Source organism: Bacteroides sp. AF20-13LB, assembly GCF_003603065.1.
Classification (GTDB): Bacteria; Bacteroidota; Bacteroidia; order Bacteroidales; family Bacteroidaceae; genus Bacteroides; species Bacteroides uniformis.
On sequence record NZ_QTMH01000005.1, the window covers coordinates 115,344 to 171,337 of the forward strand.

The following is a 55,994-nucleotide window of genomic DNA, read 5'->3' on the forward strand; positions in this document are numbered from 1 at the left end:
AGAAGACAATACATAAAAAGGAGTAACAAATGAAAACAAGGACTTTTCAGGAAATATATGATTTCTGCCGTACGGACGATACCTACCGGAGCTATTTCGAGGCATCGGACGAGTCCCGCATTACCGGAGCAAGGGCAAGAAAGTACTATTACGGCGACATCCGCCGAGGCCAGTGCCGCGTGGGGACATTCATCTACTGCCAGTCGATGCGGCAGCTTGAAAGGTTCCTCGAGGGCGCAAGGCAGGACCACTACATCCATGTTGACCCGCCGGCCTGCCGGGAAGTGAGCCTCAAGGACGATATGTTCCCCGGCCAGACCGCCTATATCGTGGTACATGTCAGGAGGCAGGGTGTGCAGATTGAAATCGAACACCCGTTGCATGGTGGATGGGTGCATTTCACGGCACGCTCCCACCGTCCCTTCACCAGGGAGGGAATCATAGCCGAGGCGAAGTCCTACATTGACAGCCACATCCTGCTGGCACCGGGAAGATACCGGGACTTGCAGCTGGAACATATGGTTTCCAAGGAACAGTTCCCCGCATGGTACAGGCAGTATAAAATGAGGCTGCACGACCGGGCGGAAGCCGAACATCGGGATATGGTGGACAGATACAGGCACAGGAACGACCTTACCTACGGAGAAGCCCGTGACATGCTCGCGGCTTCGGGTATATTCTTCGACCTGAACTGCGACGAGTTCGAGCGGGACGAGATTACGGAACAATTTGTAAGACTTTGTAACAAAACATAATACCCAGGCAAATGAATCTATATAATCAAATCAAATATAACGGGTATCGCATCAACATCTATTATGATGATGACGCCCGAAGCCCGCGTGAAGCGTATGACAATCTCGGTACGCTTTATACGGCACATCGTCGCTACCGCCCGGAGAAGGAGTTTGATGACCACTTCGATATCGACAAGGTTTTTGAAGGGCATATCGGAAATTTCCGGGAATCGTTCCTGAAGGAATATATCGCCCTGCCGGTCTACCTCTACGACCATGGCGGCATTACAATATCCACCTCGCCGTTCAGCTGCCCGTGGGATTCCGGATTTTTCGGAATCATCGCGGTACCGTTGGACAAGGTGCGCCGGGAATACGGGTGGAAGAACATCACCGCGAAACGCAGGAAGCGGATCGAGGGATACCTGCAAGACGAAATCAGTACCCTTGACAACTACTATACCGGGGAAGTTTTCGGGTATCGCATCATGCCGGAAAGTGACGATGACAATGAACTGGACAGTTGTTGGGGATTCTATGGTACGGAATGTATGAAAGAACTGGAAGCCGAATGCAGGCATATTATCGACGGGCAGAACAAAGCGGCAGCATAAAATAGAAAAATACGCATAATAACTGGAAATACAATGAAGACATCATACGGACTTGAATTTGACACGGTAACAGAAATCAATCCTGAATGGAGCGACTATGACAAGACGATAGCAGGATGTCACCTGGCCAATGCCAGGGTGGTCATCGTGGATACGGAATACGGGCAACCGATAGACAATGAGCATGACCTTGAAGAAATCTACCGGATTCTCGAAAAGAAAAAGACAGGCCATACTAAAAATGAACGACATGGAAGAAAAACGAGATAACAAGGAAATCAGGGTACGCCTGCACCATATCGACCGTGGAAACTGCACGGAAGTATGGGAGGTGCAGACAGAGAAGGGGAAGCCCAGACGCTATCTGGGACGTGACGACGGTTATGGACCGAAGGAGTGGTACACGCTCTGCGATGCTCCCTACGGCTATTGCGAACGCGACTGCCATGTGAGGGAGGACCTCACCCTCATTGTCTGCGACAAAGATTGGAACGAGGTGTTGCGAGACGGAACGGACAGGGAACGCTTTCCTGAAAGTTTCCCTTCACTGGATGAAGCCTGCAACGAGGCATGGAGCAAGGTCGTGAAAGTGCTTCCGCATGTCACGCACAAAGGTTTCGGGCAGTGGATCACCAAACAGTCATTCCTCCCGCTCAGCCAGACCGAAGAATTGAATTGGCGGGATAGCTACTATGAGGAAGAAGCGAGTGAGATACTCTCACGTTTTACATGGATCGGTGAAGAGTATGCCATATTCAAGGTTACCCAGAGGCACACCAAGTGCGACGCCCAATGGTACGAGTATTACGCGGGGAAGACAAACCGGCAGGAACACGAGTGGTATACCCGTTTCTTCGGTTACGAGTACCATGACCGGCATATCAGCGACGTACTCCGGACACTCGGAAGGCGGTGCGACGACATCATCCGTACTGCGGTGGAAACCCGCACGGACCACTATTACGGGCGTACGGTTTCCTGTTTCATGGACGAGTTCATCGGTTACGACCTGTCCCATGAACAGGTCCGTGACGCCAAGGAATGCAGATTGCGCAAGGCACGGGAAGACTACGACGAAGCGAACGCCTACTATTACAAACTGAAAGAGAATGAGGAAAGCATCCGTGGTATCGAATTGATGCTGCACTGCATAAGACAACAAATCCGAAAAATGAAAAGATAATGGCCAGAAAACTACATGTAGCCAGAGTTTGGCAAATCGAATACAAATATCCGGGTATGTATGGCGGGGACGGTCAGGATATCTTTTATGATATCCTGACAATGTTCGAAGTTGATAACTCCGCAGAAGACGCCTATACCGATGACTTCGAAATAGCCCGTTCGGGTCTGCAGCAGCTAAGAAAACATATCTCAGAACAGGATGAAACCTTCCGGCAGAATGCCGAAGAATTTTATTCCTGCCTGGCAAAGGTCGGGATGGACCGGGAAAAGTTTATCGAAGTACTCGATTGTCTAATCAACGGCAGTGACCAAAGCGATGCCTATGTGCATGTCTCATGGTTTTAATGATATGCCATGAAGGCGTTTCGAGCAAACCTGCCGTAACATCAAACCTGTATGAAACCTAAAGATAACGGGCTGGCCAACCTTCATGACCGGAAACGTGAGGAACGCGGTTTCTGCTGCATGCAACTGATCATATTCCTTACAGACAATGGAGTGAAGAGCTGGGATGAATGGCACCGGGCGCATACCGACGCGGCCCGGGGCGAATGCAGATACCGCAAGCGGTGCCCGGTTTATGGACGTAGCAAACATTTAATGAACAATAAATAATATGGTACTTAATATTGTAAAAAACGACCTGCCTGCCTCATGCATTGCAGAATATGTAAGATGCGTATTTGACAATGCCAAAGTAAACATCAAAGATGAAAATGCAGTATCCGTCGACATCGAAGTGACCGGAAAGAACGAGCTGCACTCTTTGGAAGGATTAAAAGAGTTGGAATACTATTTTAAAGATTATGACATAAGAATATGGTGACCGCCATGCAACGGGCGGCAAACCGGAAATTGTTCAACTACAGATAAAAAACAAGCAACATGGAACAGGAAAAACCTACAAAGCCGGAAACAGACAGAACCTTTCCGGAAGACGATGACACACTTTACCGTGAAATGACAGTGCACATGCCCCGCTGCTATTTTCCGACTTCGCTAGGCGAGAACAGTATCCTCAAATTTGCCGGAGAGGAATTCCGCCGCGTCAAGAATATTGTCTGCCGGCGCTACAACTTTAACGAGGACAAATATATCCGGGAGAACGCCGGCGTATCCCCTTTCGACTCTGTTCGAGGCAACTTCGAGCAGGAAGTGTACAGACGTCTCCGTAAGGATTATGCGCACCTCAGTATCATCTCCATCAGAAGATCACTTATGGAGAAAATCCGCGACGCCGTGAAGAAGGAGAACAACATCATCGGCACGTTCTACCGCAACTGCGGCGTACATTACCGGGAGGCGGAATCAGCGGAGTATGAAACCTCCCCGATAGTGGTGGTCCACAATTCCGCTTTTTACGGATACGGCGGTTATGAAAGTGCGACCGTTTATGAACTTTTCATCGACGGGAACGGCAAACTGCTCTGCACGCTCAACGGCGAAGCCGGCGAGGATTTCGATGAGCCCATCGGACAGGTACAGACCGAGGGATTGCTTGAGATTGCCCACTGGCTGGAAGAACACGGGTTCATCTCCGCTGATGTCAATGACGACGAGATTGTCGTATGCGAGGGGTGCGGTTCAGACAATATACAGACCCAGGCATGGGTGGATCCGAATGCCCGTACATTCATCGGTACCACGGGTATAGACCGCTATGATAACTGGTGCGACGAATGCGAGGACCATCAGCCATTCTGTACTTTAAAAGAGTTCAAAGAACGCATGGAGGAATGGTGGAACTCGTTGGACGCAAATCAAATGGAACAGATCACGGGTTGCCGTCAGGACAAGTGTCCGGCCGGAGACAACCATCAGGGGTTTGCCGAAACCTGCAATGAATGGTGGGAAAACAAGGGCTATGACGAGAAACGTAAAATCTGGAAAGAACATAATGACTGCTGATTATGATTTACAATCTTCTTAAACGCATACAGAACCTGTTGGCTTCCAAGCCGTCCGGGACAAAGGAGGAACAGGAAATCCTGAGTCTGGTCAGCCAGGCGCTTCCTGCAATGCTCAATGGGCATGATACGGAAACACTTGCCGCCAATGAGCTGCTGGTACGGATATGCCCCGACACCAAACGGCCGGTCCTCGTATGCCATAACGGCAACGGGCAGTGCCTGTGCCTGCACAATGGGACGACGGAAGAGGATGCCGTCGACGTGGACTTATGGCTGCGTTCCAACGGTAGAGAGTGTAACGGCTACAACAAGTTGCAGGAGGCTGTCGTGGACCTTGCCTACAATGCCGGGGCGGACAACCTGTGGGAGGACAGGGACTCCCGTGCCGTCAATGCCGAGATCGTCCAGTGGGCGGAAGAATTCGAGACTGAGCATGCGGGCACTGATTGGGATGCGGAGGACTACTTCCTTGCCATCGACAGGTTTTACAAGGAAAAGACAAAACAAATGAATCCGGTTACAATACCGGCGAACTGAAAAAATGGCAACCGAATGGACAAGGAAATTGCAGAAGAAATCATCCGGGAAAACCGTTATCCGTCCGGATATGACATACAAGACTATCTGTTTGACAATGAGGATACTGTGCTTTCTCTGGAGGACGGAACGGAGCTGCTTGATGACTTCGACCTCTGGAAAGAACGTTCCGACCTCGAACTTGAAAAAATCATGGACCGGAACTACTGGTCCTCGACTGGTGGATATTAGATTAAAAACAGGAATATAATTATGGTAAGAGAACTTTATCAACGGCTCAGGGAATATTTCAACAACTTACCCGAACCGACAGAAGAGGAAAGACAATTTATCCGGGAGCTGAACGCCGGGTATTTCCCTATCACGTCCGTCCACCGCGATGACCTGGAAGGACAAGGTTTCGATGTGGAAAAGATCAGCGATGACGACATGCAGAATCTGGCGGAAAAGATGGCCGACGATTACTGCGAACAGTTGTTCTGGCCCAGCATGGAAATCATTGCCGGAGAAATCCTGAGTTTCCCGAAAGTAAAAACAAAAGACATTATCTGTCCGAAATGCAATTCGGAAAATATCCGTTATGATATTCACGAAAGTCGGTTCCACTGCGGCGAGTGTTCCCTGGCATGGGATGACAAGTTATATGCACTCGTGGAATTTCCCGAGGAAAGTGCTCCTTTCGAGGAAGAAGGAACCGGTTATCCGGCATGGGGAAGCGGGGAGAACGGGGCGCTTTACGTGCCCGAGGAAGACTATATACGCCATACCGGCAAATCTCCCGAACGGGACAAGTGTTACCGTGCCGTGTGTTGGCCGGACTCCCAGAAATACATGGGAACGAAAGGTTGTGAACCCATACAGGATGAAAACGGGATACGGGATTTCGGCACATCGGCATACTGGGTGCCGCTGCTTCTGACGGAAGAAGCGGCAGAGCGACGAATGGACAAGAAAAAGGTACCGGTATGCCCCGAATGTGGGGGCACAGATATTGACATTCTGAGTGACGAGGGCGTGGCCGTATGCAATGACTGCTGCCTTGAATGGCCTTACGCGGAGGATTGAGAATGGAAACGGTAGATGTTTATACGGAACGAGGCGACCTGGTCACCTGTTCCGATTGCGGCAAGGTGATGCTCCTGCCGTATGGAGCGGATAAATGTCCCGCCTGCAAGAAAGAAGGTTGCCTGGTATGGACGGACGAAAGCTTGCGGGAAGCCGACATCGACTCCCTGCTCGAGAGGCACTGTAACCTGCACCAGAAGAGCGAACTGCAACCGGAGGAGTATCTTTCACTTTCCATACTGGTGACCGAGTATATTCCATATCTGGCCGATAAACCGCAGACAGCGCGTGAAACCCTGTTCCTACTCCTTGAAACCGGCTCTCTTTTCGAGAAATACTGGCGGGATACAAGATGCTTCCAATCCGAAAATATCTACACGCCCGCCATCAAGACACTGCTTGACAAACTGGACGTGAAACTGCGAGAGGGCGACACGATTCCGGTAGAATACCAGGATTGCCGCTCCCTGGAGGACTTCTTCAGGGTCGTTGCCGGCGAGCGTCCGGCAAAGGAAGAGGTATCGTTTTCTTCAGATAAGGAGGGAAACTATTATTTCAACGGACGCAAGGTCAAGGTGGAAAATTCTGACGAGTACGCCTACCGCCTGCTGAAAACCAAAATACAGACGAGCTACCGGCGTCCGGTAGATTTTTACTTCCGCTTCCTTGCCCGTTTCGGACCATACGGAACTTATGGCAACGTGTATTACCCGAGTATCACGGACCTGATATGCAGGCGTTACCTGCCTGAAACCGCAAAATGAATTCCGGAAAGGCGATGGACAACGGTTCACCGCCTTTCTTATTGTATAACTTTTTTAATATCAATCATTATGGCAACAGCATTAGCAACAACGGCCGCCCCCGTGCAGTTCGATTTCCAGAACAACAACGTCGAGGTGATGACGCTCGACACGCTCCGGCGCACACACAAGGAAAATGACATCTATGGCAACCCGCTCAAGGGAATCTACCATTACGAGGTGATAGAGCGCATGGCGGACATCTGCCAGAAACACAACCTGAATTACGAGGTGGAGGAAATCTTCGCCGCCCAGAACAAGAACAAGGCACAGCCCGGCGTGGTCGTCCTGCCCCAGGTGGAACAAAAGTACGGGGCGATGGCCGTCGAGGCGCATATCCTGCGCCGCGTTTATACGACCATCCGCATTAAGGAATGGGAAACGGACGAGCTGACCACGACGCTTGTCATCGCCTTCCATCAGGACGGCATCCAGGCGGCCATCGGCCCGTGCGTCAGGGTGTGCCACAACCAGTGCATCCTCTCCCCCGAACGCAGTGTGTCGAACTACGGGAAAGACAAAGTCACCACCGAAGAGCTTTTCGGTCGTGTAGACGAGTGGCTCTCGAACTTCGAGGTACAGATGAACGAGGACAGGGAACGCATCCGCCGCCTGAAAGCGAAAGTAATTACCCCGGTGGAGATGTACGCCTACATCGGATTGCTGACAGCATTGCGCGTATCGCATGACAGTTCCGACAAGCGTCTTTCGTCCAAGGTGGAGACCTATCCCCTGAACCAGTCCCAGATTTCCATCTTCACCGAGGACCTGCTCAAACTCACCGAAGAGAAGAAGACGCTCACGGCGTGGGATATCTATAACGTGGCAACCGAAATCTACAAGCCCGGACGTACGGACATTCCGGCCATGATTCCCCAGAACGGGGCGCTGGCCGAGCTGATGCTCTCGGAAGGGTTGCCGGAATCTTAAAAGGCTGCCACGTGACAAGAATCAAGGGACAACTGACGACAGCCGACTACCTGCCCATAGCGGAATATAACAGGCTGGTCCGCGGGCTTGAGAAGGACGGCGAGTACCTGTGGGAGACCTACTGCTGGCTGTCGTTCTGCACGGCATGCAGGGCCTCCGACGTGAGGACCCTGCGCTGGAAAGACATCTTAGGAAAAAGCACCATGACCCGCATCGAGCAGAAAACAAAGAAAAACCGCCTGATCAAGTTCAACAGGGACGTGCAGGAGAAGAACCGTTTCCTGTACGAGATGCTCGGACAACCCGCCCCCGAACAGTACATCTTTCTCAGCCCGCGTACCGGGAAACCTTACTCGCTGGAATACATCAACAGGCTGCTCAAGGTATTCAAGGTAAGGTACAGGCTGCCGATCAGGGCATTCTCCACACATACCTTCCGCAAGACTTTCGGGCGCTATGTCTACGAGCTGATGGGACGCTCGGCCGAGGGCCTGATCCTGCTCAACCAGATATTCCGCCATTCCAACCTGGAAACCACCCGGCGCTACATCGGGCTGGCGCAGGAGGACATCGACAAAGTGTTCGATTCCATACGTCTATGAGAATATTTTCAACGATGCCCGGAACCCGAGCGGGAGGTTCCGGGCTATGCTTTATATAACATATCAAAATCAGAACTGTAAATGGACACACCGATATATATCGACACATACTTCCGCGTCGAGTCCGGCTATGACGGCGGTCGCATGCCGGAAGAGAAAGCCGGACGCTTCTTCGACGAGGTAAAGCGCCTTTTCACGGAAACAGGGTTCAGCATCAAGGAAAACAAATACAAAGACGGTTGTCCCGAGGTGTATCTCGGAAAGACATGCCTGTACTGTCATCCCCAATCGTTATCGGGCCCTGTTCTTAAAGAGCACATGGAGCTTATCGAGAAGATTCTGGCACAAGGAACGACCTTCCGGTACCTACGTACTGACACTTACGGCGAGATTCTCGACCTGACGGAGGAGGAAGAACTCGCGTATTACCACAAGACTCATGACATGACTATCGGGGGTGTCTTTCTCGACGCCTTCCGCACCAAGCGCCGGAACCTGTACAAGAGCCGGGAGCAGGTGCTGGAAATACTCGTCGAAAAGCTGCGTGTCAAGACACTCCGTGGGAAGTCCGTTTATTCGAACACCTCCCCGGCATACCGTTATATCAGGGAAATGTACGGGAAAATGGTGTCTGAAGGACGGCTCGTCGAGGGATGCAAGCAAACCGCTTCCGGGAAACTGCCGCTCTGCCGCACGGCAACCGGCAGGGAACTGAAAATGAAAAGACGGGAAGACGACAGGACGGAATGACACGCGGTTCCGTACCGGACATGGCCGGATACCAGTCCGAAGACTTCTGTAAATCATAATTTTCAAGCCGGACTGTCAATCGAAAGAAGGACGACCCGGCTATACTTCAACAACAAGAGATAGCACTATTATGAGCATACAAATCGGAAAACTGTTGCCGGACGGCAGTGTCCGGCACATCAAGGCGCTCCATGAGACGCTTTCAAAAGACCTTGTGAGGAAACTCCGGGTGTTCTATCCCAATGACAGACGGGTAGATGCCCTGCTGTCGCTGGGCGACATACAAAAACTGGGACCGTCACCCTATGGAAAATGGACAGGAACCGGCGATACCGTCCACTGTTTTTCAAAGATCCGTGACGGACGGGAAACACCGCGGCAATCCGCATCACGCATCGCGGACAACGCAGACATTTTCGGCCGCATGGAGGACACGTGCCTCCTGTTCGATAACGGCAGATGGCATGTCATGGACAAGGGAGAATACTGTGAACAGCCGCTCTTCGTCGAAGATACGCCCTCCCATGACAGCATGAAACCGATCACGGTATATGTGAACAACCATGTCCGACTCGAAAAGATAAATACACCGCAGCACTGGCAGGGACTTGAGGAACTCGCCGAACGGGAATCCAGGATACTCTATGTCTACCGGGGGTGCCGCCTTGTGAGAATCGTCCGTTCGTCCAACCTTAAAAAGAAACTGTATGCGGCACAATAACATCGTATCGGCCATAGAATGGCTGCCGGAACACCTGTTCACGGAAGAGATCGTGGAAGCAGCCGTCGAAAGCAAGGAAATAGAGGTGCTGAGCCATATTCCGGGACGTTTCCTCACACCCGGACGTATAGAACGAATCATCGCGGGCAGCACGGAGAGCTGGCACAGCTTCGAGCTGCGCAATATTCCGGAGGCGTACCGTTCGGGAGCAGTCTGTGACTACGCCATGCGCAAAAAACCGAAGAATATCACGGCCGTTCCCGAAGCAATGGTTACCCGAGAAATGGCAGAAGCGGTCATCCGAAACGGACGCGGGGATTTCGACATTCTCGCCTTCATACCTGAACGCCTTTGGGATGCGCAACTGGCATACCTGGCCTTGCGCAGCTATATTTACGACCCGTATTACACGGACAGCAGGACAGACGCCGTCATGAAAACGGGGCTTATCCTCGGATATGTCCCCGTTGAGGTAAAGACTCAAGAGTTCTATTACGGGATGCTCGACGGGATGAAAATATTGAGCACGGTTACCGATGCCGTCGTGCCGTCCCGTTTCAAGACTGCGGCATACTACCGCAAGATGGCGGAACATGACCTCTCGCTTGTTCCCGCCCGGTTCTATTCCTATGAGATTCTCCATGCGGCTGTCTGTTCGACCGAAGGAAAAAACTTCATCACAGACCCCCAGTTTTTCAAGCCGTTGTCGGTATATCTGGACGACATGCTGGCGGACCGGCTGATGGAGAAACACCCTTACATGTTCGGGGAGTTGCCGAAGCGGTTCAAGACACCGGAAAGACTGGTCATTGCCATCGATAACAGCAAACGGGAGACGAACTGCTATATCGACGAGGAAACTGAACAATCCCTGCTCTCGGTGGAAGTGTGCAAGGCATTCATCCGAAGAAACGGCAACTGTCCCGAATTTCCTGAAAATGTATGGACGCGGGAATTTGTCGACTACTGCATGGAGCACGGGACGAGTTTCCGCTGGTTCCGCCAGATGCCCAAAAAGTTCCAGAGCTCCGCGAACACGCAGGCGGCGTATGATTACGGTCATTACCATATCTGTGACTTTGCCAAACGGTTCATCACTCCGCAAATGGCGAAGGAGTGCTACCAGGAGCGCAGTTATGCACATGCCATCCCCGGACATTTCCTCACGGAGTTCTGCCGACAGACCGGACTGCCCGAGAAGTTCTACGGCGGGGAAACCACGATGCTGTCGCTGAAAAACAGCCGTGACGACTATACTTACTGCAAAGTCGGCAATACCTGTCTGGCCTTTTACCTGAAAGAACAATACGAGCCGTCCTCGGCACATCTGATGATGACGCGGTCGGATTCAAAATACTGCACGCCGGAGAAGGTGTTCGACGTGCCTGTCGGAACCTTCCACCGCACGTGGCTGGAAAAGATCGTGGCGGAAAACGACCCCCGCTTTGTCAAACCCCGTGTGGACAAAGCGTTGAAAGCCGTACAGGCGGTCTGCTATTACGGTGTCGAGAAGTTGAAGGACCTGAACCGTACGGAAATCTTCCGCAACACCTTCATGGGTGAGACCATCGGTTACTGCGCCCGCCGCAGGGACCTGACCTACCACAGCGACAACTGCGGGACCCTTATCGAGGGCTTGAAGTTCAAGATCCGGGGAATGGCTGTCCCCGTAACCTTGGCGGAAGACATGACTCCTTATACGGCCGACATGCTGCACCGGAAGTTCGGCTTCTGCTATATCGGAATGACGGCATTCGCCACGGACTACGGCCTGGACATGGAGAAGGCATACACCTTTGCACAGATGCGCCAGATCGTAAGGGAGAAAGGGCACAAGCCGTCATTGAGAAACTACAAACGTGAACTGAAACAAATAAACATCATACAATGAAAAAATACCGGATAGCTATCGAAGAGACGCTCCGTAAGGTCGTGGAGATCGAGGCAGAAACGCCCGGTCTGGCCGTCTGCAGGGCGGAAGACGAATACAATGAAGAGAAACACGTGCTGTCAGCCGACAATTTCGCAGGAGCTGACATCGCGCTCTCGACTGATGACAGCACGGTCATGGAGACTCTGGAAGACGTGGATTTCATCGGATACGTGCAACGCCGTTTCGAGGAATGCCGGGAGTCCATATCCGTCGAAGACAAAGTCCGGCTGGCATTCGGAAGTTTCGACAACGCCCTGTATGAGTTCGGCGAATACCGTAAGGAGGCGGCCCGGAACCGCCCGCAGGTCTACCTGCTGTACCGGAGCGATGCCTGGCACAACCGTTCTTCCATGGAGCTCATAGCCCCGTTCTCCTCCCTCGAAAACATGATGGAGTACCTGCGGCGTAAGAAGAAGGAATTCCGCCTGACGGAAAGTGATCTGGAAGAGTTCAAGAACAACCGGCAGACGAAGGGGCGCGACGAAAACTACCTGTACGAGTCGGATTATTTGGATGTGCTGCCGGAACAGGAACCCGAACTGCCGCCGAAAGATGACGCTTTCTATGACAAGGTTTTCACCTGCGGGCAATCCGAGCTGTCACGCAGGGAGTTGGAATCTCTGCCGGAGCCGTTCGATACCTACCATGTTACGGACGAAGAAATGGAACAGATTGTGTACGAAACGGAAATGGAGACACGGGACCGGCTGCGGCTCGGTAAAAGAAAGCCCATAGATTTTGACAATGACCGCCATAGTGAAATCTGGTGGGAAGAAATGGAAAAAGCAGTGGTAAGGCACGGCGTACCGTACTACGAGGCCGAATAACGAAAATAGAACCTGTTCATCACATGCCATAATGATGACGGGCCGTCGCGGCTACGGCTGCGGCGGTCTTTTTTTTCAAAACGAGGTGAGTATTCCACCCCTTATACAAAACGATTACCTACTCTTAAAAAAACGGATTTATGAAACAGACAAGACAGGATTTCTTCACGGCGAACGGGGAAGGAATCAAAATCATGACATTTACGGAGTTCGCCCGGCATATCCTGCGTATGGAATGCGGGGAAAGTCTGGAACTGTATGCCGTTGTGAACCGGCAGACACGGGAATGCTCCCGGCCGCTCTCTGTCAGAAAGGAACAATGGAACGGTACGCCCTTTTACCTGCTCGGCGGGCACGGGCAGGAAGTCCGTACCATCAATTTTGCGGGTCGTCCGAAAGAGGAGTTTGAAACGACCTGCCATGATGTCTTGGACAGCTACGATGCCGTGGAAAGTATCGGGGCGGTCGTGTCAAGACTGCGTGAATTATCTCCTGAAGAACTGCATAAGCGGATTGCGGAAGAGATGAAGACCGGCTGTAAATACCTGTTGGTCTACCGCAGCGAGGAGGAGATGACGGCCGCACTCGACGGCAAGATATACGCCATCAGCGATACGGACGGCAAATTCCTTTGCGACCTGTATCAGCCGGATTATCTCCATCTGGAAAACGGGGGCGATATTGTGGACACCGCATCCATTCCGGACATGCATTTCCATTCCGATTGGGCAATCGCCAACCCCACGGTACGCGACAAGGTGCTCTCCTCCCGGATGGTGATTATATATACCCACGAAACGGTAACGCTATGATAGAGATTGGCAACAGGATAGAAACGCCGGAAGGTGTGTTCTATGAACTGGAATACGGAGGGGAAGGAAACATCTACAAGAACGAGGATGCCTTTCTCAACCGCCCCGATGAAGTGTGCTATGTACCTGAATACGCGGCAGAAGACCGTGAGGACTGGCGTGTGTCGGAGAGCAGTGACGGCTGTTTCACGCATAACTCACTGCTCGCCCTGTGCAAGGGTAATGAAGAGGTGTGCCAGGATCTGTTTTACAGCCTTGAATGGACGTACCCGACCACCTTGCTGGAAGAATGGGACTCGAACGGCTATTTCGATGAGATCGAGGGCTGGTATGACAGTAACGATTAAATGGAACGGCATATCATGGACAGGAAATACAAAATCACATACTCGGGAAAAATCACGGGCAAGACCCCGAACTACATATTGAGCCTGCGGGCGCATCTGAAAGGCATCTTCCCTGAAATGGAACGGTATGGTAAGGAAGAATTCGACCACGTGCTTCATTGCATCAGCTCGTTCATTGATGATTTTACCTTCAAGGTACGCAATTCCCGATACCGGGGAGACATCCTGAAAAGGACTATCAGTAACGACTGCCTGAAAGTGTTCAACCTGGGTGACGAGAAAGTGATACTGACCGTCTCCTTCACCCCGCTGGAAACATGAAACCAACAATATGACAGATATGGATAAAATACAGAAAGACAATGCGGAGCCGGGCAAAGCCCCGGACAAAATGAGCGCCGACAAGCTGCATCTGTTCGCCACCCAGTACGCCTTTATCGACGGACGGCTGCACGAGGCCGAGCAAGCCATGCTGAAATTCATGCTGGAGTTCCTGGCACAATATGGCCGCGTATCACTCGGCCTTACAGAAGAGGAGGAACTCGATGACAACAACTTCCCCGTCACGACAACCTTGTACGGGAAGCACGACACGCCCCGTATCAAGCTTACCGATGTCTACCTGACGGATGACGGGGAATATCTCCTTGCTGACGGAATAGATGCGGAGACCGGGGAAAAACGGGACGGATTCTATATCTACAGCGAACAATACGCCGATATCTTCCAGTTCGTCGGCCACGCTTCGGAGATGAACTGACGAATGAGGAACAACCATAAAACGAAATATCAATGGACTGTATCAAAGATTTACAAGACGCCATCCGCAACATTCTCGTGAACAACGGCCTTACGGAACTCTGTCTGGGAGAGCCTGACGAACTGGACGATCCCACCTATATCATCTGGTATGACAGGCACTGTGAGCCTCACGAAGACCCGGTATTGAAGGTTTACCTTGAAAATGAGGGCATTGCCGTTGAGGTCGAAGCCCGCAGTTTCGGGAACACGATAACCGTCTACGATTATGACATAGACCGTATTGAATGGTGGAAAGGCATTCATGCCAATATTCTGGAAGTGCTGGAGCGTGACGGCAAGCGCCGGTGTCCGGCCTGTGGCAGGACGGTCAAGGGGAAGCAGCGGTATTGCGGTGCCGGATGCCGTGATTTCATGACTCCCGGACCGACAGTGGAGCAGGTCGCGGAAAAAGCCAACCGGAATATCCGCAAACTGGCAAGCCTTGCCGCCGGAAAAGACAAGGCGTACCGGAAGCGGCTGATAGAGAAATATACCGTCGGTCCGTCATAAGCCGGCTTTGTTACACTAAAAAATGTATGATATTATGGCAACAAGAACCATTTACCTGACCGTACGGCTCGATATCGACAACCCGAAGGCTGATGAAATAACGGACGAAGAGGTTGACGAAATTATCAGCGAAGTGGACTATGAATTCAAAAATTACGGGGACTATGAAATCGACACGGAAATCTGCGGGAAAAATGACGAAGGTGGTCTTTAGACGCTATCCCGACGGACAGGTCATCGCCCTGTTCCCGGACATACCGTGGAGCGGACGGCGGGGTGAAATAACCTCCTACATGCATGTCGGCCAGCATGGCGCAGCCGACTATGCGGGCGTGATCGCCATGACACGGCCAGCCCATGAAAAGGAGTACCGCAACCCGCTTTCCGAACTGAGAGCCATCGGTTACGATGACCTACACATCATGCGGCGTGCAAGACCGAAATTCATAAACAGCTAAAAACAAATCTTATGTCTCATAAACCGAATGCCGTTCCTGTCTTGCAGGAGGGAACGGTCTATACAATTATACTTGACAACGGACGAAAGGTCCACGACGTAATCTATCATGCCTGTGTCGCCTCCGGCAAGTCGTATTTCGCCAAAGGCGATAAGACCTATCCCGCCGAAAAGGTGCGGAACCATTCAATCACCGGACATGCCGCATCGGACGGCTCTAGAAGGAACGGCACACCCAATCCCGACCGCTTCGCCATCACGGATGAAGTGTGCGAGGTCGTTGATGTAGTTACCACGCCGGAAACCAATCCGGAAATGTTCCGGTGTCGTGTCAAATGCCTGATGTATTCAGGCCTGTCACAAGCCGAGGCTGAGAAAGTCATCGCTTCAACGCCACTAAAGCTGGAACTCTTCTACGACGTAGGCCGTGGCAGTTTCGCTATTGACGCCGAGGCAGTTGGCAACACACCGCTGTATAATCCTTACACGGGAAAGGAAATCCCGGATGAAACCTAAGCCGAACTACATCGAATATGAGAGAACTATATATCAAGAATCTCTGCATCGAGATTACCCGACGTTGCAACATGCGCTGTACCCATTGCATGCGGGGAGATGCCGAATCCGTGGATATCCCTTTGAAACATATAAGCAACCTGCTGCGGCATGTCAGGCATATTCACCATTTCAACATCACGGGCGGCGAGCCGTCGCTTAACGTCCGGGCCATCCGCCATATCCTCGAACGGGTACGCGCCTACGGTATTACTGTCAATGACTTTTATATCGTAACCAACGGCTCTGCCACATCCCGTTCGGAGGAATTCATAGAAGCCTGCGCCGCACTGTACGAGTACCAGGAGGAAAAGGAACAGGACTCCGGCCACATGCTCGAAATGAGCGACGACCGCTTCCATGATCCGGCAGAGCATGCCGCCACGCTCGCGGCACTTTCCCCGTATCCCTTTTTCGGAGTCCGGGGACAGGCCGAGCGTATCTTCCTTTTCCGGGAAGGCCGCAGCACGGAGGGGTTTCCGAACCCTGTTCATGGGATTTATCTTACGGAGGAGAACTACGTTTACGGCGACCTCTGTCTCAATGCTGAAGGCATGGTTCTCTCCAACGGGGACCTGAGTTATGCCCGCCAACGGGAACATGCCCTGTGTCCCTGCGGGAAACTGATGCAATATCTCCGGATGACCTTGAAAAAGCGTCAAAAAGAAAGATTGTACGAATAAATACACAAATCAAAAAACTTATGTCAATCGTATGCAGTATCTGCGGCGGCACTGGAGTGAAATGTACCGCCGTCATCGACCCGAACACCAGACAGTTCCTCGAATTTACCCGCAACGCCTTGTCGGACGGCCGGTGCAGCCAGTGCGGCAACGTTGCCCTGACCGACCCTGACGAAGTAAAAGCCGGGCTGGACAAGCTTTGGACGGAATATACGGCGCGGCATCGTGCCGCCCCCAACTACACCTGCTGCGACATTGTCCGGCATGGTGATTACGACGGGTGTGAAAAGGCGTATATCCGCATCGGAGGCCCGTCAGACGTGGTCGAGAAGTATCCGGTCGTGGCCGTGTGCCGCGACCTCGAAGAGCTCAAATCACTTGCGCTCCCTGACCCGACGCGAGAATTTACCCTCATGGGAATTCAAGGGTTCGAGTTCCACGACGTGTTGGAAAACAAGACCTACGAGATCGGGGTGGACGACCTGAAAATTCCCGTCACGACGAAAGAGGTGCTGGACTTTTACCCGGCGGAACATCGGCTGAAAGAAACGGACATCGAACAATATGCCGCGGCTTACACGGCCCGTATCAAGGCGTACAGGGAGTATACCCGTCAGCTCGACGCCACACTCGTGCGGCGGCTTCTCGACAAAGAGCGGCTGATGAAAGTCGGCGAGAGCGACGGTTTCCGCTTGAAACTCCATTTCGACTGGTTTGTCATTTTAAAGCGGGAGAACGAAAGGATGTACGCGCCTTTCAAATACGCTGTAAATGCTTATTGTCTGGATAATATCCAAACTTTCGACCGTCGTTATGTCACGCTCGAAGATGCCTTGCTCCACTGCCTGAACGGTTTCAACGAGAACGCGAACATTCCTAACCGTTACAAGTCCATCGGGCATTACCTGTCGGGGAAATCCTGACGACGGGCAGTGTATCGACGGGTTACCGGAGGCCACGGGTGCTTTCCCCTTGACCGGAATACCGTCGGAACAAGTAACAATGTAACCAAAGAATAAAAAATATGATGAATGATTATAAAATCAAGAACATTCTCGAATCCCTGAAAGAGGAGGTCGAGAACGGGAAGGTATCCCTGCGGGAAGCTGCTGTCGAACTTCATAAAGCCGGCTGGACGAATTTCATCGACATCGACGCCACGAGGAACCTACTGAAGACCCGGAATGTAACGGGGAACGGAAATGTCCCGGGAGTTTCCGACATGATGGGAAAATACCGCGAGATGAAAGCGGCGCACCCGGATGCCCTGTACATTTTCCGAAACGGGGAATCTTGTGAATTGTATGAGGATGATGCCATCGCCGCTTCCGGCATTTTGGGCATTGCCACCGCCGAACGCGTCGACGGGCAAGGGAAAGGCGTCAAGGAACTGCGGTTTTCTTTTCGTGACCTGGACGTGTATCTCCCCAAACTGATACGCGCCGGAAACCGGGTGGCTGTCTGCGAACCGAATCAAACCGGTTCGGGCAAACGAGTTTGATAACCATTAAATAACAAATATTCAAAACCCAAAGACACATGATAAAGATAACAACGATTTTCGGCGAGGACGCCGTACGGGAATATGAAGAGAACAATGAACTGCCTTCTGAAGAATGGCTGGCGGATAACGGGGGCGTCGTGGACGAGAAAGAGTTCGAGACTGAGGCGGAGTACAATGCCTACATCGCCGGGGTAAACGATGCCGACGGATGGAGTGATTATCATATCATACGCCACCGGTCGGAAGAGGCGGACACCTCGAGAGAGGAAAATCTCTGGCTACGTCTCGGAATTAGCGTCCGGGGCAGCCGGGAGGACATCGAAAGGATTCTAAACGGGGACACCGAAACCCTTCGGAAACTGCTCGATGCCGGACGTTATGGGATTGGCGGAGAGACCTATGTCCCTGGTTCGACCGTCGAGGGGTACAACGAGGACCACGACACGGAGTTCGAGGAGGAAGACGTGGAGTTCCATTTATAATAAAACCACACCATCTGCAATAATGATAACAGTAAAAGTTCTACTCGGTAAGGATACTGTAAGCATATACAGGAAAACCGGGGATATCTCGTCGGTGGAGAGCACGGCCGAATCCGGGGGATATGTGATAACCAGACATTTCGAGACCGAAGCTGAATACAAAGCCTACGCAATGGCTGTGGAAGACCTGGACGGACATGAAGACTGGCAGATGCTGGCTCCTGCCGTTACGCCGGAAGCTCCGTTCCGCAAAGGGGAATTTGTCCGGCTGACAGACGATGCAATTAAGCGGATACGTGAAAGTTTCGGGGACGGACCGGCTGACTACAGAAAGGAAATGATTTTGGAGGTGATTGCCTGGTGCCGCTATGAAGGCACATGGATCATTGAAGTCCGAGATATCCGTGAAGACGATACTCAGGAGTTCGATGCCGTTTTTCTGCGCCCCTTGACGGCACGGGATCTCGTGGCTATTTCCGCACCCCGACACCCGCTATCCACTGCGATATATCCTATTCACATCCGATAACTTAAATGATGCATGATGGAAAATATATTCATACTGCCCGGAAACGAACAGGAACTGTTTAACCGGTATTTAGATAACAACGAATACGGCCCTCTGAAAGAACGGCTGGAACTGGTCAGGAAAGCCTTGAGCAACAAGCTTTCCCCGGATGAACGCAATAAGCACGGGCTGAACGTGGGTGTGCATGAACTGTCCATGGAACGTAAGGAACTGGAAAGAAAGATATTCCAAATGGCACTCAAATCCTTTGCAGAACGGGTTTGTGACGAGCAACGCGCTCTTTGCGAACAGGGGTTCTGGCAGGCACCGTGCGGCAAAGAGGCGGAATATATCTCCTCCGCTCCGGTTCCGGACCTTGTAACGGACGTGAAGCAGTACAAGACCATTTGCCGCTGGTGGGAGAAGCTGTCCGATACCAGGAGGCTGAAGGTAGCGGCGATGTTTGCAAACGAACTGGGACCGATATACGGGCACGACACCGAAACGCTGGAACGGATTTATAGCCGCTGGTTTCTACTCTCCTTAGATGGCAAACAACGCATCTACCATTCATGGACCACAAACGAAAAACAGACTTCACTATGCCATACAAAAGCTCGGGAATAATCATCAGCGGGACACAATATGACCGCAGGCAGAAGCTCACTCCTTTTCAGAAGGCTGAAATTTTCCACCGTTACATGACAGAAGCTGTCAGCCAGCGCCAGCTTGCCCGGGAATACGGTGTCAGCCGCAGGCTGATAACCTTCATTGTGAACCCAGAAAGCGAAGAGCGGAACAAGGAACTGCTGAGAGAGAACAAGGCAAAAGGCTTGTATAAATATGACCGGAAGAAACATACCGAAAATATACGCAACCACCGTCGTTACAAACAGAGATTATTTCAAGAAGGTAAAATCATACTAAAAGATGGATAGACAATGAGAATACAGGAGAAACAAAAAGCGTTGGAACAGGAAGTTATAGCCAACCTGTGTGCGATACCGAAAATGCCGGAAAATATGTTGCCCCATACGGTATATGTCGAGGAGGAAGGGGAAGACGGGTATGGGCACGGGATACCGGTATACACCATGTACCGGTTGGAGGAGATACGCACGGACGGAAGCTGCACGCTTTACAACGCGGAAAGCCGGGAGCGTTTCACCTGCCGCCACCTGCATGAGATTAACATGGACTGGCTGGTGACAGTCTGGGAACGTTATCTGGAACTCTGTGTCGAGCAGGATATCTGGAAAGGGAATGCCGTTGCATTCCTGAAAGACCGTACCGGCAAACCGGAAGAGGAAATCATTTCATTCGTGGAAACCTCGTGGGACAAATGCCAGGCTTATACAGACAACCTCAAGGCGTTTCTTGGGGAAGATAAAGACCGGGAAATATGGATATTCTCTTTCCCGCTGGACGAATTTGAACGTGACGTTCCGGCCGGGAAAATCATCGTTGATTACGAAAATAACCCCGCAACGCGGGTTGAGAAGATGATACCGCTGGAATTTACGGCCAACATCAATGATGAATGTTTTGATGACCGGAACAATTGGGTAAGAGCCATTGAACTTCCCAAGCAGGAATAATAAACTATTTGAATCAATAAATATGATTACAAAAGAAAACATTGGCAACGAGACCTTTGAGTCTATGACCATCAATGACACGCCTGCATTGTTTACGGATATGCGGATTGACCGGAATGCCGTTCCGGAGGGACTGTACGCATACGATATCCGGGAGTCGGATGACGGGGACCGTCTGGCGACCATCGAACCGACGGTGATGGTAAATCATGGCGGAACCATCCTGACCAGGAAAGAGTTTATCACGGAAAAGGACGGCTATGTACAGATTGACGAATACGGTTTCGAGGACTCCATGACACTGGAAGAGTGGCTTGAGGAAAACAATTAAATGTATAAAGGATATGGATATTAAGGAACTGACAGAAAGGTATCGGGATCGTTTCGATGCCCATTACCTGCAAGACGATAACGGAACCGGCAGAAAAGGTCGGAAACGGAAAAAGGAAGTTGAGACCCCGAATTTTCTCAAGGATGTCATCCGGCCGATCCTGGACACTTTGCCGGACTTGTTGCCGGAGTACGGGTTCACCAAAACTACGGATGATTACGCCATGTACGGCGAGTATTACCGTATCAAGGCGGGTATCGTCCTCGTGGGAGGTTTTTCCATCGATGAGGATTTTAACCTGTACTTCACGCCATTGTTCCATGGCAAAGCCTGCGGTAAGAGTCAAAAAATCGACAGCATCGGACAACTCGTTGAAATCATCCGCGAACAATTTGAAAGAAGGGAGGTGAAGATGAAAGGATAGTTTCATGCAATAGACATGGGTCGTTCCGTAATTTATTGTATATTTGTCAGATGAAGAAAGTCTGTATATGTATTTCGGACGAAAGCCCGGCAGTTGAACGGATTACAGGCACTTTCATGTTTGGCTGACATCAAACCTAATATATCTATTTGATATGAAAAAGGAAGAGATTATTCGCCGCTGTTACGGCGGCATGAAGGAAAGGCATGGCGTGGAAACCATCATCCTTTTCCATGTCGGAGATTCATTCGAGGCGTATTTTGATGATGCCGAAACGATTACCCGGATCACGGAAGTGCCCCGGTTCAAGATGACGGCGGCGGGTATACCTGCCATCAGGATTTCCGACGCCGCCTTGGAAGAATGTAGAAACCGGTTGCTGGATGCAGGATGCAAGGTATGCGTGTCCGAGGTCCGGGGGGTATCCGGCCGCCACATTCTCAAAATCAATGAAACAAATACGGAAACGGGCCGATGAATTGGTATTGATAGCGGCAGCAATAGGTCCTTGGACACTGTTGGTGGTAGCGGTATTAATCATCGGAACGCTGAAATGCTGTCTGACCACGGACTCGGACAGCATTGACGAAAGTATCAACAAATCACCGGGGATAGTCGCGCATGTCATGGTACTGGACAGTACGGATAATGGTTTTCGGGTGGTTTATGCGACGGCTGAGCCGGTAACGGATGAAAGGTTTGCCGAGATATGCGACAGGCCGGGTATTCTGGAGGGGTTCGAGAACCTGAAACGGAAAGCTCCCGAACACTTTGGCGGCAACCTGCTGGAAACCGACATCTGTGACTTCGCGTTGTACGCCTACCGGTTTCCTATCGATAAGGACGTACGGATACACAATATCTTTGTCGCCGGTAAAGAGAAAATGGACTTCTATGTCCGGAACAACCCGGACCTGCCCGGGTGCGCTACATGGATGCACCACGGTACGGAACAAGGGAACCAATATCTGAATGCTGACGATATAAATCACTGTATACCCAACGGAAGGCGGATTTACCGTTATTGGAAATGCCGTTATCTACTGCAAACTTCTGATACTGACGAGCGTTTCAGTCATTTTACAGAGGAGGAAAGGCTGTACTGAATGCAGCCTTTTCTCTATATATATTACACATAACCATCTGAAAATTAATAACTAAAACGTTTTGTTGGCGTGAAAAATTGGCATATATTTGTATGGAAAAGTGACCCATTGAAAACAGATTGTCAATTGAAAGCAATAGATTGAATATGAAAGAACAGTAATATGACATCGGAAAAATCGCAACTGAAGTTTGCGAGATCGGAAGAGACGGGCGAACTGATAGGGTTCGTTTCGCGCCATTCCAAGACACGTAAATTGATGGGAGTCCGTGAAGACTCAAGATTCGGCAAGCAGATTTGTGTCCTTTCGGAAGACCTGAAAGGAACTCTCGAGCCAAACATACTATACTCGGTAGAGTTGAAACCCATGCACAAAGCCAACGGGTATGTAGTCGTTGCCGCTACCCCCGTGTTATTTCAGGCGCATGTGGAAACAGTGATCGTCCCGAAGACATTGTATCAAGTAACTGTGACGTTCGGCAACAAAAAGATTTTCTTCGACCCGAAAGACGGCAAGAGCGTAATGAGCCGCACAATAGACGGTGTGCTGGAAATCCTCAAGGGACGCAAGGATATCAAGTACAAGGAAGGTGTCATCACCGACTATCTGAATCAGGCGCGTGCTCTGGTACGACGTATGGAATCCGACGGGTTCATCTATACGGGAGACAGACATCAGGGAGGAATTCAATGAAAGAAAAACCGGTCGTGGGTATTGCGACCGACGGTGCCCATTCTGCAAAAGAGAGGTTGACACGCTTCCGGGCTGTCGACCTCTCTTCAGGAAAAGAACTCTTTTCCAAAGCTATCGGTAACTGGACGAACAATATCGGGGAGTTTCTCGGCATTGTCGAGGCGGTCAGATATGTCATGGAACATCCGGAAAGTCCGCGAACAATCTACTCGGACAGCATTACAGCCATCACGTGGTATTGTAACAAACAGACAGCCTCTTCACGCAGATGCCCGGCATTGCAGAAAGCGGAGATATTCCTCAAAGTGATGGAGGCAAGAATCAAGGACATCGAAGTGCTGCACTGGGACAACCGCCTGTGGGGTGAGATTCCTGCCGACTTCGGAAACAAATAACAACATCAATATGGCAAAATTAAAATCACAGTCACAGAAATATGTTGAGCTGAAGGAGGAAGACTACCTGCTGCTCATCGAGAATACCATCAAGATGGAAGCCCTGAAGATTGCCGGTATCGAAAAGATGCCCATATACAAGGCTATGGAACATATCCTTGAACACGAGCACATCGACCTGCTCGTCAAACCCGTTTCAAGGAGATATTCTTGATTTTTTTAGGTGGACAATAATACACCCCACAAGCAAAATCAATGCTTATCAGTACCAAATGATAGTATATAATAACAATTAATGTAAATCAATGCAAATCAGATGATTAAGAAAGTGGCGCATGTACGGAATTATCTATACCATACATGCGCCACTTTGCTCTATACACTTTTTGATTTCCTTGATTGATAAAAGAAGGTTCTTTTCCAGTGTTTTACAATCCGACTTTTTTATATACTTTTGTCTTCAGTATCAGTTGGTTATTGAAACCCTCTATGTATGCTTATAAGTAGAGATTAGCTTTTTTAAGCGAAACTAACTACTGGTTATCAATCAATTATCAAACAAAAAAAGTTTGCCAAACTGGCGGGAGGTTTCTATCCTGCCAAATTCGATGCTGCCAGATGGGTGTCAGCCATTAAGGCGTCCGGGGCAAAGTATATCTGCTTTACATCCCGGCATCACGATGGCTTTTCTATGTTCCACACACGCTTTTCCGATTACAATATTGTGGATGCTACCCCTTTTAAGCGGGATATTCTGAAAGAATTGGCGGACGAGTGCCACAAGCAAGGTATTCGTCTGCATCTCTACTATTCGCACATCGACTGGTATCGCGAAGATGCTCCGTGGGGACGCACCGGACGTGGAACGGGACGACCGAATCCGAAGGGCGACTGGAACAGCTACTATAAATTCATGAACAACCAGCTGACCGAGCTGCTCACCAATTATGGAAAAATAGGTGCCATTTGGTTTGATGGCTGGTGGGACCAGGACCAGAATCCGGATTTTGACTGGCAACTGCCCGGGCAATATGCCATGATACACCGCCTGCAACCGGCTTGCTTGGTTGGGAACAACCATCATCAAGCACCGTTTGCCGGCGAGGACATCCAGATATTCGAGCGCGACCTGCCGGGAGAGAACCGTGCCGGTCTTTCCGGGCAGGATATCAGCGCCTTGCCCCTTGAAACCTGCGAGACGATGAATGGAATGTGGGGATATAAGATTACGGACCAGGATTATAAATCCACCAAAACGCTGATACATTACCTGGTGAAGGCTGCGGGTAAAGATGCCAATCTGCTGATGAATATCGGTCCTCAGCCGGACGGTGAGCTGCCTGCTGTTGCATTGGAGCGTCTGGCAGAAGTAGGGGAATGGATGAAGGTATACGGTGAAACCATCTACGGAACCCGTGGCGGCTGCATTGCTCCGCATCCTTGGGGAGTCACTACACAAAGAGAAAATAAATTATACGTGCATATTCTCGAATTGCAGGATAAGGCTCTCTTCCTGCCGTTGGAAGGCAAGAAAGTGAGGAAGGCAGTGGGGTATGCCGACCGTCTTCCAGTGAAGTTCCGTAAGTGTGAAGGAGGGATGATGCTCTACTTGCCGGAGGTTCCGACGGATATTGATAAAGTGATAGAGGTGGATATTGAAAAATAAATTATAAATCAGAAATCTTTAATTCTTCCTAAAAGATAAAGGAAACGCTGGCATTGCTCACCGTTTCCTTTTATTTTTGGCAGACTATTTGTTATACAATAAGAAACGACTGATTTATTCACAATTTAAAGAAAGAAAATTATGGGAACAGGAATGATATGGATTATTTTTATCGGTATTGCCGCCGTTAGCTGGCTGGTACAGATGAATCTTCAGAACAAGTTCAAGAAGTACTCTAAAATCCCTACCGGCAACGGAATGACGGGAGCGGACGTTGCTTTGAAGATGCTGCACGACAATGGCATCTACGATGTGACCGTGACGCATACTCCCGGACATCTGACCGACCATTATAATCCTGCCAATAAGACAGTAAACCTGAGTGAGGGCGTTTATAGCAGCAACAGCATCATGGCTGCTGCCGTTGCAGCCCACGAATGTGGCCACGCCGTGCAGCATGCACGCGCATACGCTCCGTTGACAATGCGCAGCAAACTGGTGCCGGTAGTCTCTTTTGCCTCACAGTGGATGACGTGGCTGCTGCTGGCAGGTATCCTGCTGCTGAACTCCTTCCCGCAACTGTTGCTGGCGGGCATCATACTGTTTGCATTGACAACTTTGTTCAGCTTCATCACCTTGCCGGTGGAAATCAATGCAAGCAAGCGTGCGCTGGTATGGCTTAGCAACTCCGGCATTACGAATTCATATAATCATGCGCAAGCAGAAGATGCACTCCGCTCGGCTGCCTATACGTATGTAGTGGCTGCTCTCGGTTCGCTTGCTACGCTGATTTATTATATCATGATATTCCTGGGACGCAGAGATTAAACGCATGATGCAGACATAAAAAACAGACCATCTGTTTCGGGTGAACAGATGGTCTGTTTGCTTTAAACAGATGATGTGTTTCTGCCGGATACATCATCTGTTTTTTTTATTCCTGATAGGGCGACTGCCAGAACCAGGCATCGTCATTGACCACGTACTTGGCTTGGAAGAAGTTTTCCGCATTAGGGTCTGAGGGGCAAAGCAGTACATCGTCTGCTTTTATGCTATAGAGATTCTTGGCCATATAGCTGTCTAAATAATATTCTTTGGTAATCTTCTGTTGGTTGTTCCAGTTGGCTTCTTCATTTAGGGTCACCGGACGACCGTCTCGCAGGCGTTCGCGCACTTCTTGTACGCTTAGCATGATGCCGTTTTCATCCATCACCCAGGCATTGTTGGTGGGGTCTACCCATATCCATTTATCCAAGGTATTGGAATAAACTACGTTAATGGAATGGCATTCGCCGATGTATTTTTGGGGTAATCCGCTGATGTGGCGTGCCTTAAATCCCATGGACAGATAACAATCCTTCAGTACATGGGCAAGACCTCCGCAATGCAGACCTCGCGCACCGCCTTTGCAAGCTTCTGCCCATTTGATGATGTTGCTGCCTGCCGGACTTTCATGGTTTCCGTCATGTTTTATGGTATTGTGTATATAAGTCAGTATGTTCTTTATTTTTGATAATTCGTCGCTTGCGCCTGCCACACTGTCCAACTTGAAGTATTGGCGTACCTCTACTAAATACTTGTTGTTGGGATTGATGTATTCGAAGCGGGGGAGTGTATCAGGGCGCTCATTGTGGGTGTATCCCGGTGCTTTTTGAAGTATGTCGAGGTAGTCACCCACTTTCTTCACTTTGGCAAGCACTGCCTTGAAGCGTTTATCGCTGCGCAGGTTGTCTAAGTCGGTATCATTCATCATGTGGTTGTAATCTTGAAATCCATTGTCGTAGGCCAGTTCTAAATTTTTGATGGCTTCACCTTTTTTCTTTAACAAGGATTGGAAGCAGGCTAAATTGTAGTAATAGGACTGTATAATCCAGCTATACTTTTTCTGAGTGTTCTCGTCTTGTTCTTTGAACAGAGTTATCAAAGCCTTACCGTTCTTTTCGGCTTCTTTATAGTTTTTCTCGTTAACGGCTTGTTGCAGCTTTTGTGCGATGGCTTCTTCTTTTTGCTCGAAGTCTTTGGCGTTGTCGGATTGTGCCCGGCTAACACCGATGCCACATAGCAACAACATGCAGAATAAAATCAGTCTCTCTTTCATAAATGTGTAAGTTTAAAGTTTGTTTTGGTCGTTTTTATGCGACGGTAATGATACAAAGGTAAACATTCTCTTTTCTTAATCAATAAAATACTGTAACTTTGTCGCCCGATTTTTAAAGTAATTGAACTGATTATGGCAGCAAAACCCAGTATTCCGAAAGGAACCCGTGACTTCTCGCCCGTAGAAATGGCGAAGCGTAACTATATATTCAATACGATTCGTGAGGTGTATCATCTCTATGGTTTTCAGCAGATAGAAACGCCCTCGATGGAAATGCTTTCTACCTTGATGGGGAAGTATGGTGAGGAAGGCGACAAGCTTTTGTTCAAGATACAGAACTCCGGTGATTACTTTTCCGGACTGACAGATGAAGAACTGTTGAGCCGTAATGCTCCGAGACTTGCCTGCAAGTTTTGCGAGAAAGGTTTGCGCTATGACCTTACAGTACCTTTTGCCCGCTACGTGGTGATGCACCGCGATGAAATAACTTTTCCTTTCAAACGTTATCAGATACAGCCCGTGTGGCGCGCCGACCGTCCGCAAAAAGGACGCTATCGTGAGTTCTATCAGTGCGATGCCGATGTGGTAGGCAGTGATTCCTTGCTGAATGAGGTGGAGCTGATGCAGATTGTCGATACGGTATTTACCCGCTTCGGCATCCGTGTTTGTATCAAGATTAACAACCGTAAGATATTGAGTGGCATTGCCGAAATCATCGGTGAGTCTGACAAGATTGTTGATATTACTGTGGCCATTGATAAGTTGGATAAGATAGGTCTGGACAATGTCAATGCCGAGTTGAAAGAGAAAGGCATCAGTGACGAGGCTATCGCCAAACTGCAACCTATCATTTTGTTGAGCGGAAGTAATGAAGAGAAACTTGCAACTCTGAAGGAAGTTCTTGCTGTCAGCGAGACCGGACTGAAGGGCGTGGAGGAAAGTGAATTTATCCTTTCCACCTTAAAGAACCTTGGCTTGAAGAACGAAATCGAGCTGGATTTGACATTGGCCCGTGGCTTGAATTACTATACCGGTGCCATCTTCGAAGTAAAGGCGCTGGATGTGCAAATCGGCAGTATTACTGGTGGAGGACGCTATGACAACTTGACGGGTGTATTCGGTATGTCCGGTGTCAGTGGTGTCGGTATCTCGTTCGGTGCAGACCGTATCTTTGATGTGCTGAACCAGCTTGACCTTTATCCGAAAGAAGCGGTGAACGGTACTCAGTTACTGTTTATCAACTTTGGTGAGAAAGAGGCCGCATTCTCAATGAATGTATTGACTGAAGTGCGTGCGGCAGGCATCCGTGCCGAGATTTTCCCCGATGCAAGCAAGATGAAGAAACAGATGGGGTATGCGAACTCCAAAGCCATCCCGTTTGTGGCCCTGGTGGGTGAGAATGAAATGAATGAAGGTAAGGTGACATTGAAAAACATGGAGACCGGAGAGCAGAAAATGGTCACTCCCCAAGAGCTGGTTAGCGAACTGAAATAATAAAAACTGAAATACATTTAAAAAGGAGCACAAAATTGCTCCTTTTTTTGTATATTTATGGCACAAATATAGGTATTTGTAATAGTGGCGTAGGAAAAATGAAACATCCTGCATTTATCTTTGTACTGACAAAAAAGGAGGTTCTTATGGTTTCTGTTGAGCTTAAGCAAGAAAAACACAATGCCCTCGTCAGTTTCCTGATGATTGTCATAGCGGCATTGTTCCTGCTCTATATGGGCAGTTCATTGGTACATTCTACAAAAGCGTTCTGGGAAAATTATTCCATAGAAGAGCTGCTGGAATAGAAGGAATTCAAGTCAAATCACTACCTTTGTCGGCAAAACATATTGCCGATGATACTTTATTTTACCGCAACCGGAAACTCACGCTGGATTGCAGAATTGCTTGCAGAGGCTATGCATGATACTGCCGTCAGCATTGTTGATTGCCTTAAGCAAGGCTCGATACCCGCAGGGCTGTCGATAGCTGACAGACTAGGTATTGTTTTTCCGGTACACTCATGGTATGCACCTCGTGTCTTGATTGATTTTTTGTCGCAGCTCCGGTTGCCGGACTGCTGTTACCGTTATGCCGTGTGTACATGCGGGGACGATATGGGAAAGGGAATGAACCGCCTGGCGGAACATTTTCCGTTGGATGCAGCCTGGTCTGTTGCAATGCCCAATACCTATGTACCGATGTTCAATTTGGACGATGGGGCGCTTTGCCTCAAGAAGATAGAGAACGCACGGCATGCTGTCGCTTCGATTGCCGAAGATGTCATTGCACGGAAGAGGGTCTGGAATGTGCATGAGGGCAGTGCTGCCTGGCTGAAAACGTATGTTGTGAATCCTTTGTTTGTCCGTTTTGTCATTGGTACAAGGAGTTTCCATGTAGATGAAGGCTGTATCTCTTGCGGAATATGCGGCAAATCTTGTCCGGTAGGTAATATCCGGTTGGTGGATGGGCATCCGGTGTGGGGAAAGCAGTGCATTCATTGTATGGCTTGTTTGCATTTTTGCCCCCGGAAAGTGATACAGTATGGAAAAGCGACACAGAAGAAGGGGAGATACCGGTTGGAAGATTATCTTTGCCGCTTCACCACTCCCACATAAATCAGCAGAATAACATTCATTACCAGTGCGTAGATAATGGCAGGTATTGCAATAATGTCATTGTTGAATACAAACGGACTACTGGCAACAGCAATTGCTTGTGCGGCATTCTGCATACCGATTTCTATAATGAGTGTACGTTGTTCTTTCCGGTTGAGGCGCATGGACTTCGATAGCACTACGCCGCCTCCCATAGCCAGCAGGATAAGAATGGAGATGCAGAGGCCCAGTTTGCCGAATTGGCCGGTGATGGTAGCATGGTGCTGTATGAAGAAGATGGTTGCCAGCAGGATAAGTGCGGGAAAGGCTGTCTTGGACAATATCTTATGAATCCTTTCTGCCATTTGCGGACGGTAGCGCTTCGTGAATATGCCGGCTACAATGGGAAGAAGCATCAGAACCAGGTTCTGCATGATAAGGCTGCCTACGGGGAGATGGATATCTATGTCCAGATTGCTGTCTACAAAGTGTGTGGCGAATTCCATAATCACGGGGATAGTGAACAGCGTAATAATGCTGCTACATGCCGTCAGTGACACGGACAATGCTACGTCTCCTTTGGCTATCATGGAGAAGATGTTGGATGAGCTGCCGCCTGGCGAGCAGGCTATGAGTATGATGCCGATAAAGAACAGAGGTTCGAGCTGGAAGACATGTCCTAAAGCAAATGCCAGCATCGGCAGTAGGATGATTTGGCCTGCCAGCCCGGCAATAATGGGGCGGGGGCGTTTGCGGAACAGTTTAAAGTCTTCGGTTTGTAATGTCAGTCCCAGTTCAAACATCAATAAGGTAAGAATGGGGAGGACTATCCATATTGCGTTCATAAGTCAAATCATTTTTGAGGCTGCAAAGATAGCAAATATTGTTGTATACTTTGCCATTTTGTCAGCCTTTGTCTGCCAAACAATCAGCTTGTTCGTTTGGCACGGTTTTCGTAAGTTGTTTATCGCTTGTTTAAAGCAAAATTACCATTATAACAAATGTATAACATATAAAACAAAAAGATTATGAACATTAAACCATTAGCAGACAGAGTGCTGATACTCCCTGCACCTGCAGAAGAAAAGACAATTGGCGGTATCATTATTCCTGATACAGCGAAAGAGAAACCTTTGAAAGGTGAAGTTATTGCAGTAGGCAACGGAACAAAAGACGAAGAAATGGTGTTGAAGGTTGGTGACACAGTGCTGTATGGCAAGTATGCCGGTACTGAACTGGAAGTTGAAGGAACCAAGTACCTCATCATGCGTCAAAGCGATGTGCTCGCTGTTTTAGGTTAATTTGTAAATTGTAAATCGTTAAAATGTAAATATAGTTATGGCAAAAGAAATATTATTCAATATCGATGCCCGCGACCAATTGAAGAAAGGTATCGACACACTGGCAAATGCAGTAAAAGTAACCCTCGGCCCTAAAGGTCGTAACGTTATCATCGAAAAGAAATTCGGTGCTCCCCACATCACGAAAGATGGTGTAACGGTAGCTAAAGAAGTAGAGTTGGCAGACGCATATCAGAATACTGGCGCACAGCTGGTAAAGGAAGTTGCTTCCAAGACCGGCGACGATGCAGGTGACGGTACTACAACTGCTACTGTTTTGGCTCAGGCTATCGTAGCCGAAGGTCTGAAGAACGTGACTGCCGGTGCTAGCCCGATGGATATCAAACGCGGTATCGACAAGGCTGTTGCCAAAGTGGTTGATTCTATCAAAGGCCAGGCGGAAACAGTGGGTGACAATTATGACAAGATTGAGCAAGTTGCTTCCGTTTCTGCCAATAACGACCCCGTTATCGGCAAGCTGATTGCAGACGCTATGCGCAAAGTTTCCAAAGACGGTGTTATCACTATCGAAGAGGCAAAGGGTACTGATACTACTATCGGTGTGGTTGAAGGTATGCAGTTCGACCGTGGTTACCTCTCTGCTTACTTCGTTACCAATACGGAGAAGATGGAGTGCGAAATGGAAAAACCGTACATCCTGATTTATGATAAGAAGATTTCCAACCTGAAAGATTTCCTGCCTATCCTCGAACCGGCAGTACAGACCGGTCGTCCTTTGCTGGTTATTGCAGAAGATGTGGATAGCGAAGCGCTGACAACTTTGGTTGTAAACCGTCTGCGTTCTCAGTTGAAGATTTGTGCAGTGAAGGCTCCGGGCTTCGGTGACCGTCGCAAGGAAATGTTGGAAGATATTGCAGTGCTGACCGGTGGTGTTGTCATCAGCGAGGAAAAAGGTCTGAAGCTGGAACAAGCTACTATCGAAATGTTGGGTACTGCCGACAAGGTAACTGTTTCCAAGGATAATACAACTATTGTAAACGGTGCCGGTGATAAAGAAAACATCAAGGAACGTTGCGAGCAAATCAAGGCTCAGATTGTATCTACGAAATCTGATTATGACAAGGAAAAACTGCAGGAACGTTTGGCCAAGTTGTCTGGCGGTGTAGCTGTTCTTTATGTAGGTGCTGCTTCTGAGGTTGAAATGAAGGAAAAGAAAGACCGTGTAGACGATGCGCTTCGTGCTACCCGTGCCGCTATCGAAGAAGGTATTGTTCCAGGTGGTGGTGTAGCCTATATCCGTGCATTGGATGCTCTGGAAGGCTTTAAGGGTGACAATGTAGATGAAACAACCGGTATTGACATCATCAAACGTGCTATTGAAGAACCGTTGCGCCAGATTGTTGCCAACGCTGGTAAAGAAGGTGCTGTTGTTGTACAGAAAGTACGCGAAGGCAAGGCAGACTTCGGTTACAATGCCCGTACCGATGTTTATGAGAACCTGCATGCAGCCGGTGTGGTAGATCCTGCCAAGGTTACTCGTGTGGCTCTTGAAAATGCCGCTTCTATTGCCGGTATGTTCCTGACTACAGAATGTGTAATCGTAGAGAAGAAAGAAGATAAGCCTGAGATGCCGATGGGTGCTCCCGGAATGGGAGGCATGGGCGGAATGATGTAAGATCGTTTTCCCTGATTGCTTAATCAAATAGGAGAACCGCAGTGTCTTTTTGATAGATACTGCGGTTTTTTTGTTCTATTTACCTTCTTGATTATTAATAAAAAGCGTGTAATATTACAAAAGTGTTACAAAAATGATTAGTTTTCATATCTTTTGTTCGTTTTTGTTGTTAGCAAAATAAAAAATCATATCTTTACCCTTCGTAAAGATAACCTAATCAACAAGAACTATTAACCTTTTTAATTGAAGAGAAAATGAACAAAAGCGAAATTGGACTAAATGCTGGGAAAGTTTGGCAGTTGCTTAGCGATTATACCAGATGGAGCTACGGTTCTTTAAAGAGGAAGTCCGGACTGAAGGACAAGGAGTTGGGAGCCGCATTGGGGTGGCTTGCCCGTGAGGACAAGATTGAAATTCATCAGGAAGAAGATGAACTTTATGTTTCACTAGGGGTAAATGTTTATATCGGATAAAGGAAACCGATTGAATGGATTGATTGAGGAGCACAGATTTCTCAGTGCGGAAGCATTTTCCACCGGGGGATGAAATCTGTGCTCCTTGGTTTCTTCATGTTGCAGAATATTCTTTTCTTTGTACATTCTTTTCAATGAACAAAAACAGAAAGACTATGAGAAGTTTTGCTTCAGACAATAATTCAGGCGTACATCCGTTGGTAATGGAGGCGCTGAACCGGGCCAACCGTGACCATGCTATTGGTTATGGGGATGATCCTTGGACAGAGGAGGCTGTCCGTAAAATAAGGGAAGCGTTTACGCCGGATTGCGAACCGTTGTTCGTATTCAACGGTACGGGCAGTAATGCGGTGGTTTTGCAGCTGTGTACCCGCCCTTATAATTCCATTATTTGTGCAGAGACTGCACATATCTATGTCGATGAGTGCGGTGCGCCTGCCCGTATGACAGGTTGTCAGATTCGTCCTATAGCTACCCCTGACGGCAAGCTGACGCCCGATTTAGTCCGTCCTTATTTGTGCCATTTCGGCGAACAGCATCATTCGCAGCCCGGAGCCATCTATATTTCGCAATGTTCGGAGCTGGGCACTGTCTATAAGCCGGACGAGTTGCGGGCTTTGACGGATTTGGCCCATCGGCATGGCATGTATGTCCATATGGACGGAGCCCGTCTGGCAAATGCTTGTGCAGCCTTGAATCTTGGCTTTAGGGAACTGACAGTGGATTGCGGGATAGATATCCTCAGCTTCGGTGGTACGAAAAATGGACTGATGTTGGGAGAAAGCGTGGTTGTCTTTAACCCAGCTTTGAAGAAGGAAGCTTATTTTGTGCGCAAGCAGTCGGCACAGCTCGCATCCAAGCTCCGCTATCTGTCCTGCCAGTTCACTGCCTACCTGACGGACAGCCTTTGGTTGAAAAATGCCGCGCATGCCAATCGTATGGCAAAGATTCTTTACGACGGATTGAAGGAATTGCCAGGTGCGCATTTTACGCAGAAGGTGGAAAGTAACCAGCTTTTCCTTACGATGCCCCGTCCGGTGATTGACGAGCTGTTGAAGGACTATTTCTTCTACTTCTGGGATGAGGCCATCCACGAAATCCGTTTTGTAACCTCTTTTGATACTACGGAAGAAGATATCGAGCAATTGCTGCAATCGGTAAAAAGGCTTCTCTGAAATATATAAAAGCTCCTAACCTTCACAGGCTGGGAGCTTACTTCGAAACTTTCCCCTCTTGGGGGTAGGGGAAGGTTTACTGAAAACAAACCGATTGAATATTTACCTTAAATACCTTTGCACGATAACCTTTTTAACTAACCTTTTCAATAAATCCTTGTTAGAGTATGCTTATATACCGACAGCCTCGCGGACCGGTACAAAAGTGTAGCCTTTTCGTTTCAGCGTCTTAATCATCTTGTCCAGATAGCCATTATAGAACTTGTCTGTGCGGCGGTCGTCCGTTCCGAAGTGTATCAGCATTAGGTGTCCGTTCAGACCTTCTTTCTTTTCCACCTCCATAATCTTGTCGTAGATGAGTTTGCTACTCCGGTACTTCTGTCCCATGTCCGGAGTGGTGTAGTCGGCATTGCTCATGGTACCAGGGGTATAGTTGATAACTTGAATACCCATATTCTTTGCCCAGGCAGATATTTTCTTGTTATAGTATTCGTAAGGAGGAATATAGACGGGAGCGTCCTTGTATTCGATACCTGCCTTGCGGAGGGTCTCGTAGCTTTTCATCATATCGTTCTCAAACTCTTCGCGGGTGACCAGCAGAGAATCACGGTCTTCCCAAGGCATGTACAACAGATGTCCGTAACTGTGGCTGCCTACAAAATGCCCTTCGTCGAGCAGGCGTTTCACTACATCGGGATAGAGTTCATAGAACTCTCCGGTAAAGAAGAAGCCACCTTTGATGCCATGCTTCTTCAAGGTGCTGATGATGGCATCGGCACCGTCTGCTTTGTCGGCGGCAGTGAATACGAGGGTGATTTGCTTTTTTGAGGGATCGGTGCGGATAATGCCTCCGTCCACATATACATTCTTGTCATTTGGGATACCGGCTTGCTTCATTCCATCCTTCTGCATGGCAGAGAGGTAGTACGTGAGGCAGGCGGTTCCGTCCATGGTAGGCTCATTGGTGGAATAGTCGTGGATGGCGTCGTGATATACCATCAGGTCTGGCTGGAAGCGTTCGTAGTCTTGTCCGGGAGTTCCGGGAATTCCCGTCATATTGACACCGCGCAGGCTTTCGAAGATGGTACGATAGACAGGACCGTCCACCAGTCCGCCGGTAGTATTGCCCACGCCTGCATTCAGCAGTGAGGAGTGGGGTTGCGAGGGATAGTCTCCGTAAAGGGGAAGTTCCACAATCATGCTGGTTCCCCAAGGGTTACAGCCGAACAGCCAGTCGCGCAGGGAGGCTTCCATTTCGGCGTATGTGTCATCGCCGGTGGTTTCACGGTACAGCCGGCATTGGGTTAGCATGGCGGTAGTCAGATTGTTGGAACACCAGATGTAGGGTATACCGTGCAGAAAGGGGCTTTCTACCGCTTTCTCGTACGTGCGTTCAATGCCCGTACGCATGTTGCGGATGAATTCCTTGCTGATGCGGCTGTTGTCCACTTTGGCAAGATGGTAGTGCCCCATGTTCATGAACGGATACCATTGGTAGTGGCGTGCACTGTCGGCGCCCATCCAAGGAGTCACCGGTTCGCGACGTCCGTATTCAAGGGCTTGGGCCAGGTATTTGTTGTCGCCGGTGGCTTTGTACAGTTCCATGGCTCCCAGTTCCATATCGTCCACCCAGTTGTCCTCTTCGTAAATGTAGGGAGACAAGACAGAGGCAGTCTGGCATGCTCCCGGTTTCTTTACGCCTTCCTGATAGGCGGCATCGGCCTTGGCTTCGATTTCTGCTGCAAATTCAGGATAGTAGTCTTTCAGTATCTTGGCGCCTAAAGCGAAGCAGGAGGCAAACTTGCCGGCAGTGCTTGCCACTCCGGTCGTTGCATTCTTGAACTCTCCACGTACTTGCGGTTCGCCACTGCAAAAGTAAACGGGGCGTCCTTTACCCGGTCCGTAGCCGTAATCCACCAGGTCTTTGTTAGGTAGGCGCATTCCGGCATGGTCACGGTCGTCGGCTATCTGGTTGTACAGCTCGCCCGGAGCAGGATTCATCCGGTTCATCCAGTCCAGTCCCCACTTGATTTCGTCCACGATGTCGGGAATGCCGTTGGCTCCCGGATGTCCGGCTGCATCATAGGCGTCACCGAATGATTCCGGATTTTCCTGATAGGCAAACATCATCTGGTAGATGGCATTGGCGGAGGTGGTGGTGTATTGCAGATAGTCCGTAGCATCGTGCCAGCCTCCGCGGACGTCTATATGTTGTCCGGTTTTGGTGGGATGATAGACGATGTAGCCGTCGTGCACGTGGCAGCTGTCTTTCAGGAACGGATTATAGCCGCAGCGTTGCTGCCGCATGTAGTGCAGCAGGTAGTCTGCGGTACCGTTGTAGACTTGTGCATTGATGGGGAAACGGGGGGAGACCGCTTTGCCTGCTTTCAGATAATACGTGCCCGGTTCTGTGAAATCACTGAAGTTCAACCGGTAGGTACTCTTCATGCCTCCCATCTTGCCGGTGGCCTTGGTTGTGTTGAAGGTACGCACCACCTTTCCGGTGAAAGCGTCAATCAATGAATAATTTTCTACGTTTGTTCCTTCCTCGCTCATGAATACAGCGACTTTGACGGATTGCGGCAAATAGCCGAGTTGGTTGATTCTGATCCATTCGCCTGCTTTGCCCGGCAGGGCTACGAGAGCGAATATTACCGTTAGGAGCCAATAATTACTTTTCATAATGGGGGTTTTTAATCTAAGGTTGGGGATTATATATAAAACAAATTTTCCTTATTACAAATAAAGCATTTTCTGTCAATTTTAGGAAGATTTAGGATGAATAATTAGACGATATTAGGTGTCGTTTACACTATTTTGGTATTTTATAGACGTGAAATAAGTGTTTGGTTGAAACTAAATGTTTGTTTATCACGTAATTATTATGCTTGATGATGCTTTTTAATTTTCGTTTACCTATTTTAATAATGCGTAAAACAAATTGGCGTGTTATTTGTTTTATGGTATTTAGACAATAAAACTAATAGACTATGGCTTATATTGATTACTATCAGGTCCTTGGAGTGGACAAAAAGGCATCTCAGGATGACATCAAGAGAGCGTTCCGCAAGCTGGCGCGCAAGTACCATCCTGACTTGAATCCGAACGATGCTACGGCCAAGGATAAGTTTCAGGCTATCAACGAGGCGAATGAGGTGCTGAGTGATCCTGAAAAAAGAAAGAAATATGATGAATATGGTGAACACTGGAAACATGCCGACGAGTTTGAAGCGCAGAAGCGGGCACAGCAGCAAGCCGGGGGCTTCGGAGGATTTGGCGGTGCCGGTTTTGGAGGTTCCGGTGCGGGATTTGGTACGGACGGAGGCGGTACGTATTGGTATTCTTCCGACGGCCAGGAATTTTCGGGCAGTAATGCCGGTGGTTTCTCAGACTTCTTCGAACAGATGTTCGGTCATCGTACGCGCGGAGGAGGCGGTGCCAATGCCGGTTTCCGCGGGCAGGATTATCATGCGGATTTGAACCTCTCGCTTCGTGAGGCTGCGAAGACCCATAAACAGATATTGACGGTGAATGGCAAGCAAGTGCGTATTACCATTCCGGCCGGTGTGGCCAACGGACAGGTCATCAAACTGAAAGGCTATGGTGGCGAGGGCATCAACGGAGGTCCTGCAGGTGACTTATACATCACGTTTGTGATTCCGGACGACTCGGTATTCAAGCGTTTGGGAGATGATTTGTATGTGGATGTGACCGTCGACCTTTATACAGCCCTGCTGGGTGGCGACCAGTTGGTGGATACTTTGGATGGTCAGGTGAAGCTGAAGGTGAAACCCGAAACTCAGAACGGGACTAAGGTACGTCTGAAGGGTAAGGGCTTCCCCGTATATAAGAAGGAGGGACAGTTTGGCGATCTCATCGTGACTTATTCCGTGAAGTTGCCGACAAACCTGACGGAACAGCAGAAAGAGATGTTCCGTAAAATTCAGAGTATGAACTAATGAAAGGAGAACGGATTATGCAGAACGAATGGATTGTCATCAGCGAATATTGTGACAAGTGTCATATAGAGCCCACTTTTATTGATATGCTGTGCGAAAGTGGACTGATAGATGTGGAGCAGGAAGGTGGAGAGCGTTATCTGCCTTTCTCCGAGTTGCCGGATGTGGAACGGTACAGCCGTATGTACTACGACCTTTCCATCAATATGGAAGGGATTGATGCCATCCACCATCTGCTGGCAAGGATGGAAGAGATGCAGCGGGAGATACACTCGCTGCGCGGCAGGCTGAGGCTGCACGGAGAGTATTAATTTTCCTTTCGTCTCTTTGAGAACTTTTGTCCTTTTAAGAAGGGGCAAGCAGGAGGAAGTATTTCAGAAAAAACAAGCGGGCACCGGAGTAGCTAAACTCCGGTGCCCGCTATATTTGCCTTGTCAAGCAATGCATTTATTTGCGGTAGCTTTCCAGCTCTTCTGCCTTGAACTTACGGATGAAGTTAAAGTGTTTTTCCACTTCAGCTTCTGCGTAGTTCACATACACCAGAGCCGACTTGCCGAACAGTTCGGGAGCCTTTGTCGCGTCCTGAATGATGAGGTGCGACATGATACATACCGCAGCCATCTCATAGAGGCGACGTGCCACGAAGTCCAGCAATTCCTGATTCTGTGCCTCTTTCACCGCATTGGTGCAGGCTTCGAACTTGTTGGTCATCTCTTTGATGCGGTCCATCAACGGTTGCATTTCTTCGCTGCACGGCACTTGCTCGTAGTCGCGCAAGGTGGCAGAGTATGAGCCGTTTGTTACATAGCGGATAGCAGCTACGGTCTGCAACTGAGTAGTACCTTCGTAGATAGAAGTGATACGTGCATCACGATAGATACGTTGGCAAGCATACTCCAGCATGAAGCCCGAACCGCCGTGAATCTGGATGCTGTCGTAAGCATTCTGATTGGCATATTCAGAGTTCATACCTTTTGCCAGCGGAGTGAAGGCGTCGGCAAGTTTGGCATACTTCTTTTGTTCCTGGCGTTCTTCCGGAGTCAGTTTGCGTTCGCGAGCAATGTCGTCCAGCGCTTTGTAGATGTCAACGTAGCGGGAAGTCTGGTACAGCAAGGAGCGTCCTGCATCCAACTTGGCTTTCATAATAGCCAGCATGTCATATACAGCCGGGAATTCGATGATAGCCTTGCCGAACTGCTTGCGGTCTTTGGCATAAGCCAGACCTTCGTTGTAGGCAGCTTGTGAAAGGCCTACCGACTGTGCGGCAATACCCAGACGGGCACCGTTCATCAAAGCCATAACGTATTTAATCAAACCAAGCTTGCGGTCGCCGCAAAGTTCTGCCTTTGCATTCTTGTAAACCAGCTCGCAGGTGGGAGAGCCGTGGATACCCAGCTTGTTCTCGATGCGGCGCACGTCTACACCGCCTTCATTCTTATCGTAGATGAACATGGACAAGCCACGTCCGTCTTTGGTACCCTCTTCTGAACGTGCCAGTACGAGGTGGAGATTGGCGTCACCGTTAGTAATAAAACGCTTCACGCCGTTCAGGCGCCAGCAGTTGTTGGCCTCGTCATAGGTCGCTTTCAGCATTACGCTCTGCAAGTCGGAACCGGCATCCGGTTCTGTCAGGTCCATAGACATGGTCTCTCCGGCGCAGACACGCGGTATAAAACGGCTGTGCTGGTCTTCGTTACCGAATTCGTAGAGCGTTTCGATACAGTCTTGCAGTGACCAGATGTTACCGAAACCGGCATCGGCGGCGGCAACGATTTCCGCACACATGGTGTACGGAGTAATCGGGAAGTTCAAGCCACCGAAACGGCGCGGCATGGTCATACCGTTCAATCCGGCTTTTACCATGGCGTCGAGGTTCTGCTTGGTGCCGCTGGCATATTCCACACGGCCGTTGGCACAGTGGGGACCTTCTTCGTCCACGCCCTCGGCATTGGGAGCGATAATCTCTCCGGTAATCTCTCCGGTGATTTCAAGTACCTTGTCAAAAGAGTCCATAGCATCCGCATAGTCCTGCGGGGCATAGTCATACTTGTCTTTGTCTTGGTAACCGCGTTCTTTCAGTTCGCAGATACGTTCCATCATCGAGTTGTTCAGATGATACTTCAATTCGGGAACTTCGGTATAAAAATTTGCCATAATTTCTTGGTTATTTAGGTATTCTGAAGTATAGGGGTATGGTGAATTTCACTCGCTTGGCCTCTCCGTCCTGATAGCCGGGCGACCAGCGGTAGACGTCGGCAATGGCCTCGAAAGCGCGTATGGCTTCTTTGTCGATGTCATAGCGCACGGACTGGAGAATTTGGGGATGGGTCATCTTGCCTTCTTCGTCTACAACGAATCGTAGGATTACCCTTCCTTCTGCCTTTTGCTTCCAGGCGTCTTCCGGATATTTGGTAACATTGGCCACCAGTTTCATGAGGTTCTCTATTCCACCGGGGAAGGATGGAAACATGAAATACGGCTGATGTTCCATTTCAGTTCCGTGCTCGTCGAACATCTTTCCACCGGTACACTGATTCTCTGAATAGTGTTCCTCTCTACGGAGTTTCCCGTCGGGATAGTACTGCAGGAGTGTTCCGTCAAGTTTACCATCGCTGTAGCTCCGGGCCAGATGTATGGCACCGTCGGGATAATACACCATGGTCTGCCCCTCCAGGCGGTTGTCTCTATATACTTCTGTCAGGCTGTCCTTGCCATTTGCATAGAATGATGTATGCAGGCCTTCCCTTATCCTTTTGCGGGGATTGCTTTTGTATTCGGAGAAATGCCAGACATCCTTCTTTTGTCCTTCCAAAGCATACTCTTCCACCTTGATGCACTTCTTGTTTATCTTGGAAACAAGAGCATACTTGACTGCCTGGATGGAGTCGTCCGTCCATTGGTAATTCTTGTCCAACCAGAGCTTTTCTTGAGCGATAGCGGAAGATATACCTGAAAGAAGAACAAATATAAGAATCAGCCCTTTCATGATTACCTTTATTGTTATTTACTGTGTGATTTATAATATTTTATCATCTTCGGGATAACCTCTTCCACCGTACCGTTGATGACATAGTCGGCAATCGTATTGATGGGAGCGTTCTCGTCATTGTTGATGGAGATGATAATACCACTTTCCTGCATACCGGCAATGTGCTGGATTTGTCCGCTGATGCCGCAAGCAATATACAGTTTGGGGCGGACAGTGACACCGGTCTGGCCAATCTGGCGGTCATGGTCGGCATAACCGGCATCGACGGCAGCACGGCTGGCGCCTACCTCTGCATGGAGTTCTTTGGCAAGCTCGAACAACATGTCAAAACCTTCCTTGCTTCCCATGCCGTAGCCGCCAGCAATCACGATGGGAGCGCCTTTCAGGTTGTGTTTTGCCTTTTCTACGTGGCGGTCGATGACTTTTACCACATAATCCGTCTCGGGCACGTACTTGGCAACGTCGTGGTTGATGACTTCGCCCTTATAGTCAGCGTCCAGTATCTCTTTCTTCATCACACCTTCGCGAACGGTTGCCATCTGCGGACGGTGCTCGGGATTCACAATCGTGGCAACGATGTTACCGCCGAATGCGGGACGGATTTGATACAGCAGGTTCTCGTAAACCTTGCCTTCCTTCTTGTCTTCGTGGTTGCCGATTTCCAGTGAGGTACAGTCGGCAGTCAGTCCGCTGGTCAAAGCGGAAGAAACGCGCGGGCCGAGGTCGCGACCGATAACGGTGGCGCCCATCAGGCAGATTTGCGGCTTTTCTTCTTTGAACAAATTGATGAGGACAGAGGAGTGGGGAAGGGAAGTATAGGGGAACAAGCCCGGAGCGTCGAATACGTGGAGTTTGTCTACTCCGAAGGGCAATACTTGCTTTTCAATGCCTGCCAGATTGTTGCCGGCAGCAACTGCCTCCAGTTGACAGCCCAACTGATTGGCTAATTTACGACCTTTGGTCAAGAGTTCGAGACTGACGTCAGCAACTGTTGTGCCTTCTATCTCTAAATATACAAATACATTATTCATAATCTTATCCTATCGTATGGTTAGCTAACAGTTCAACAATCAAATCTTCCACATCCTTATCGCTGCCCGTCAGCGTTTTGCTTTCTTTGGCCTGGAATGAGATGTTCTGAATGGTCTTCACCTTGGTAGGCGAACCGCTCAGACCGCATTGTGCAAGGTCGCCGTTCACGTCGGCAACACTCCATTCCGTGATGTTCAGATAGGGATATTTCTCGTAGAGGTCGGCGTAGGCAAGCTCAGCGCCTTCCTTGGTGATGGCAGCTTTTTCCTGGGCACCGAGGGCGCGTTTGTACTTCTGCACCAGTTTGGCATTGCGCGGGCGGCAGGGAGCGGCACTTCCGTTTACGGTGATGACTATGGGCAGGGGAGCCTCAACGGTTTCCACACCACCGTCGATATGACGTTTCACGGTAATTTTCTTGGCGGCTTTATCCACGTTCAGAATCTCTTCTGCGTAGGTCACTTGCGTCAGCCCCAGCTTTTCGGCAACCTGCGGGCCTACTTGGGCGGTATCACCGTCGATGGCCTGGCGTCCGCCAATGATGACGTCATAGTCGCCTATCTTCTTGATGGCTGTGGCAAGGGCATACGAAGTGGCAAGCGTATCGGCACCTGCAAAGGCGCGGTCGGTCAGCAGATAGCCGTTGTCGGCACCACGGTAAAGTCCTTCACGAATAACTTCGGCTGCACGTCCCGGTCCCATGGTCAGGATGGTAACGGTGGAGCCCGGATGTTCATCTTTCAGTCGGAGAGCCTGTTCAAGAGCGTTCAGGTCCTCGGGGTTGAAGATGGCAGGGAGTGCCGCGCGGTTGATGGTTCCGTCGGCTTTCATGGCATCTTTCCCAACGTTGCGCGTGTCGGGAACTTGTTTTGCCAATACAACAATTTTCAAACTCATGCTATTAATTATTAGTATTAGTATTTCTTTGTATGTCAGTACCGGGAATAGGAGTAGTAGAATCCTGCTACTGAAATTGGCCGGTTAACTCATTATCAGCCTGCAAATTTACGGAAAGAGTTGGGTTTGACAAGAAAATGGGGTGAAAAATGCACAAGTTGAGGGATTTTGCGCAAATATCAGTTGGCTCTATATCTGTAAAAAAGGTAATAAAACCGGTAATTTATCTACCTTTCCGTTCCCGTTTCCTCTGTACTTTTGCAGCGTCTGGATGAGGTCTGCATAACGGGCAGCATCGGATAAACAAGCATTGCTACTTAAATGTTATTATAGAATATGTATATTGAAAAAGTAAATTCCCCTGCTGACGTGAAAAAGTTATCAGTCAGCGAAATGAACGGATTAGGTGGAGAAATCCGCCAGGTGTTGTTAAACAAGTTAAGCTCCCACGGAGGACACGTAGGTCCCAACCTGGGAATGGTAGAAGCTACCATAGCCCTGCATTACGTGTTCGATTCACCAACGGACAAGATAGTCTATGACGTGTCTCACCAAAGTTATACCCATAAGATATTGACAGGCCGCCGGGCAGCGTTTATGAATGCGGACGAGTATGACGAAGTCTCCGGATATTCCGAACCGTCGGAAAGCGAGCACGACTTCTTCGTCATTGGGCATACCTCTACCTCCGTCAGTCTGGCAAGCGGACTTGCCAAGGCGCGTGACCTGAAGGGGGAGGCGGGTAATGTGATTGCCGTCATCGGCGATGGCTCGTTGAGTGGAGGTGAAGCCTTCGAAGGATTGAATGTAGGTGCCGAACTGGGCACGAACTTCATCGTCATTGTCAACGATAACCAGATGTCCATTGCCGAGAATCATGGCGGGCTATACCGCAATCTGCAACAGTTACGCGAAACGGAGGGGCAGGCTCCCTGCAACTATTTTAAGGCAATGGGATATGATTATCTCTATGTGAAGGATGGCAATGACGTGGAGCAATTGATAGAGGCTTTCCGTGAAGTGAAGGACAAGAAGCATCCGGTTGTGGTACATATCAATACCTTGAAAGGTAAGGGATACAAATTGGCGGAAGAGCAAAAAGAACGTTTCCATTACAGTGTTCCGTTCGACCTTGAAACCGGCAATCTGACCGGTGAGTCTGGAGAGGGTGAAGACTATGCCGACCTTACCGCCGGTTATTTGTTGCAGGAGATGAAGAAAGACCCGACTGTGGTGGGCATCACCGCAGGTACACCTACGGTATTTGGCTTTACACCGGAGCGCCGCAAGGAGGCAGGGCGGCAGTTCATCGATATGGGCATTGCCGAAGAGCAGGCTGTTGCCATGGCTTCTGCCATTGCTGCCGGAGGTGGAAAACCGGTATTCGGGGTCTACAGCACCTTTATCCAGCGCGCCTACGACCAGTTGTCCCAGGATCTTTGCATCAACAATAATCCTGCACTGATTCTTGTCTTCTGGGGAAGCTTATCGAGTATGAATGATGTTACCCATCTTTGTCTTTTTGATATTCCGGTCATCGGTAATATTCCGAATATGGTTTATCTGGCACCTACTTGTCGTGAGGAGTATATGGCAATGCTGGAGTGGGGCATCCGTCAAACGGAACATCCGGTTGCCATTCGCGTGCCGGCCAATGGGGTTGTCCGCAGGAATGTAGAACCGGAGAAGGATTACGGCAAGACGCTGAACCGTTATGAGGTGTCCCATCGTGGAGAGAAGGTCGCCATATTGGGACTGGGCTCTTTCTATCAGTTGGGCGAAGCCGTGGCTGCCCGGTTGAAGGAAGAGAAAGGAGTGGATGCCACGCTTGTCAATCCTCGCTACATCACGGGTGTGGACGAGGCTTTGCTCGATGACCTGAAGCGCGACCATACACTGGTCATTACTCTTGAGGACGGAGTGCTGGACGGTGGCTTTGGCGAGAAGATTGCCCGTTACTACGGTCCGTCGGATATGAAGGTACTGAACTATGGTGTGAAGAAAGAGTTTATCGACCGTTACGATGTGGAGGAGCAGTTGAAGAAGAACCGGTTGACGGTTCCGCAGATTGTGGAAGATATCTGTAGGATTTGGTAAGAATTGAAAAAGGAGATGCATCAAACTGCATCTCCTTCTTTTATTTATTTAATACCCAGTTTCTTGGCAATATCCTTAGGCAGTGCATCCTTGTGCACAATGATGTTCATTGTTTTATAGCGCACGAAAGCTTTGGAAGCATACCACAGTCCTTTGTACTTTCCGGCTTCACCCCAAGAGTTCTTTACCATATAGTATTCGTTGCCTTCCTGGTCTTTGGCTATACCGTAAATCAGCATACCGTGGTCGTCAGTAGTTTCCCAGTTGTCGTATGCCAGCTGGCGCTCTTCTTGTGTGCACCACTTCTGCGGTTGAGGCTTGCTGTTCAGTTTCTTTTCTTCGGGTTTCATTTTCAGCCAGTGTGCCATGTCCGAACCGCTCAGTTCTTGCACCTTTTCTGCATCGGGCATTACGGCTATACCGTCGCGTGTGAAGCCTTGTTCGCTTACGTCACTACCCCATGCAATGGTGTAACCCTTATTGATAGCGTTGTCAAACACTTCCATCAACTCGTCGATAGGCAAGTTGTAGGAAGAAGCCCAACGCCAGTTGTCTTGTATTTCCAGGACGAACGGCTGGTAGAAGGGATGGTGGGTATAGGAAGTCAGTGAGATATAGTCATCTGCATTCAGTCCGGTAGATTCATAGAAAGACTTCGGAGTATATTCCTTGCCTTTGTAGGTGAACTTCTCGGGACGTTCGCCCAGATAGATGTCGTGGATGGCAGTGATGGCCTTCTTCCAAAGCGGGTTATTTTCCTTGTCTGCTTGCAGGCTGCGGTGTCTTCCCTTGGCAATGGCTGCCACTACGGCATCAGATACGGCTGTCAATTCGGTGTGGTTGCTCAGCGTGTCGCCATACATAACGCCCGGACGCATTTCCTCTTCGGGCACCAGACCGAAAGTTTTCATACCATAAATTACATCGTAGAACGAACCGCCTTGTGAGAACGAAACGTCACCATGTGTACGCACTGCCTTGTCGGCACGGTCCAGATAGGTGTTGTGTACGATAAACATTTCAGAAAAGTCGTATTCGCCTTTGCCCATGCGGAGCAGTTCGGATTCGATGAATGCCAGTCCGGAATAGCACCAGCATGTACCGGCACGGTTTTGGTTCTTAACAGAAGTGATAGGATTTTCTTTTACGGTTGTAAAAATGAAACCTTCCTCTTTCGGAGTGTCTTGTGCTATTGTGTTTAAACTTAATAAACCCAATGCAGCCATCAGTATTGATTTCTTCATCATAATTAAAATGTTATAGATTTATAGTTGCAACTGCAAATATAGGCAGAATATCGTAAACAAAAGCTATCTTTGAAGCGTTAATTCTGACACTTATGGAGAAAATAATACGTATCGACGACCATAGCGGTCTTGTTTTGGAGGGCGGCGGTATGCGCGGCGTCTTCACTTGCGGTGTGCTCGACAGCTTTATGGATCGTGGCATTCGCTTTCCCTATACCATCGGCGTCAGTGCCGGAGCCTGCAACGGACTTTCTTATATGTCCGGTCAGCGCGGGCGTGCCAAGTACAGCAATATCGACTTGCTGGAAAAATACAATTACATCGGATTGAAGTATCTGTTGAAGAAGCGGAATATCATGGATTTCGACTTGTTGTTCCAGGAGTTTCCGGAACACATACTTCCCTACGACTACGAGGCATACTTTCATTGTCCCGAACGTTATGTGATGGTAACTACCAACTGCGAGACGGGCGAAGCGAACTATTTTGAGGAGAAGCGGAGTAAAGAGCGCGTCATTGATATTGTGCGTGCTTCGAGCAGTCTGCCGTTTGTCTGTCCCATTACCTACGTGGACAACATCCCGATGCTGGATGGAGGTATTGTGGACAGTATCCCTTTGATGCGTGCCCGTCAGGATGGATTTACCAATAATGTAGTGGTGTTGACGCGCAATCATGGGTACCGTAAGGAAATTCAGGGAACGAAGGTTCCACCTTTTATATATAAGAAATATCCGCTATTGCGTGAAGCCATCAACCGCCGCAGTATTGTCTATAATCAACAGTTGGAGCAGGTGGAACGGATGGAAGCCGCCGGGGAAATCGTTGTGATCCGTCCACAGAAGCCGGTAGTGGTAGACCGCATCGAGCGTGACATCAAGAAGCTGACGGGGCTTTATGAAGAAGGATATCGGTGTGCGGAACAGTTTGTTTTTTGAGAAGTATAGATTTATTTTCCTGAGGTTATTATTGTTTACTAATAGATAAATGGTGAGGCATTAATGACTTTTTTGAGTAAATTGGCATTATATATAAATCCTTAAAATATCTGTATTAAAGAGTCGTGTAGGATTGATTCTAGCACGACTCTTATATTTACTGTTGCATGAGAGGAGTATTATTAATATCCGGGGTTCTGCGTAAGATTTTTATTTAAGTTGAGTACATCGATAGGAATTGGAAATACTGTTGTGTATCCGTTGGCATCGTATACCCAGTCTCCTGCAGAATTGGCATGCGGTACGCCTGGATACTTATCATCTGTAGCCTCAGTGTAGGTACCAAAACGGATTTGATCTTCTCTCCGAACAGGCTCCCACATTAATTCAAGAGCACGTTCATCAAGTAAGTCTTGTAATGTAAGGGTTTCTCTTGGTTGGGCATTCACCCGATTACGAACTTCATTTACCAGTGTAAGTGCTTCTGAAATATTCCCTAGACGATATTGTGCTTCTGCTGCGAGTAGTAGCGCATCCGCATATCGGTATACCACAAAATCTGCATTAGTATAATGAGCCCACATTGTGTTTTTGTCGGTTTTATCAAGCTCCAGTTTTTTTACTCTAGCTCCAGCCCATTTCACTATATATAATCCTTTAGGGTCAGAGTATGAAGTTACGTCATAATCAATACGGGCTTGGAATGGTAAATAGGTTCCATAAGGATTATAAGATTCGGAAACTTGTGAGGCAATTCTTTTTCCGTCAACATACACATCTCCATAGAAAAAGCTCATGTCCCAACGTGGATCTGTTGCTGAATAGTCAGCAGTTTCTGTCGCTTCGTCATAGGTCGCACCAAATATTTTAACAGCTTCTATTGTTGCTATTGGACCGTTCCCACCATTAAATCCCATAGCAGCAGAATGTGCATAATGCAATGAGTACCAATGTAAATTTTGACTAAGGCGGTAAGTGTCTGTATCATTAGGACGAATAAAAATATTTTCAATAGAACCTTCGTTGCCTACAAGGAAATTAGATTTAAAGTTATCAGCTAGTGCATATCCTAATTCTTTAATACGTTGTTTGCAGTATATAACAGTTTCCCAGGCGTTACGTGTAGTTCCTTCAAGAGTGATTGTTATATTCTTTCCGGCATTTGTAATATAGGATTCTACTGCGTTAATTCCTCCAGTGAAGGAGCCATCGTTCCAATCTTCTTTTGAAAAGATTGGTGCATTGATAGCTAGTTTTGCCATCATCATATAACCGACAGCCTTTGTGATACGCCCATAGTATTGGCTGTTTGAATCTGCGGACTTTGCTTCAGGTAGGTGTGGTATGATATCGGTTAATTCATCACGTAAAAAATCATAAACTTGAGTACGATTTGGTTGCTTTACGTCTGCCACTTTGGTATCTGAGGAAACTATAATAGGTACCCTGCCAAAAAGATTTATTGCATGATAATAATAAAATGCTCTACAAGCTCTAATTTCATATTGATAGTCTTTGAGATAATCTTCTCCTCCCTTATCTATCATATCTTGTAAGTCTTCATAAGCAGAATTACATAAACTAATCTGTTTGTAAATGTCATTCCAAGTTGCTAAAAATGCCGCATAAGATGGTGACCAACTGTGTAAGAAAGCATTCTGATGGAAACCGCCATCTACCCAGTCACCTTGACGACCGGGCAACATTGCTAAATCCGATGTGAATTCTGATAAAAAGGAGTAAGGGTATGTACGAAACTCAAAGCAGGTTCCTTGTAATCCCATTCCTGAATATATAGCAGCAACAGAATTGATATATACTAATGTGGGATTACTTAATGCGTCCTCTTTTTGGAATTTGTCATAGGCAACTTCGTCAAGAAAATCAGAACAACTGCTTAGTAATAGTATTGCTATTGTCACTAAACCTAATATTTTTTTCTTCATGGCTTTCTATTTTTATGTTTAGAAACTAAGAATTAACTGAATAGTATATGTTCTATTAATAGGATAGATATTACGAGAATCAACTCCACCTTGAAAACTTGCTGAGTTAATCATTGGAGTTAGTCCGGAATAACCAGTAATGGTAGCTACATTATTACATGAAAGTGCTATGCGAGCATTGGAAAAGACTTTGAATACTTTGGTGGGAATGTTGTATCCCAATGTTATATATTCAATGTTTACATAATCTCCTTTTTCAAGCCAATATGAAGTATGTACAATATCATAGATACCTAAGTCAGGGGCTGTCTTAAGTACATTATATGAAGGAAATAAGTTTAAGTTATTATAATTAAGATGGGTTGCGTTATAAATTTTATGTCCAAATGCGCCATTGAATTGGACAGACAGGTCGAATTGCTTATATCGTAACTGTGCATTAAGATTCATGTTGACTTTTGGTACAACTTGACCAAGTATCTCTCTATCTCCAGAATCTGAGTGGTCAATGGTTCCATCACCGTCTAGATCTTTAAATTTATATGTTTTCTTTCCATCTGAAGCTTGATTGAAGCCATCGTGTACTGGTAAACGGAAAATACCAACGGGATAACCTTCTGCCATATAAGTAACAGCTGTGTTTGCGGTAAGCCCTGAACCACCTGCACTTGATACTACTACCCAGTCTGTGGTAGTTAATGCTTCACCATTATATGCTCCTGAAAGTGATATTAATTTATTTTTTAAGAATGATACATTACCTGATAAATTGAGTCCCCATTTTTTATTTTTGATTACTTCTCCTGAAATGGAAAATTCAAATCCTTTATTAACCATTTCTCCCATATTGGCAAGTAAGGTGGGGTATGTAAATGGCGGAACAGATACATTATATGTATACAGTAAATCTTTAGTTGTTGAATGGAAGTAATCCATCGTTCCACGTAAACGACCATTGAACATTGTAAAGTCCAATCCAATATCAAAAGTATATTTTGTTTCCCATTTTAAATCGGGATTAGCATTGGAAGCTACAGCATAAGTTACTACTGACTGATTGTTGTAAGATGAAATTCCATTTGGAGATAAGACTTGTAAAGAGTTGAGTGGTGAAATAGCATCTTGATTACCTGTAACTCCATAACCGGCACGTAGTTTAAGTGTAGAAAATATTTTTTGCTTTTTCATGAATTCTTCATTACTGATAATCCATGCGGCAGATGCGGAAGGGAAAAATCCCCATTTATGGTTAGCTCCAAGTTTAGATGAACCATCTGTACGTGCATTCACTGTTATTACATATTTATTGTCAAACATGTAGTTGAGGCGTGCCATATAAGATAAAAGTGTGTTCTTTTGAGCCCCTGATGATGCATTTCCATAACTTAATAGGGCACCGGCTGCAAGATTATTATATTTAAAGTAGTTGGTATCAAACCCTTCTGTATATACAGAACTATTGAATGTATAGTAGGATTGACCTTCTACTAGAGCTAAAGCATTAATTGCATGTTTGTTAAATTCTTTTGAGTAATTTGCTTGTATATTACCCATCCAATCTTTGCCATGTCGATTGCTGACCTGAGCACGTCCACGATTACCTCTATAAGCATATACATCATTGGGGTAATATGCTTTATTATTTGCGTTTACATACATAAATGAGCCAAAAGCGCTTAATGATAATCCATCGATTATCTTATATGTTGCTCTTGCACTGGCATTAATGCGTGTGCTTTCATTTTTCAAATCGTATTCCATTATTTCTCCTGGATGTACAACCATTGATGAAACATTGTTGTCAATGTCCCATATACCAGTTTCTGGATTTCTTTCAGATGGATATGTTGGATTATAAACGGCAGCGCTTGACCAAACATTGGAACCTGGCTTGGATTCACGGTAAATAGCAGATAAATTAAATTCAAGACTCAATTTATTATTTAGACCATGTAAGTTTGAGTTGAAACGTCCGTAATACGTGGTATTACCAGTATTACGTACTGATCCGGTTCTGTCATTTATACCAAATGTGGCACGCATGCTTCCTTTTTTTGTTGCTTGTGTAAGAGAGACTGTATGATTATTTTGGGTATATACAGAATTTTGTACCCAATCCATCCAGTTGGTACTTGCACCTAAATCTTTTCCTACTCCAGAAAATAAAGTTTGATTGACATGCCTCCATTCGTCAGGTGATAACATTTGTAATTGTTTATATGCATGGCTGATACCGAATTGGCCATTATATGTGATATTGGAAACTCCTTCTTTTCCTTTAGCTGTAGTTACAACAATTACGCCTGCTGCACCGCGTGAACCATATTGGGCTGTTTCAGAAGCGTCTTTTAAAACTGTAACTTCTTCAATATCTTGGGCTGCAATTGTATTTAACATCTCTAGGGATCCGAAGACTCCATCTATGATTACTAATGGATCATTACCTCCTGATAAAGAAGATGTTCCACGAATGCGGACAGTCGGTTCAGCATTAACATTCCCACCGTCTTGAGAAATAACCATACCAGGAACTTTGCCTCTGATGGCATCAATAGGAGTAGCAATATAACCAAGATTCATATCTTTTGCCGTAACACGATCTACTGCTCCTGATACAGATCGTTTATTACCGACAGCATAACCGATAACTACTACTTCATCCAGAGCTTTACTGTCTTCCACGAGGGTTATATTAATTTTTTTTCTACCAGCGATAGCTACTTCTTGGGTTATGCAACCTACGTAAGAAAAAACAAGAGTAGCATCACTGTTTGTGTTGATTGTGTAATTTCCATTAAGGTCGGTGATAACTCCTTGGGTGGTTCCCTTAACTAATATGCTAACACCTATAATAGGCTCATCATCTGTTCCAATAACAGTTCCTGTCACACTGATTTGTTGAGCTAATATGGAATTGGAATAAAGTATGAATAAAAATGTTATCCATATGAATTTTTGGGTAAATATATGTGTTTTCATAATCACATTTTCTAGTTAATCAAAAGTTTGTTATGTGGGCTGTCCTTTTTATAAGGATAGCCCAGCTTTTTTTAATGAGTGGCTTCATTGATTAAATCAAGTAGTCCATTGACAATGGCGCTTTCTGCATATCCGGGTTTTAATCTGGAAGAAAGTACTTCAAATGTCTGAAAACCATAAGCTGCATCATTAGGTATATATCCAGAACGTGCTGTTCCATTTGTTATTGTTGCCATCATTGTGCGTGTATATGGAGATTCATTTTTCAATCTGACTGCTATATAATTAAATATTTCTGCATTAACAGATGTAATAGGTATATTGTCTAGCATAATTAGACCGAGACGGAGCTCAATCGGGTCTGCATCTTCATATTTGCCTTCGTAGCCAGCTCTTCCTTTATTTAATCGGTTACGTCCTGGACAAGTTATAATTTTGCTTCCCGTATTAATTGGAATAACTGTTTCATAACGTTTGATATTACGCATAACATGTTGAACTTCTTCTCCTAACATTTGCCCCATAGATATGATGATATCTTTCTGTTGTTGCATTAGTTTTGCTACTTGAGGGTTGTTCCGGTCAAGCCCTGTGCCTCCTGGAGGCATTGCATTTGAGATATCTTCGCCTCTTTTTGCATATTCCTTAATACGGATATCTCGTAACTCATACGTCTGATTGAAGTAAATCGGGTTTTGGTCACCACTGGCTCCGGTTGACCATACTGCTATTATTTCATTATCAAAAGTGTCTTCTATGTATTTGGAAGTTGTTCCTGGTACATCTCCACTAATCATATCCAACTGCCCTGCTGCAACAGCATGCATTGCGTAATTATAATATACTGCGATGGGTTTGTTATCCATTGTTTTGAAACAGATGACTGCAACTGTTTTATCTGATATCCCTTCATAGTTGGGGCCTTCCCACCAGCCGTGACGTTCTTGATCAAAAATATTGCGATTGATATTGATATATGAAACTCCACTACCATATCCTATTTGGGCAGGTTGTAGTTTGGATGTGGCTTCTTTAATGGAAGAGAATATTTTTTCATTCAAGACTTCTGGTTTTAAACGTGCTCCACTATGTGTATGTGACGCTGTAATCATTATATTATTTTGGGGTATTCCAATTTCCGTCTCAACCCGTTCTGTTATAGTCTTCCATTGAGCATCACTGATACCACCTATATCTACTGTAACCAATGCTGCTTTCGTATGATTATTATCAATTACAATAGCTCGGCTATGAATATGGTCAAGGATACCGAAAGAATTCGGTGGTAATTCATCTTGATTAGGAGTAATGTCCACTTTTGCAGCTCCAACCCTTAATGTTCCTTTGGGACCGTTTTGCGCATAAGTAGGACTTACAAGCATTATGGAAAAAAGCATTATAGCTAATCCATACATTTTTTTTGCTTTACATGTTTTCATGGTCTTAATAATTTGAGTTTAACTTAATATATTATTTATTTTATAACAATGGCAAATATAGCGCTAAGAAAATGAAATGCTTGTCAAATATGTTTCAAAAACTATGAATTTTGTTACCTCAGCATTGTTCTACAATACTGAGGTAACATTTGTTATAGTAGTTGCAACATTAATTATGTCCAGGCTTCTTTTTTTGTTGTTTCTTTGCAAAACCTTATTAATATAATACCATTAAACATGAAACATTTATTAACACAGTGGCAGATGGCAGTAAAATGGAGTATAGCATTATTCGCAAGTTTGTGCTGTTTACTCTTTTGGGGTTGTAAACAAGCTACTCATTTTCAGATGCAATTGGAGCATATGAATGAGTTGGAAAGTATTATTTATGTGGAAGGACAAGCAAAAATATTGCTTCTTCCAATTCAAGAGTCTGCAGATGAATCTCTTTTGCAAATAGAGAGTGGGGACGGGAATAAAATTATGCAGACTTTAGACGTACATATGGCAGTTGACAGTATAGATTATTTTGTTCCTCTTGATTTAGATAATTATCGGCAGGGTAGTGGAGAGACTATTATGATTCGTATGAAAGGACTCTATAATAATGCTGTTACGTGGGATGCTATAGAGCTGGTTGATACTTTTGATACTACTAACCGTGAAACTTTTCGTCCAATTTACCATCACACACCTTTGTATGGTTGGATGAATGATGCCAATGGATTGGTCTATAAGGATGGAGAATATCATCTTTATTTTCAATATAATCCTTATGGCTCTGTTTGGGGGAATATGCATTGGGGACACTCAGTCAGTAAAGATTTGATGCATTGGGAGCATAAAGCACCGGTGATTGCTCGTGATTCTCTGGGACATATATTTTCAGGTAGTTCTGTTGTAGATGTAGAGAATACAGCTGGTTATGGTGCAGGAGCTATTATTGCTTTTTATACTTCTGCAAGTGAAAAAAATGGGCAAATTCAGTGTATGGCTTACAGTAAAGATAATGGGTATACTTATACTAAATATGAAAAGAACCCTATTCTGACTCCTTTTGATGGGATAAAAGATTTTCGTGATCCCAAGGTCTTTTGGTATAATCCTGAAAAGAAATGGATTATGATTGTTTCTGCTGATAAAGAAATGCGCTTTTATGCTTCGTACAATTTAAAGGATTGGACATATCTTAGTGCGTGGGGAGAAGGATATGGTGTGCAACCTCGTCAATTTGAATGCCCAGACATGGTCCAATTACCAGTTAATGGTAATAAGGATTATATGAAATGGGTTATGATTGTCAATGTAAATCCTGGTTGCTATTTTGGGGGAAGTGCTACGCAATATTTTGTAGGCAATTTTGATGGGACGAAGTTTGTCTGTGATAGTCCTAAAGAGACAGTAAAATGGCTGGATTGGGGAAAGGACCATTATGCAACAGTTTGTTTCTCAAATACTTGTGATAGGGTTGTTGCAATACCTTGGATGAGTAATTGGCAGTATGCAAACATCGTTCCTACAAAACAGTTTCGTAGTGCTAATGCCTTGCCTCGTGAGTTAGGGTTGTATGAACAAGATGGTGAATTTTATGTATCAATAACTCCAGTAAAGGAAGTACGTGATATACGTAAAGAAGTGAGGGAGATATCTACATTTATGGTTGATACCGAGTATC

General features: G+C 47.5%; 66 protein-coding genes and 1 pseudogene (2 of these 67 cut by a window edge). 56 read left to right on the top strand and 11 right to left on the bottom strand.

Annotated features, from left to right (window positions below):
• The 44 genes and pseudogenes from DWX62_RS07045 to DWX62_RS07260 form a co-directional block, all read left to right on the top strand.
• Window positions 1-16, top strand: partial view of a hypothetical protein gene (locus DWX62_RS07045; RefSeq protein ID WP_004322729.1) — the final stretch only. Its footprint begins 272 nt before the window's first position; the window shows 16 of its 288 coding nt (coding positions 273-288); its start codon lies off the left edge, out of view; the stop codon is at window positions 14-16.
• A 13-nt stretch (window positions 17-29) separates the two neighbouring features.
• Window positions 30-755 carry a hypothetical protein gene (locus tag DWX62_RS07050; protein ID WP_008860791.1) on the top strand — a complete coding sequence of 242 codons (726 nt, stop codon included), beginning with the start codon at window positions 30-32 and terminating at the stop codon, window positions 753-755.
• An 11-nt stretch (window positions 756-766) separates the two neighbouring features.
• Entirely contained in the window at window positions 767-1,351 is a 585-nt protein-coding gene (locus DWX62_RS07055; protein ID WP_008143037.1) for a hypothetical protein, read from the top strand.
• Between the two features lie 33 nt (window positions 1,352-1,384).
• Window positions 1,385-1,621: a hypothetical protein gene (locus DWX62_RS07060; RefSeq protein ID WP_004322721.1), complete on the top strand. Its 237-nt coding sequence runs from the start codon at window positions 1,385-1,387 to the stop codon at window positions 1,619-1,621.
• Complete coding sequence (locus DWX62_RS07065; RefSeq protein WP_008143040.1) at window positions 1,602-2,534, top strand: hypothetical protein; 933 nt, start codon at window positions 1,602-1,604, stop codon at window positions 2,532-2,534. The genes DWX62_RS07060 and DWX62_RS07065 overlap by 20 nt, the downstream gene beginning before the upstream one ends.
• On the top strand, window positions 2,534-2,881 hold the full coding sequence (locus tag DWX62_RS07070; RefSeq protein ID WP_008143041.1) for a hypothetical protein: 348 nt from the start codon (window positions 2,534-2,536) through the stop codon (window positions 2,879-2,881). Before DWX62_RS07065 ends, DWX62_RS07070 begins: the two co-directional genes overlap by 1 nt.
• 51 nt (window positions 2,882-2,932) lie before the next feature.
• Complete coding sequence (locus DWX62_RS07075; protein ID WP_004293651.1) at window positions 2,933-3,151, top strand: hypothetical protein; 219 nt, start codon at window positions 2,933-2,935, stop codon at window positions 3,149-3,151.
• A gap of 1 nt (window position 3,152) precedes the next feature.
• Window positions 3,153-3,362 carry a hypothetical protein gene (locus tag DWX62_RS07080; RefSeq protein ID WP_004293652.1) on the top strand — a complete coding sequence of 70 codons (210 nt, stop codon included), beginning with the start codon at window positions 3,153-3,155 and terminating at the stop codon, window positions 3,360-3,362.
• Between the two features lie 59 nt (window positions 3,363-3,421).
• Entirely contained in the window at window positions 3,422-4,444 is a 1,023-nt protein-coding gene (locus DWX62_RS07085) for a hypothetical protein (protein ID WP_004293653.1), read from the top strand.
• Between the two features lie 2 nt (window positions 4,445-4,446).
• Window positions 4,447-4,983, top strand: a complete 537-nt coding sequence (locus tag DWX62_RS07090) for a hypothetical protein (RefSeq protein ID WP_004293654.1) — start codon at window positions 4,447-4,449, stop codon at window positions 4,981-4,983.
• A 15-nt stretch (window positions 4,984-4,998) separates the two neighbouring features.
• The gene (locus DWX62_RS07095; RefSeq protein ID WP_004303944.1) at window positions 4,999-5,214 is read left to right on the top strand and encodes a hypothetical protein; all 216 of its coding nucleotides are present in this window, start codon (window positions 4,999-5,001) and stop codon (window positions 5,212-5,214) included.
• Window positions 5,215-5,235: 21 nt separating this feature from the next.
• Window positions 5,236-6,048 (top strand): hypothetical protein, encoded by an 813-nt coding sequence (locus DWX62_RS07100; RefSeq protein WP_004293656.1) that lies wholly within the window; start codon window positions 5,236-5,238, stop codon window positions 6,046-6,048.
• A 2-nt stretch (window positions 6,049-6,050) separates the two neighbouring features.
• Complete coding sequence (locus tag DWX62_RS07105; protein ID WP_017140898.1) at window positions 6,051-6,812, top strand: hypothetical protein; 762 nt, start codon at window positions 6,051-6,053, stop codon at window positions 6,810-6,812.
• 69 nt (window positions 6,813-6,881) lie between these two features.
• On the top strand, window positions 6,882-7,781 hold the full coding sequence (locus tag DWX62_RS07110; RefSeq protein WP_004293658.1) for a DUF932 domain-containing protein: 900 nt from the start codon (window positions 6,882-6,884) through the stop codon (window positions 7,779-7,781).
• Window positions 7,782-7,792: 11 nt separating this feature from the next.
• Window positions 7,793-8,383, top strand: a complete 591-nt coding sequence (locus DWX62_RS07115; protein ID WP_004293659.1) for a tyrosine-type recombinase/integrase — start codon at window positions 7,793-7,795, stop codon at window positions 8,381-8,383.
• An 81-nt stretch (window positions 8,384-8,464) separates the two neighbouring features.
• Window positions 8,465-9,133 (top strand): hypothetical protein, encoded by a 669-nt coding sequence (locus DWX62_RS07120; protein WP_004293660.1) that lies wholly within the window; start codon window positions 8,465-8,467, stop codon window positions 9,131-9,133.
• Window positions 9,134-9,263: 130 nt separating this feature from the next.
• Window positions 9,264-9,854 carry a hypothetical protein gene (locus tag DWX62_RS07125; RefSeq protein WP_004293661.1) on the top strand — a complete coding sequence of 197 codons (591 nt, stop codon included), beginning with the start codon at window positions 9,264-9,266 and terminating at the stop codon, window positions 9,852-9,854.
• On the top strand, window positions 9,841-11,745 hold the full coding sequence (locus tag DWX62_RS07130; protein ID WP_008143046.1) for a hypothetical protein: 1,905 nt from the start codon (window positions 9,841-9,843) through the stop codon (window positions 11,743-11,745). Before DWX62_RS07125 ends, DWX62_RS07130 begins: the two co-directional genes overlap by 14 nt.
• The gene (locus DWX62_RS07135; RefSeq protein WP_004293663.1) at window positions 11,742-12,614 is read left to right on the top strand and encodes a DpnD/PcfM family protein; all 873 of its coding nucleotides are present in this window, start codon (window positions 11,742-11,744) and stop codon (window positions 12,612-12,614) included. The genes DWX62_RS07130 and DWX62_RS07135 overlap by 4 nt, the downstream gene beginning before the upstream one ends.
• Before the next feature lie 140 nt (window positions 12,615-12,754).
• Entirely contained in the window at window positions 12,755-13,426 is a 672-nt protein-coding gene (locus DWX62_RS07140) for a hypothetical protein (protein ID WP_004293664.1), read from the top strand.
• Window positions 13,423-13,773, top strand: a complete 351-nt coding sequence (locus tag DWX62_RS07145; RefSeq protein ID WP_004293665.1) for a hypothetical protein — start codon at window positions 13,423-13,425, stop codon at window positions 13,771-13,773. The genes DWX62_RS07140 and DWX62_RS07145 overlap by 4 nt, the downstream gene beginning before the upstream one ends.
• Window positions 13,774-14,094, top strand: coding sequence for a hypothetical protein (locus DWX62_RS07150; protein ID WP_004293666.1), 321 nt, complete (start codon window positions 13,774-13,776; stop codon window positions 14,092-14,094).
• A 19-nt stretch (window positions 14,095-14,113) separates the two neighbouring features.
• Window positions 14,114-14,533, top strand: coding sequence for a hypothetical protein (locus DWX62_RS07155; RefSeq protein WP_004303935.1), 420 nt, complete (start codon window positions 14,114-14,116; stop codon window positions 14,531-14,533).
• A 32-nt stretch (window positions 14,534-14,565) separates the two neighbouring features.
• On the top strand, window positions 14,566-15,084 hold the full coding sequence (locus tag DWX62_RS07160) for a hypothetical protein (RefSeq protein ID WP_004293668.1): 519 nt from the start codon (window positions 14,566-14,568) through the stop codon (window positions 15,082-15,084).
• A 34-nt stretch (window positions 15,085-15,118) separates the two neighbouring features.
• Entirely contained in the window at window positions 15,119-15,298 is a 180-nt protein-coding gene (locus DWX62_RS07165; RefSeq protein WP_004293669.1) for a hypothetical protein, read from the top strand.
• Window positions 15,249-15,542, top strand: a complete 294-nt coding sequence (locus tag DWX62_RS07170) for a hypothetical protein (RefSeq protein ID WP_004303931.1) — start codon at window positions 15,249-15,251, stop codon at window positions 15,540-15,542. Before DWX62_RS07165 ends, DWX62_RS07170 begins: the two co-directional genes overlap by 50 nt.
• 11 nt (window positions 15,543-15,553) lie before the next feature.
• On the top strand, window positions 15,554-16,057 hold the full coding sequence (locus tag DWX62_RS07175) for a hypothetical protein (protein ID WP_004293671.1): 504 nt from the start codon (window positions 15,554-15,556) through the stop codon (window positions 16,055-16,057).
• A gap of 17 nt (window positions 16,058-16,074) precedes the next feature.
• The gene (locus tag DWX62_RS07180; protein ID WP_008672671.1) at window positions 16,075-16,779 is read left to right on the top strand and encodes a radical SAM protein; all 705 of its coding nucleotides are present in this window, start codon (window positions 16,075-16,077) and stop codon (window positions 16,777-16,779) included.
• The gene (locus DWX62_RS07185; RefSeq protein ID WP_008143054.1) at window positions 16,704-17,702 is read left to right on the top strand and encodes a hypothetical protein; all 999 of its coding nucleotides are present in this window, start codon (window positions 16,704-16,706) and stop codon (window positions 17,700-17,702) included. Before DWX62_RS07180 ends, DWX62_RS07185 begins: the two co-directional genes overlap by 76 nt.
• Before the next feature lie 101 nt (window positions 17,703-17,803).
• Entirely contained in the window at window positions 17,804-18,280 is a 477-nt protein-coding gene (locus tag DWX62_RS07190) for a hypothetical protein (RefSeq protein WP_008143055.1), read from the top strand.
• Between the two features lie 38 nt (window positions 18,281-18,318).
• Window positions 18,319-18,765, top strand: a complete 447-nt coding sequence (locus DWX62_RS07195; RefSeq protein WP_004293675.1) for a hypothetical protein — start codon at window positions 18,319-18,321, stop codon at window positions 18,763-18,765.
• Window positions 18,766-18,787: 22 nt separating this feature from the next.
• Window positions 18,788-19,294 carry a hypothetical protein gene (locus DWX62_RS07200; protein WP_008143058.1) on the top strand — a complete coding sequence of 169 codons (507 nt, stop codon included), beginning with the start codon at window positions 18,788-18,790 and terminating at the stop codon, window positions 19,292-19,294.
• Window positions 19,295-19,306: 12 nt separating this feature from the next.
• Complete coding sequence (locus tag DWX62_RS07205) at window positions 19,307-19,900, top strand: hypothetical protein (protein WP_008143060.1); 594 nt, start codon at window positions 19,307-19,309, stop codon at window positions 19,898-19,900.
• The gene (locus DWX62_RS07210; RefSeq protein ID WP_004293678.1) at window positions 19,876-20,211 is read left to right on the top strand and encodes a hypothetical protein; all 336 of its coding nucleotides are present in this window, start codon (window positions 19,876-19,878) and stop codon (window positions 20,209-20,211) included. The genes DWX62_RS07205 and DWX62_RS07210 overlap by 25 nt, the downstream gene beginning before the upstream one ends.
• Window positions 20,212-20,214: 3 nt before the next feature.
• On the top strand, window positions 20,215-20,871 hold the full coding sequence (locus DWX62_RS07215) for a hypothetical protein (protein ID WP_008143063.1): 657 nt from the start codon (window positions 20,215-20,217) through the stop codon (window positions 20,869-20,871).
• 22 nt (window positions 20,872-20,893) lie between these two features.
• On the top strand, window positions 20,894-21,202 hold the full coding sequence (locus DWX62_RS07220; RefSeq protein WP_008143065.1) for an LPD28 domain-containing protein: 309 nt from the start codon (window positions 20,894-20,896) through the stop codon (window positions 21,200-21,202).
• 13 nt (window positions 21,203-21,215) lie between these two features.
• Entirely contained in the window at window positions 21,216-21,626 is a 411-nt protein-coding gene (locus DWX62_RS07225; protein WP_008143066.1) for a hypothetical protein, read from the top strand.
• Window positions 21,627-21,780: 154 nt separating this feature from the next.
• Window positions 21,781-22,104 carry a hypothetical protein gene (locus DWX62_RS07230; protein WP_004293682.1) on the top strand — a complete coding sequence of 108 codons (324 nt, stop codon included), beginning with the start codon at window positions 21,781-21,783 and terminating at the stop codon, window positions 22,102-22,104.
• Window positions 22,076-22,732: a hypothetical protein gene (locus DWX62_RS07235; protein ID WP_008143069.1), complete on the top strand. Its 657-nt coding sequence runs from the start codon at window positions 22,076-22,078 to the stop codon at window positions 22,730-22,732. Before DWX62_RS07230 ends, DWX62_RS07235 begins: the two co-directional genes overlap by 29 nt.
• Window positions 22,733-22,894: 162 nt before the next feature.
• Window positions 22,895-23,425 carry a hypothetical protein gene (locus tag DWX62_RS07240; protein ID WP_004293684.1) on the top strand — a complete coding sequence of 177 codons (531 nt, stop codon included), beginning with the start codon at window positions 22,895-22,897 and terminating at the stop codon, window positions 23,423-23,425.
• Complete coding sequence (locus tag DWX62_RS07245) at window positions 23,422-23,820, top strand: hypothetical protein (protein WP_008143073.1); 399 nt, start codon at window positions 23,422-23,424, stop codon at window positions 23,818-23,820. The genes DWX62_RS07240 and DWX62_RS07245 overlap by 4 nt, the downstream gene beginning before the upstream one ends.
• 10 nt (window positions 23,821-23,830) lie before the next feature.
• Window positions 23,831-24,034 (top strand): hypothetical protein, encoded by a 204-nt coding sequence (locus DWX62_RS07250; RefSeq protein WP_004303920.1) that lies wholly within the window; start codon window positions 23,831-23,833, stop codon window positions 24,032-24,034.
• Window positions 24,035-24,382: 348 nt separating this feature from the next.
• A pseudogene (locus DWX62_RS07255) lies at window positions 24,383-25,486 on the top strand (alpha-L-fucosidase); the annotation flags it as partial.
• Between the two features lie 141 nt (window positions 25,487-25,627).
• Entirely contained in the window at window positions 25,628-26,314 is a 687-nt protein-coding gene (locus tag DWX62_RS07260) for a zinc metallopeptidase (RefSeq protein ID WP_044467929.1), read from the top strand.
• Between the two features lie 106 nt (window positions 26,315-26,420).
• Here the strand turns inward: DWX62_RS07260 and DWX62_RS07265 are convergent, their stop codons facing one another.
• The gene (locus DWX62_RS07265; RefSeq protein WP_005835582.1) at window positions 26,421-27,584 is read right to left on the bottom strand and encodes a transglutaminase domain-containing protein; all 1,164 of its coding nucleotides are present in this window, start codon (window positions 27,582-27,584) and stop codon (window positions 26,421-26,423) included.
• 132 nt (window positions 27,585-27,716) lie between these two features.
• On the opposite strand from DWX62_RS07265, the gene hisS reads away from it, so the two are divergent.
• The 3 genes from hisS (at window position 27,717) to DWX62_RS07280 (ending at window position 30,193) form a co-directional block, all read left to right on the top strand.
• Entirely contained in the window at window positions 27,717-29,078 is a 1,362-nt protein-coding gene (gene hisS / locus DWX62_RS07270; RefSeq protein ID WP_016273161.1) for a histidine--tRNA ligase, read from the top strand.
• Window positions 29,079-29,176: 98 nt separating this feature from the next.
• Window positions 29,177-29,383, top strand: a complete 207-nt coding sequence (locus DWX62_RS21910) for a hypothetical protein (protein WP_005826231.1) — start codon at window positions 29,177-29,179, stop codon at window positions 29,381-29,383.
• 48 nt (window positions 29,384-29,431) lie between these two features.
• Window positions 29,432-30,193, top strand: coding sequence for an EFR1 family ferrodoxin (locus DWX62_RS07280; RefSeq protein ID WP_009036533.1), 762 nt, complete (start codon window positions 29,432-29,434; stop codon window positions 30,191-30,193).
• Here the strand turns inward: DWX62_RS07280 and DWX62_RS07285 are convergent.
• Window positions 30,163-31,017 (bottom strand): bile acid:sodium symporter family protein, encoded by an 855-nt coding sequence (locus tag DWX62_RS07285; RefSeq protein WP_117589144.1) that lies wholly within the window; start codon window positions 31,015-31,017, stop codon window positions 30,163-30,165. The two genes, DWX62_RS07280 and DWX62_RS07285, sit on opposite strands and share 31 nt — an antisense overlap.
• 183 nt (window positions 31,018-31,200) lie before the next feature.
• On the opposite strand from DWX62_RS07285, the gene DWX62_RS07290 reads away from it, so the two are divergent.
• The 4 genes from DWX62_RS07290 (at window position 31,201) to DWX62_RS07305 (ending at window position 34,796) form a co-directional block, all read left to right on the top strand.
• Entirely contained in the window at window positions 31,201-31,473 is a 273-nt protein-coding gene (locus DWX62_RS07290) for a co-chaperone GroES (RefSeq protein ID WP_004290132.1), read from the top strand.
• Window positions 31,474-31,510: 37 nt separating this feature from the next.
• Window positions 31,511-33,148, top strand: a complete 1,638-nt coding sequence (groL, locus tag DWX62_RS07295) for a chaperonin GroEL (RefSeq protein ID WP_005826239.1) — start codon at window positions 31,511-31,513, stop codon at window positions 33,146-33,148.
• A gap of 254 nt (window positions 33,149-33,402) precedes the next feature.
• A complete protein-coding gene (locus DWX62_RS07300; RefSeq protein WP_005826242.1) occupies window positions 33,403-33,621 on the top strand; it encodes a winged helix-turn-helix domain-containing protein in 219 nt (72 codons plus the stop codon).
• 155 nt (window positions 33,622-33,776) lie between these two features.
• Complete coding sequence (locus tag DWX62_RS07305; RefSeq protein WP_120172694.1) at window positions 33,777-34,796, top strand: low specificity L-threonine aldolase; 1,020 nt, start codon at window positions 33,777-33,779, stop codon at window positions 34,794-34,796.
• Between the two features lie 171 nt (window positions 34,797-34,967).
• Here the strand turns inward: DWX62_RS07305 and DWX62_RS07310 are convergent, their stop codons facing one another.
• On the bottom strand, window positions 34,968-37,478 hold the full coding sequence (locus tag DWX62_RS07310; protein ID WP_120172662.1) for a glycoside hydrolase family 9 protein: 2,511 nt from the start codon (window positions 37,476-37,478) through the stop codon (window positions 34,968-34,970).
• Between the two features lie 308 nt (window positions 37,479-37,786).
• Between DWX62_RS07310 and DWX62_RS07315 the strand changes: the two genes are divergently transcribed.
• Both DWX62_RS07315 and DWX62_RS07320 read left to right on the top strand, forming a co-directional pair.
• Window positions 37,787-38,755, top strand: coding sequence for a J domain-containing protein (locus tag DWX62_RS07315; RefSeq protein WP_005826253.1), 969 nt, complete (start codon window positions 37,787-37,789; stop codon window positions 38,753-38,755).
• Window positions 38,756-38,772: 17 nt separating this feature from the next.
• Window positions 38,773-39,066, top strand: a complete 294-nt coding sequence (locus DWX62_RS07320) for a chaperone modulator CbpM (protein ID WP_009036538.1) — start codon at window positions 38,773-38,775, stop codon at window positions 39,064-39,066.
• A 136-nt stretch (window positions 39,067-39,202) separates the two neighbouring features.
• Here DWX62_RS07320 and DWX62_RS07325 read toward each other — a convergent pair whose 3' ends face one another.
• The 4 genes from DWX62_RS07325 to DWX62_RS07340 are packed head-to-tail and all read right to left on the bottom strand — an operon-like array spanning window position 39,203 to window position 43,673.
• The gene (locus DWX62_RS07325) at window positions 39,203-40,909 is read right to left on the bottom strand and encodes an acyl-CoA dehydrogenase family protein (protein ID WP_005826256.1); all 1,707 of its coding nucleotides are present in this window, start codon (window positions 40,907-40,909) and stop codon (window positions 39,203-39,205) included.
• Between the two features lie 10 nt (window positions 40,910-40,919).
• The gene (locus tag DWX62_RS07330) at window positions 40,920-41,741 is read right to left on the bottom strand and encodes an energy transducer TonB (RefSeq protein WP_022401576.1); all 822 of its coding nucleotides are present in this window, start codon (window positions 41,739-41,741) and stop codon (window positions 40,920-40,922) included.
• A gap of 14 nt (window positions 41,742-41,755) precedes the next feature.
• Window positions 41,756-42,775, bottom strand: coding sequence for an electron transfer flavoprotein subunit alpha/FixB family protein (locus DWX62_RS07335; protein WP_005826260.1), 1,020 nt, complete (start codon window positions 42,773-42,775; stop codon window positions 41,756-41,758).
• A 4-nt stretch (window positions 42,776-42,779) separates the two neighbouring features.
• Complete coding sequence (locus tag DWX62_RS07340) at window positions 42,780-43,673, bottom strand: electron transfer flavoprotein subunit beta/FixA family protein (RefSeq protein ID WP_117601570.1); 894 nt, start codon at window positions 43,671-43,673, stop codon at window positions 42,780-42,782.
• A 336-nt stretch (window positions 43,674-44,009) separates the two neighbouring features.
• Between DWX62_RS07340 and DWX62_RS07345 the strand changes: the two genes are divergently transcribed.
• Window positions 44,010-45,770 carry a 1-deoxy-D-xylulose-5-phosphate synthase gene (locus tag DWX62_RS07345; protein WP_005826266.1) on the top strand — a complete coding sequence of 587 codons (1,761 nt, stop codon included), beginning with the start codon at window positions 44,010-44,012 and terminating at the stop codon, window positions 45,768-45,770.
• Window positions 45,771-45,814: 44 nt separating this feature from the next.
• Here DWX62_RS07345 and DWX62_RS07350 read toward each other — a convergent pair whose 3' ends face one another.
• The gene (locus DWX62_RS07350) at window positions 45,815-47,014 is read right to left on the bottom strand and encodes a C1 family peptidase (protein ID WP_034525503.1); all 1,200 of its coding nucleotides are present in this window, start codon (window positions 47,012-47,014) and stop codon (window positions 45,815-45,817) included.
• Between the two features lie 95 nt (window positions 47,015-47,109).
• Between DWX62_RS07350 and DWX62_RS07355 the strand changes: the two genes are divergently transcribed.
• Window positions 47,110-47,955: a patatin family protein gene (locus DWX62_RS07355; protein WP_120172663.1), complete on the top strand. Its 846-nt coding sequence runs from the start codon at window positions 47,110-47,112 to the stop codon at window positions 47,953-47,955.
• Between the two features lie 182 nt (window positions 47,956-48,137).
• Here the strand turns inward: DWX62_RS07355 and DWX62_RS07360 are convergent, their stop codons facing one another.
• From DWX62_RS07360 to DWX62_RS07370, 3 genes are all read right to left on the bottom strand, one after another.
• Complete coding sequence (locus DWX62_RS07360) at window positions 48,138-49,901, bottom strand: RagB/SusD family nutrient uptake outer membrane protein (protein WP_022401574.1); 1,764 nt, start codon at window positions 49,899-49,901, stop codon at window positions 48,138-48,140.
• Between the two features lie 18 nt (window positions 49,902-49,919).
• Window positions 49,920-52,880, bottom strand: a complete 2,961-nt coding sequence (locus DWX62_RS07365; RefSeq protein ID WP_009036545.1) for a TonB-dependent receptor — start codon at window positions 52,878-52,880, stop codon at window positions 49,920-49,922.
• A gap of 71 nt (window positions 52,881-52,951) precedes the next feature.
• Entirely contained in the window at window positions 52,952-54,319 is a 1,368-nt protein-coding gene (locus DWX62_RS07370) for a neutral/alkaline non-lysosomal ceramidase N-terminal domain-containing protein (protein ID WP_022401572.1), read from the bottom strand.
• A gap of 237 nt (window positions 54,320-54,556) precedes the next feature.
• On the opposite strand from DWX62_RS07370, the gene DWX62_RS07375 reads away from it, so the two are divergent.
• Window positions 54,557-55,994, top strand: partial view of a GH32 C-terminal domain-containing protein gene (locus DWX62_RS07375; RefSeq protein ID WP_229075267.1) — the 5' portion only. It continues 476 nt past the right edge of the window; 1,438 of the gene's 1,914 nt are visible here — the first part of the coding sequence; the start codon lies at window positions 54,557-54,559; its stop codon lies beyond the right edge, outside the window.

What these genes read in the sequence shown, in the direction of transcription:
- DWX62_RS07050 (WP_008860791.1), top strand. Translation starts at nt 30, where the DNA reads ATGAAAACAAGGACTTTTCAGGAAATATATGATTTCTGCCGTACGGAC.
- DWX62_RS07055 (WP_008143037.1), top strand. Translation starts at nt 767, where the DNA reads ATGAATCTATATAATCAAATCAAATATAACGGGTATCGCATCAACATC.
- DWX62_RS07060 (WP_004322721.1), top strand. Translation starts at nt 1,385, where the DNA reads ATGAAGACATCATACGGACTTGAATTTGACACGGTAACAGAAATCAAT.
- DWX62_RS07065 (WP_008143040.1), top strand. Translation starts at nt 1,602, where the DNA reads ATGGAAGAAAAACGAGATAACAAGGAAATCAGGGTACGCCTGCACCAT.
- DWX62_RS07070 (WP_008143041.1), top strand. Translation starts at nt 2,534, where the DNA reads ATGGCCAGAAAACTACATGTAGCCAGAGTTTGGCAAATCGAATACAAA.
- DWX62_RS07075 (WP_004293651.1), top strand. Translation starts at nt 2,933, where the DNA reads ATGAAACCTAAAGATAACGGGCTGGCCAACCTTCATGACCGGAAACGT.
- DWX62_RS07080 (WP_004293652.1), top strand. Translation starts at nt 3,153, where the DNA reads ATGGTACTTAATATTGTAAAAAACGACCTGCCTGCCTCATGCATTGCA.
- DWX62_RS07085 (WP_004293653.1), top strand. Translation starts at nt 3,422, where the DNA reads ATGGAACAGGAAAAACCTACAAAGCCGGAAACAGACAGAACCTTTCCG.
- DWX62_RS07090 (WP_004293654.1), top strand. Translation starts at nt 4,447, where the DNA reads ATGATTTACAATCTTCTTAAACGCATACAGAACCTGTTGGCTTCCAAG.
- DWX62_RS07095 (WP_004303944.1), top strand. Translation starts at nt 4,999, where the DNA reads ATGGACAAGGAAATTGCAGAAGAAATCATCCGGGAAAACCGTTATCCG.
- DWX62_RS07100 (WP_004293656.1), top strand. Translation starts at nt 5,236, where the DNA reads ATGGTAAGAGAACTTTATCAACGGCTCAGGGAATATTTCAACAACTTA.
- DWX62_RS07105 (WP_017140898.1), top strand. Translation starts at nt 6,051, where the DNA reads ATGGAAACGGTAGATGTTTATACGGAACGAGGCGACCTGGTCACCTGT.
- DWX62_RS07110 (WP_004293658.1), top strand. Translation starts at nt 6,882, where the DNA reads ATGGCAACAGCATTAGCAACAACGGCCGCCCCCGTGCAGTTCGATTTC.
- DWX62_RS07120 (WP_004293660.1), top strand. Translation starts at nt 8,465, where the DNA reads ATGGACACACCGATATATATCGACACATACTTCCGCGTCGAGTCCGGC.
- DWX62_RS07125 (WP_004293661.1), top strand. Translation starts at nt 9,264, where the DNA reads ATGAGCATACAAATCGGAAAACTGTTGCCGGACGGCAGTGTCCGGCAC.
- DWX62_RS07130 (WP_008143046.1), top strand. Translation starts at nt 9,841, where the DNA reads ATGCGGCACAATAACATCGTATCGGCCATAGAATGGCTGCCGGAACAC.
- DWX62_RS07135 (WP_004293663.1), top strand. Translation starts at nt 11,742, where the DNA reads ATGAAAAAATACCGGATAGCTATCGAAGAGACGCTCCGTAAGGTCGTG.
- DWX62_RS07140 (WP_004293664.1), top strand. Translation starts at nt 12,755, where the DNA reads ATGAAACAGACAAGACAGGATTTCTTCACGGCGAACGGGGAAGGAATC.
- DWX62_RS07145 (WP_004293665.1), top strand. Translation starts at nt 13,423, where the DNA reads ATGATAGAGATTGGCAACAGGATAGAAACGCCGGAAGGTGTGTTCTAT.
- DWX62_RS07150 (WP_004293666.1), top strand. Translation starts at nt 13,774, where the DNA reads ATGGAACGGCATATCATGGACAGGAAATACAAAATCACATACTCGGGA.
- DWX62_RS07155 (WP_004303935.1), top strand. Translation starts at nt 14,114, where the DNA reads ATGGATAAAATACAGAAAGACAATGCGGAGCCGGGCAAAGCCCCGGAC.
- DWX62_RS07160 (WP_004293668.1), top strand. Translation starts at nt 14,566, where the DNA reads ATGGACTGTATCAAAGATTTACAAGACGCCATCCGCAACATTCTCGTG.
- DWX62_RS07165 (WP_004293669.1), top strand. Translation starts at nt 15,119, where the DNA reads ATGGCAACAAGAACCATTTACCTGACCGTACGGCTCGATATCGACAAC.
- DWX62_RS07170 (WP_004303931.1), top strand. Translation starts at nt 15,249, where the DNA reads ATGAAATCGACACGGAAATCTGCGGGAAAAATGACGAAGGTGGTCTTT.
- DWX62_RS07175 (WP_004293671.1), top strand. Translation starts at nt 15,554, where the DNA reads ATGTCTCATAAACCGAATGCCGTTCCTGTCTTGCAGGAGGGAACGGTC.
- DWX62_RS07180 (WP_008672671.1), top strand. Translation starts at nt 16,075, where the DNA reads ATGAGAGAACTATATATCAAGAATCTCTGCATCGAGATTACCCGACGT.
- DWX62_RS07190 (WP_008143055.1), top strand. Translation starts at nt 17,804, where the DNA reads ATGATGAATGATTATAAAATCAAGAACATTCTCGAATCCCTGAAAGAG.
- DWX62_RS07195 (WP_004293675.1), top strand. Translation starts at nt 18,319, where the DNA reads ATGATAAAGATAACAACGATTTTCGGCGAGGACGCCGTACGGGAATAT.
- DWX62_RS07200 (WP_008143058.1), top strand. Translation starts at nt 18,788, where the DNA reads ATGATAACAGTAAAAGTTCTACTCGGTAAGGATACTGTAAGCATATAC.
- DWX62_RS07205 (WP_008143060.1), top strand. Translation starts at nt 19,307, where the DNA reads ATGATGGAAAATATATTCATACTGCCCGGAAACGAACAGGAACTGTTT.
- DWX62_RS07210 (WP_004293678.1), top strand. Translation starts at nt 19,876, where the DNA reads ATGCCATACAAAAGCTCGGGAATAATCATCAGCGGGACACAATATGAC.
- DWX62_RS07215 (WP_008143063.1), top strand. Translation starts at nt 20,215, where the DNA reads ATGAGAATACAGGAGAAACAAAAAGCGTTGGAACAGGAAGTTATAGCC.
- DWX62_RS07220 (WP_008143065.1), top strand. Translation starts at nt 20,894, where the DNA reads ATGATTACAAAAGAAAACATTGGCAACGAGACCTTTGAGTCTATGACC.
- DWX62_RS07225 (WP_008143066.1), top strand. Translation starts at nt 21,216, where the DNA reads ATGGATATTAAGGAACTGACAGAAAGGTATCGGGATCGTTTCGATGCC.
- DWX62_RS07230 (WP_004293682.1), top strand. Translation starts at nt 21,781, where the DNA reads ATGAAAAAGGAAGAGATTATTCGCCGCTGTTACGGCGGCATGAAGGAA.
- DWX62_RS07235 (WP_008143069.1), top strand. Translation starts at nt 22,076, where the DNA reads ATGAAACAAATACGGAAACGGGCCGATGAATTGGTATTGATAGCGGCA.
- DWX62_RS07240 (WP_004293684.1), top strand. Translation starts at nt 22,895, where the DNA reads ATGACATCGGAAAAATCGCAACTGAAGTTTGCGAGATCGGAAGAGACG.
- DWX62_RS07245 (WP_008143073.1), top strand. Translation starts at nt 23,422, where the DNA reads ATGAAAGAAAAACCGGTCGTGGGTATTGCGACCGACGGTGCCCATTCT.
- DWX62_RS07250 (WP_004303920.1), top strand. Translation starts at nt 23,831, where the DNA reads ATGGCAAAATTAAAATCACAGTCACAGAAATATGTTGAGCTGAAGGAG.
- DWX62_RS07260 (WP_044467929.1), top strand. Translation starts at nt 25,628, where the DNA reads ATGGGAACAGGAATGATATGGATTATTTTTATCGGTATTGCCGCCGTT.
- DWX62_RS07265 (WP_005835582.1), bottom strand. Translation starts at nt 27,584, where the DNA reads ATGAAAGAGAGACTGATTTTATTCTGCATGTTGTTGCTATGTGGCATC.
- hisS (WP_016273161.1), top strand. Translation starts at nt 27,717, where the DNA reads ATGGCAGCAAAACCCAGTATTCCGAAAGGAACCCGTGACTTCTCGCCC.
- DWX62_RS21910 (WP_005826231.1), top strand. Translation starts at nt 29,177, where the DNA reads ATGAAACATCCTGCATTTATCTTTGTACTGACAAAAAAGGAGGTTCTT.
- DWX62_RS07280 (WP_009036533.1), top strand. Translation starts at nt 29,432, where the DNA reads ATGATACTTTATTTTACCGCAACCGGAAACTCACGCTGGATTGCAGAA.
- DWX62_RS07285 (WP_117589144.1), bottom strand. Translation starts at nt 31,017, where the DNA reads ATGAACGCAATATGGATAGTCCTCCCCATTCTTACCTTATTGATGTTT.
- DWX62_RS07290 (WP_004290132.1), top strand. Translation starts at nt 31,201, where the DNA reads ATGAACATTAAACCATTAGCAGACAGAGTGCTGATACTCCCTGCACCT.
- groL (WP_005826239.1), top strand. Translation starts at nt 31,511, where the DNA reads ATGGCAAAAGAAATATTATTCAATATCGATGCCCGCGACCAATTGAAG.
- DWX62_RS07300 (WP_005826242.1), top strand. Translation starts at nt 33,403, where the DNA reads ATGAACAAAAGCGAAATTGGACTAAATGCTGGGAAAGTTTGGCAGTTG.
- DWX62_RS07305 (WP_120172694.1), top strand. Translation starts at nt 33,777, where the DNA reads ATGAGAAGTTTTGCTTCAGACAATAATTCAGGCGTACATCCGTTGGTA.
- DWX62_RS07310 (WP_120172662.1), bottom strand. Translation starts at nt 37,478, where the DNA reads ATGAAAAGTAATTATTGGCTCCTAACGGTAATATTCGCTCTCGTAGCC.
- DWX62_RS07315 (WP_005826253.1), top strand. Translation starts at nt 37,787, where the DNA reads ATGGCTTATATTGATTACTATCAGGTCCTTGGAGTGGACAAAAAGGCA.
- DWX62_RS07320 (WP_009036538.1), top strand. Translation starts at nt 38,773, where the DNA reads ATGCAGAACGAATGGATTGTCATCAGCGAATATTGTGACAAGTGTCAT.
- DWX62_RS07325 (WP_005826256.1), bottom strand. Translation starts at nt 40,909, where the DNA reads ATGGCAAATTTTTATACCGAAGTTCCCGAATTGAAGTATCATCTGAAC.
- DWX62_RS07330 (WP_022401576.1), bottom strand. Translation starts at nt 41,741, where the DNA reads ATGAAAGGGCTGATTCTTATATTTGTTCTTCTTTCAGGTATATCTTCC.
- DWX62_RS07335 (WP_005826260.1), bottom strand. Translation starts at nt 42,775, where the DNA reads ATGAATAATGTATTTGTATATTTAGAGATAGAAGGCACAACAGTTGCT.
- DWX62_RS07340 (WP_117601570.1), bottom strand. Translation starts at nt 43,673, where the DNA reads ATGAGTTTGAAAATTGTTGTATTGGCAAAACAAGTTCCCGACACGCGC.
- DWX62_RS07345 (WP_005826266.1), top strand. Translation starts at nt 44,010, where the DNA reads ATGTATATTGAAAAAGTAAATTCCCCTGCTGACGTGAAAAAGTTATCA.
- DWX62_RS07350 (WP_034525503.1), bottom strand. Translation starts at nt 47,014, where the DNA reads ATGAAGAAATCAATACTGATGGCTGCATTGGGTTTATTAAGTTTAAAC.
- DWX62_RS07355 (WP_120172663.1), top strand. Translation starts at nt 47,110, where the DNA reads ATGGAGAAAATAATACGTATCGACGACCATAGCGGTCTTGTTTTGGAG.
- DWX62_RS07360 (WP_022401574.1), bottom strand. Translation starts at nt 49,901, where the DNA reads ATGAAGAAAAAAATATTAGGTTTAGTGACAATAGCAATACTATTACTA.
- DWX62_RS07365 (WP_009036545.1), bottom strand. Translation starts at nt 52,880, where the DNA reads ATGAAAACACATATATTTACCCAAAAATTCATATGGATAACATTTTTA.
- DWX62_RS07370 (WP_022401572.1), bottom strand. Translation starts at nt 54,319, where the DNA reads ATGAAAACATGTAAAGCAAAAAAAATGTATGGATTAGCTATAATGCTT.